This window comes from Curtobacterium sp. PhB25, from assembly GCF_004365375.1.
In the GTDB taxonomy this organism is placed as follows: Bacteria; Actinomycetota; Actinomycetes; order Actinomycetales; family Microbacteriaceae; genus Curtobacterium.
Genome location: NZ_SODR01000004.1, coordinates 1 through 56,137, shown reverse-complemented (window position 1 = coordinate 56,137; position 56,137 = coordinate 1). Strand labels below are relative to the sequence as shown.

The window sequence follows — 56,137 nt, the reverse complement described above, 5'->3', positions numbered from 1 at the left end:
CGTCACCGCCGCCGAAGAGGTTCCAGAAGACGAGCGTCTCGGGGTTGAGGGCGCTGCCGGCCAGGCCGGCCGCGATCGGGCTCGAGCACGCGGCGAGCGGCAGGACCGTCGCGGCCGCCGCTCCTGCGGCGAGGAAGCCGCGGCGCGAGAGGCGCGACGCGGGTGTTGCTGGGCGGTTCGGCATGGCATCACTCCATCGGGATGGGCCGGGCTCGGGAGCAGGGTCGGTGCTCCCGCCGGAGCATCGCTGCTCCGTTCGCGGAACACTGCTGCTCCGTGCACGAGAGCCGTGGGTCGGTGCTCCGTGAGCGCTCACATTAGCGCTCGCGAAGATCATCCGCCACCCCTTTCGCGTCGCCGTGGAACCCGGTAGCGTTTCGGTCAGGTGAGCGCTCACTTTCGTAACGGTCCGCTTCGCTACCCCTGGCGCCGGATCGAGCCCGCGCACCGCACGACCCGCAGTACCCGCTCTCGCACGATCGAAGGAGATCCATGCCCCGCACACACCTCGTCCTCGACGCCGCGTTCACCGTGGGGCCGGTGCGACGTCGCCTGTTCGGCGGGTTCGTCGAGCACCTCGGCCGCCACGTCTACGACGGCATCCACGAGCCCGCGCACGAGACCGCCGACGAGCACGGCTTCCGGAAGGACGTCGTCGAGCTCGTCAAGGAACTCGGCGTCTCCGCCATCCGCTACCCCGGCGGCAACTTCGTCTCGGGCTACAAGTGGGAGGACGGCGTCGGCCCCGTCGAGCAGCGCCCGAAGCGCCTCGACCTGGCCTGGCACTCGACCGAGACCAACGAGGTCGGCCTGCACGAGTTCCAGCACTGGCTCGACCAGGTCGGCTCGGAACTCATGCTCGCCGTGAACCTCGGCACACGTGGCACCGCCGAGGCGATCGAGCTGCTCGAGTACGCGAACATCGACGCCGGCACCGCACTGTCCGAGTACCGCAAGTCCAACGGGCGCCAGGAGCCCTTCGCCATCAAGATGTGGTGCCTCGGCAACGAGATGGACGGCCCGTGGCAGCTCGGCCACAAGAACGCCGAGGACTACGGCAAGCTCGCCGCCATGACCGCGAAGGCCATGCGCCAGATCCAGCCCGACCTCGAGCTGGTTGCCTGCGGTTCGTCCGGAGCGTCGATGCCGACGTTCGGCGAGTGGGAGCGCACCGTCCTCGAGCACACCTACGACGACGTGGACTACATCTCCGCGCACGCCTACTACGAAGAGGACAACGACCTGCCGTCGTTCCTCGCCGCCGGCGTCAACATGGACCACTTCATCAAGACGGTCACCACCGCTGCCGACCACGTGCAGGCGCAGAAGAAGTCCGACAAGCGCATCGACATCTCGTTCGACGAGTGGAACGTTTGGTCGATCACGAAGTGGCACGAGCAGGCCGCCGAGTTCACGCTCGACGAGTGGCCCGTCGCCCCGCGTCTGCTCGAGGACGTCTACACCGTCGCCGACGCCGTCGTCGTGGGTGGGCTGCTCATCTCGCTGCTCCGCCACGCGGACCGCGTCGCCTCGGCCTCGCTCGCGCAGCTCGTCAACGTCATCGGCCCGATCATGACCGAGCCCGGCGGCCCGGCCTGGCGCCAGACGACGTTCTTCCCGTTCTCGGTGACGTCGCGCCTGGCGAACGGCACGTCGCTGCAGGTCAAGGCCTCGGGTGACACCGTCGACGGCGGCAAGTACGGCGAGGTGCCGGTCGTGGACTCGGCCGCCACCGTGACCGAGGACGGCAAGGCAGCGGTCTTCCTCATCAACCGCCACCCGTCCGAGTCGACCACCGTCACGATCGACCTCGCGGGCTTGGCGGCCTCGGGCGACGTCCGTGCCGAGGGCGTCTGGGACGACGACATCCACGCCGTGAACGACCTCTCGTCCACCGAGCGCGTCGGGCTCCGCACGAACGAGACGGTCAGCCGCGACGGCGACACCATCACGATCGAGCTGCCGCCCGTGTCCTGGACCGCCGTGTCGATCGGCTGAGACGCCTCGGCGTTCGCTGCGGCGGGCGTCGAGTGAGCACAGAGGACGTCGGGCGCTCGCGCCCGACGTCCTCTGCTCGTTCGTGCGGGGCGCGGGGCGCCGGCCGCGACTTCACGGGCCGGGCGACAGTTCACGGGGCGCGGCGCGCGTGAGGTGTCGCTGGGCACGAAACGTGCGCGGCTGGCGGACGGGAGGACCGTGGCGGGCTGGCGCCGGGCCTCCCGTCCGGCGCGTGCGCGAGATCACGGGCTGGGCGACAGTTCACGGGGTGCGGCGCGCGTGAGGTGTCGCTGGGCACGAAACGTGCGCAGCGCGCAGCGCAGCGCAGCGCAGCGCGGCGCGCAGCGCAGCGCGTCAGCGCGCGGCGGGCGGCGGCGCGGTGCTCGCCCGCTCCACCAGGCGCACGGGCACCAGATCGGGGGCGGAGGACACGGACTCGCCGTCGATCTGGGCGAGCAGGTTCGCGACGGCTCGGCGCCCGACCTCGTCGAAGGACTGGTGCACGGTGGTGAGCGGCGGCCAGAAGGAGTCGGACTCGGGGGAGTCGTCGAAGCCCACCACGCTGAGCGACGACGGCACGGACCGCCCGAGCTCGTGCGCGGCGCGGAGCACTCCGAGCGCGGTCTGGTCGTTGGCGGCGAAGACGGCGGTGATGTCCGGGCGTGCGGCGATGGTCAGGCCGGCGCGGTAGCCGGAGTCGGTGCTCCAGCCGCCGTGGAACACCGGCGGGACGAGCCGACCGGCGCGCTCGAGGGTGTCCTGCCATGCGGCCAACCGGCGTGCGGCGGAGTACGACGAGGTCGGTCCGGCGACGTGCCAGACGGTCTCGTGGCCGAGGTCGAGCAGGTGCTGGGTGGCCTGGCGCGCGCCGTCGGTCTGGTCGGTGTCGATCGCCGGGTGGTCGGTGCTGCCGGTGGAGTCGATGATGACCATGGGCACACCGTCGGGCAGCACGACCTCGGCCGTGTCGATGATGTGCGACTCGATGATGATCACGACGCCGTCGACGGCCTGTTCGTGCAGGCGGGAGAACGCGGAGCGCACGCCTTCTTCGGTGCGCGAGGCCATCGGCAGCAGCGTGATCGTGAAGTCCGCTGCCCCGGCGGCGTCGGCGATCGCCTCGAGCGTGCGCATGTTGCCGAAGGACGCGAGCGTGAACATGATCACGCCGATGGTGCGGAAGCGCCCCGATCGGAGAGCCCGTGCGGCACGGTTGGGCCGGTAGCCCAGGGTGTCCATGGCGCGCTGCACGCGGTCGCGGGTGTCCGGGCTGACGTTGTCGAACCCGCGGGCGACGCGCGAGACGGTCTGCATCGAGACCCCGGCGGCGTCGGCGACGGCGGCCATCGAGGGGGAGCGGCGGGTGCCGGCGGGGGACTCGGTCGTCATCGGCTCGAGCTCCTTCCGTTGCGGGATCACGCAGTCTGCGTTCCCGGACGCTAGCGCATGTTGACGTTGCCATGCTATCGTCCTGACGTTCGATGTTGACGTCAACATCTGCGACCGCCAGAGCGCCCGTCACCGGGCCCGGGTCGCGGCCGAGACACCGGACACCCGAACGCAGCAGACGAAGGAGTCACATGAGCACGCTCGCAGCGCGGCCCGGCGAGGCAGCCGCAGCGCAGCCGGCAGCCCCCCGCCCGGCAGGTCGCCGGACCAAGGCGCGGGGGCGCTACACCGGTTGGCTGTTCGTCGGCCCCTTCGTGGTCGTCCTGATCGCCATGCTCATCGTCCCGATCGGCTACGCCCTCTGGCTCAGCCTGTTCCGCGACCAGCTCATCGGCGGCAACCAGTTCGTCTGGTTCGCCAACTACGTCCAGCTCTTCCAGGACGCCAAGTTCTGGTCCGGGTTCGGCCGGGTCGCGATCTTCCTGGTCGTCCAGGTGCCGATCATGCTCGGGCTCGCACTCGTCGCCGCCCTCGCACTCGACAGCGCACGGCTCTGGGGCACGTCGTTCTTCCGCATCGCGGTGTTCCTGCCCTACGCCGTCCCCGGTGTCGTCGCGGCCCTGATCTGGGGCTTCATCTACGGCAACCAGTTCGGCCTGACCGGTGCGGCGAACGACGCGCTCGGCATCGACCTGCTGCAGCCGTTCAGCCCCACCTGGGTGCTGACCTCCATCGGCAACGTGGTCACGTGGGAGTTCCTCGGCTACAACATGCTGATCTTCTACGCCGCACTCCGCACGGTCCCCGGTGAGCTGTACGAGGCCGCCGAGCTCGACGGCGCCGGCCCCCTGCGCACGGTCTTCTCGATCAAGCTCCCGGCCCTGCGCGGCCCGATGGTCATCGCCACCATCTTCTCGATCATCGGCAGCTTCCAGCTCTTCAACGAGCCGAACCTGCTGAAGACCCTGGCCCCGAACGTCATCGGCAGCGCCTTCACCCCGAACATGTACGCCTACTCGCTGTCCTTCAGCGGCCAGCAGTTCAACTACTCCGCCACCGTCGCGATCGTGATGGGCGTGATCACCGCGGTGATCGCCTACGTCGTCCAGGTCCGCGGAACCCGCCAGGAGAACCGATGAGCACCATCCAGCACCCCGCGGCCGGCGCCGCCGGACCGGCCACGGTCACCGAGGCGACCACGACGCAGCGCGACCCGCGCACCCGCTCGACCCGGGCCTCCAGGAAGGCCGAGCGGAAGGCCGAGCAGCACGTCGACGGACGCAGGCCGAAGCGTTCCGGCCTGCTGACCGCGGTCATGGTCGTCTTCGTCGTCTACTCGTTCGCGCCGCTGTTCTACCTGCTCGTGAACAGCACGAAGACGCAGGCGTCGCTGCTCTCCACCTTCGGGCTCTGGTTCGGCGGGGACTTCAACCTCTGGCAGAACATCGTCGACACCGTCACCTACAACGACGGCATCTTCCTGCAGTGGTTCGGCAACACGTTGCTCTACGTGGTCGTCGGTGCCGGTGGCGCCACCCTGCTCGCGACCGTCGCGGGCTACGGCATGGCGAAGTTCCAGTTCCCCGGACGCCGCGCGGTGTTCGCCATCGTGCTCGGTGCCATCGCGGTCCCCGGCACGGCCCTGGCGGTCCCGACCTTCCTGCTCTTCTCGCAGGTCGGCCTGACCAACACCCCGTGGTCGATCATCCTGCCGTCGCTCATCAGCCCGTTCGGCATGTACCTGATCTGGACCTACGCGGTCGACGCGATCCCCGCCGAGCTCCTCGAGGCCGCCCGCATGGACGGTGCCGGCGAGTTCCGGATCTTCTTCACCATCGCGCTCCGCCTGCTCGCTCCCGGTGTCGTGACCGTCTTGCTCTTTGCGGTCGTCGCCACCTGGAACAACTACTTCCTGCCGCTCATCATGCTGAGCGATCCGAAGTGGTACCCCCTGACGGTCGGCCTGAACCAGTGGAACGCCCAGGCCACCGGGTCCGGTGCGCAGCCGATCTACAACCTCGTCGTCACGGGATCGCTCCTCACGATCATCCCGATCGTGGTCGCGTTCCTCTTCCTCCAGCGCTTCTGGCAGTCCGGCCTCGCGGCCGGGTCCGTCAAGGCCTGATCCGTCGGACGGGAGGCCCGTGGCGACCTCGCCACGCGCCATCCGGTCCGGAACGCAGCAGCCCTACCCCCCTCTCCACGAAGAAGTGAAAGGCACCCCCATGAACAAGCGTCTCCGGCGCGGGCTCAGCGCCCTCGCCATCGGCGTCACCGCCACGATCGCCCTCGCCGCCTGCGCGACCGGCGGCTCGTCGTCCGGTGGCTCGTCCGACGACATCACCAAGGCACTGAAGGACGGTGGCACCCTGACCTACTGGTCGTGGACCCCCTCCGCCAAGGCCCAGGTCGCCGCGTTCGAGAAGCAGTACCCCAAGGTGAAGGTCAAGCTCGTCAACGCCGGCACCGGCGCCGACCAGTACACCAAGCTCCAGAACACCGTGAAGGCCGGCTCGGGCGCCCCCGACGTCGCCCAGGTCGAGTACTTCGCGCTGCCGCAGTTCGCCCTGTCCGACTCGCTGCTCGACCTGTCCGGCTACGGCTTCGACTCGCTCGAGGACAAGTTCGCGAAGAGCACCTGGAGCTCGGTGTCGATCGACGACAAGGTCTACGGCCTGCCGCAGGACTCCGGCCCCATGGCGCTGTTCTACAACAAGACGGTCTTCGACAAGCACGACATCGCCGTGCCGAAGACCTGGGACGAGTACGTCGCCGCCGCGAAGAAGCTGCACGAGGCCGACCCGAACGCCTACATCGCGGCCGACTCCGGCGACGCCGGCTTCACCACGAGCATGATCGCCCAGGCCGGCGGTACCCCGTTCACCACCGACGGTGACAAGGTGACCATCAACCTGCAGGACGAGGGCTCGAAGAAGTGGACGAGCACCTGGAACGAGCTCGTCGAGCAGGGCCTGCTGTCGAAGACCGTCGGCTGGACCGACGACTGGTACAAGCAGCTCGGCAACGGTGAGATCGCCACGATGATCACCGGCGCCTGGATGCCCGGCAACCTGGAGTCCGGCGTCGCCCAGGCCTCGGGTGACTGGCGCGTCGCCCCGATGCCGACCTACGACGGCGGCACCGCCCAGACCGCGAACAACGGCGGCAGCGCCGAGGTCGTCATGAAGCAGTCGAAGAACCCGGCCCTCGCCGCGGGCTTCCTGAAGTGGCTGAACTCGTCCAAGGAGTCGACCGGCGTCTTCATGAAGTCCGGCGGGTTCCCCTCGACGACCGCTGACCTCGACTCGTCGGCCTTCCTCGACGAGAAGCCGTCCTACTTCGGTGGGCAGCAGATCAACAAGGTGCTCGTCGACGCGTCGAAGTCCTCGGACAACGACTTCACCTACCTGCCGTACCAGGTTTACGCGAACAGCGTCTACGCCGACACCGTCGGTCAGGCGTACGAGAACGGCACCTCGCTCGACGCCGGCCTCGAGGCCTGGCAGAAGGCCCTCGCCAAGTACGGCAAGGACCAGGGCTTCACGGTCTCGACCAAGTAGCACCGGCACCAACTCCCCGGGGTCGTGCGGACATCGTCCGCACGACCCCGCTGTCTGAAAGAGTCATCTCATGCGATTCGCCATCGGCGACACCGACTTCCTGCTCGACGGCGAGCCGCACCGCGTGCTGTCCGGTGCGATCCACTACTTCCGCGTGCACCCCGACCTGTGGGCCGACCGGATCCGCAAGGCGAAGCTGATGGGCCTCAACACCATCGAGACCTACGTCGCCTGGAACGCGCACGCGCCGTCGCCCGGGGTCTTCGACCTTTCGGGCGGGCTCGACCTCGGCCGGTTCCTCGACCTGGTCGCTGCCGAGGGGATGCGCGCCATCGTCCGCCCCGGCCCGTACATCTGCGCGGAGTGGACCAACGGCGGCCTGCCGTACTGGTTGTTCACGGACGGCTCCGTGGGCGTCCGGCGCAACGAGCCCGGGTTCCTCGCGGCGGTCCAGACGTACCTGCAGCACCTGGCCCCCGTGCTGGTTCCGCGGCAGATCGACCAGGGCGGGCCCATCGTCCAGGTGCAGGTCGAGAACGAGTACGGCGCCTACGGCTCCGACCCCGAGTACCTGCGTGCACTCGAGCAGATGCACCGAGACATCGGGCTGACCGTCCCGTTCACGAGCGTCGACCAGCCGATGGGCACGATGCTCGAGGACGGTTCGCTACCGTCGCTGCACAAGACCGGCTCGTTCGGCTCGCGGTCCGCGGCGCGCCTCGAGCGCCTGCGGCAGGCCCAGCCGACCGGCCCCCTGATGTGCTCGGAGTTCTGGGACGGCTGGTTCGACAGCTGGGGCGAGCACCACCACACCACCTCGGCCGCGGACAGCGCTGCGGACCTCGACGTCCTGCTCGCCGCCGGCGGCTCGGTGAACATCTACATGTTCCACGGTGGCACGAACTTCGGCTTCACCAACGGCGCCAACGACAAGGGCGTCTACCGTCCGATCGCGACGTCGTACGACTACGACGCCCCGCTCGACGAAGCTGGTCGGCCCACCTCGAAGTTCCACGCCTTCCGCGCGGTCATCGAGCGCTACGCGCCCGTCCCGCCGCTGCCGGCGTCGATGGAGCCGGGCGGGTCGGGTCGACTCGCGTCCGATGCGGCGGACGGAGTCGGCCTGGAGGCCCGGATCACCCCCGCCACGGACCTCGCCGTCCGCCTCGACCGCGTCGCGTCGCTCCGCTCCCTGCTGCCCACGCTCACGACGTGGTCGGCGCACGACGAGCCGCCGACGTTCGACGCACTCGGTGCGGCCAGCGGCTTCGTCCTGTACCGGGCCGAGGTCGACCTGCCGACCGGCGGAGTGCTGACCATCGGGGAAGAGGTCCGCGACCGCGCGATCGTGTCCGTCGACGGCGTAGTCGTCGGCGTCCTGGAGCGCGAGCACCACGACCGCGCCGTCGTCCTGCCGCCGGTGACCGGCACGCTCGAACTGCTCGTCGAGGACCAGGGCCGGGTCGACTACGGCATCCGCATCGGCGAACCGAAGGGCCTGATCGGCGGAGTCGCCGTCGACGGTGTCCCGCTGTCGCGCTGGACCGCGGCACCGTTGGCGCTCGACCCGATCGCACCGTCCGCCCTCGATGCGCTGTCCGCGGTGGAGCCGACGGACGGCGAGGTGCTCGCCGGGCCGACGTTCGCCGCAGGGTCGTTCGACCTCGACGCGGTGGACGACCGCTACCTGGCGCTCGACGGCTTCCGCAAGGGTGTCGCCTGGGTGAACGGGTTCTGCCTCGGCCGGTACTGGTCGCGCGGCCCGCAGCAGACCCTGGCGATCCCCGGCCCGGTCCTGCGCTCAGGCCGGAACGACCTCCTCGTCCTCGAGCTGCACGCGTCGGCATCCCGCACGGCCCACCTGCTCCTCGAGCCGTCCTTAGGCCACACCGAGGGCTGACGAGGCTCGCCGCGTACCTGGTCGAATCGGGCGTACCTGGTCGGAACTTCCGACCAGGTACGCCCGATTCCGCTTTCCACCGCGGGCGTCATGGGACGTTTCGGACTTCGTGAGTCGCTGCCCACGCCCGCACCTCGAGGAGCGCCTCGCGTCGCCAGCGCCAGAGCGGGGCGAACCTCGTGCCGTCGTCCTCCCATGCTCGGGTCAGCAGCCAGATCTGCCGTCGGTGGCCGACACCGCGATCGTCGCGCCACTCGACGTACGCGTCGTCGAGCACCGCGGTGATGCCCGCACGCGGTGCGGTCCACGACGACAGGAAGCCGGAGTACCGGAGGGTTTCGTCGGACAGGTGCACGGCGACGCGACGGAGCCTGGCCGTGGCCCAGGTCCCGCCGGCGATGAAGGCGACACCGAGGACGAAGACGAACACCCGCGCCGATGCTCCGGGTACGAAGGCCACGCTCGCGAGTGCGACTCCTGTCCCGATCATCACCGGGCCGAACACGATGAGGTTCAGGATGCGGTCCAGGCGCGGCGGACGGATCGTCGTCACGGCAGAGCGTCCAGGTCGGCCAGGGCCTGCTCGGCGTCGGCGATCCGATCGGCCTCGGGGCGCGTCCACCACTCCGTGCCGCGTTCGCCCAGACCGTGCTTCGCGAGCCCGTTCCGGTGCCGTGCCGCGGCCAGCGCAGCGTCGTCGCCCGCGCGCTTCGCGGTCTTCACCGCGTTGCGCCCGCGCCCCAGGTGGGAACGGAGCGCGGCCGCGAGTTCCTCGGGCAGGGCCGGGTCGGTGCGGCGCCAGCGTCGGCCGTTCACCAAGAAGTAATGGTCGTCGGCTTCGGCGGTCATGCCCCGAGTCTGCACCGTCAGTGGTCCCCGGTAGACAGGAGTCGATGAGCAACGACCGCGCCCGCCCGATGCTCGACGTCCGTCGGATCTACGCCGAGCCCGCTGCCCTCGAACTGCAGCGCGGGCAAGAGGTGATCGGGCGCTGGCCGGACGCCGAGATCGTGCCGGTGGAGTCCCACTGGAACATCCCCGAGGTGCACGGCGATGAGCGCAACGTGCAGCGGTGGGTCCGGATCAAGACCGAGGCGCTGGTGCTCGGCGTGAAGAAGTCGTTGATCACGCGACCGAACGGCCGCTCCGCCGACTTCATCGCGCCCTCGACGGCGAACGGCTGTGCGATGGCGTGTGCGTACTGCTACGTCCCGCGGCGCAAGGGCTACAGCAACCCCGTCACGGTGTTCGCCAACATCGACCAGATCACGAAGCACGTCGCTCGCAACATCGCGAAGCAGGGGCCGAAGACCGAGCCGAACCAGTGCGATCCCGAGTCGTGGGTGTACGACATCGGCGAGAACAGCGACTGCTCGGTCGACGCGATGATCAGCGACAACGTCCGTGACCTGTGCGACCTGTTCCGGATGACCCCGACCGCGAAGGCGTCCTTCGCGACGAAGTACGTCAACCGCGAGTTGCTCGACTGGGACCCGATGGGCCGGACGCGCATCCGGTTCTCGCTCATGCCGCACGACACCGCGAAGGTCACCGACATCCGGACGAGTCCCGTCGCCGAGCGGATCGCTGCGGTGAACGAGTTCGTCGACGCCGGCTACGAGGTCCACCTCAACTTCTCGCCCGTCATCGTCACCCCGACGTGGGAGTCCGACTGGACCGAGCTGCTGCGGCAGGTCGACGACGTACTGTCACCGGCCGCCAAGGCGCAGATCGCGGCCGAGGTGATCTTCCTCACGCACAACCAACCCCTGCACGAGGTCAACCTCGGCTGGCACCCGAAGGCCGAGGACCTGCTCTGGCGCCCCGACCTGCAGGAGCAGAAGGTGTCGCAGAACGGTGCGGTGAACGTCCGCTACCGGTCCGGGATGAAGGGGCAGCTCATCGAGCGCTTCCGCGAGCTCGTCGCCGAGCACCTGCCGTCCTGTCGGATCCGCTACGCCTTCTGACGGTCGGCGGGCTGGTGACGCTCCGCCAGTGCCCGACGGACCTGGTCGCCGCGCAGGGGGCGTCCGGCCAGCACGCCGCGCGGGATGTCCGCCGCCCGGAACCCGTCGAGCACCAGGTCCACCCAGCGTCGGTACGCCTCGGGCGCGACCCGGCCGAAGGTGCGGATCGTCTCCGCGATCGACAGCTGCAGGAGTGCGACGTCGGCCAGCGTGGCGTCGGCGCGGAGGACCGCGGCCGCCTGCCCGGCTGTGAAGAGGGCGTCGATCCCGTCCTGCACGGCGATGCGGAGCCGGAGGAGTTCCGGAGCGTCGCGGTAGTCGGTGGTCATGAGTTCGCTGAACCCGGTGCGGCGCGCCTCGATCGCCGCCGTCTCGCGGACGAAGGTCGCGAAGCCCTCCCACGGGTCCGAGGCGGACAGCTCGCGGCAGTGCTCGACGAGGTCGAGCACCTCGTGCATCGGCTCGACCAGGACGGCTTCCCACAGCGCCGCTCGGGTCGGGAAGTGCCGGTACAGGGTCGCGTTGCCGAGTCCCGCTGCGACCGCGATCGGTTCCAGTGCAGCCTGGAGGCCGTGGTCGGTGAACGCGGACCGGGCCGCGTCGACGAGCGCCTGACGGTTCCGGGCGACGTCTCGGCGGGTCATGCACCGAGCCTAGATCGCGTGGCCGGGAATACGGGGAGCAGTCCCCGGTTTGAAACGGGGACAAGCATCCGTTTCATCACCTGGAGTTCCCCGTGCACATCGCTGCCGTCGTCCTGTCCCTCGTCCTCGCCGTGGCCCTGCTCGGGTCGGGCGTCATGAAACTCGTCCGCAACCCGAAGATCGTCGCCTCGATGCAGGCCGTCCACGTCACTCCCGCGCAGATGACGGTCCTCGGGGTGCTCGAGGTCGCCGCTGCCGCCGGGCTCGTCATCGGCATCTGGTGGGTGCCGCTCGCCATCGCCGCGGCCATCGGCGCGGTGGTCTACTTCGTCGGCGCCGTGGTGGCGCACCTCCGAGCGCACGACAAGGACCTGCAGGGCGCCGTCGTCCTGCTGGTGCTGTCGGTCGCGACGCTCGTGGTGCTCCTGCTCGCGCTGTAGCCCGCTGTCCCGGGCCGACGGCTCAGGGGATGAGTCGGTCGGCCCGGTAGCGCGCGAACAGGTCGGCGAACGCGCGTTCGGTCCGGCGGAAGGCCGTGAACCCGGCCTCGCGGCTCTTCGCCATGTCGGTGACGACCTCCATCGCGCGACCGAGGTCGGCGTCGGTGTGCCACCACGAGGCGAGTCGCGTGATGTCCGCCTCTGCCAGACCGTGTCGCTCGGCGATGCCGGCCCACTCCGACTCGTACGGCGCCATCTGCTGCTCGAGCGGTCGCGGCTCGTCCTGGTACCCGACCGCGCGCGCCGGGTCGACGCCGAGGTGCGCCGCGAGGCGCGGCCACATCCAGCGCCACCGGAAGACGTCACCGTTCACGATGTTGAACGCCTCGTCGGCACCCTCGGGTGCGGTCGCCGCCCAGACCATCTGCTCGGCGAGGATCCCCGCCTCGGTCATGTCGGTCAGGCCGTTCCACTGCGCCTCGCTGCCCGGGAACACGAAGTCCAGGTCGAGCTCCTTCGCGAGCGTCGCCTGCACCGCGATCGTCAGGCCCATGTTCATGGCGTTGCCGACGGCGTGCCCGATCACGGTGTGCGAGCGGTGCACCGACCACGTGAAGCCCTGGCGCTCGGCGGCGGCGAACAGTTCGTCCTCTTGTGCGTAGTAGAAGTTCGGGGTGTCCAGGCGGGGCTCTTCCTCGTGGAAGGGCGTGTCCGGCATCTCGCCCGCGGCGTAGGCCTCGAACGGGCCGAGGTAGTGCTTCAGCCCGGTCACCAGCGCGACGTGCGCCAGCGGGGCGTGCGCGAGTGCGGCGAGCAGGTCGCGGACCATGCCGCCGTTCACGCGGATGTTCTCCGCCTCCGTCTCCTGGCGCTGCCACGCGGTGAAGAACACGTGCGTGGCACGCTCGTCGGCCAGCGCGGCGCCGAGGCTGTCGGGATCGCGGAGGTCCGCGGCGACGGTCCGGACGTCCTGCTGGGGGAGCGGTCGGCGGGACAGCGCGGTCACGTCCCAGCCGAGGTCGAGCAGGTGGCCCACCAGGGCGGAGCCGGTGATGCCGCTCGCTCCCACGACGAGGGCTCGGGGCTGGACGGGGGTCGGTTCGGTCGATCCGGTTGCAGTCATCCCCGTCCCCAACCGACGGTGCGCGACAGGTGTTCCCTCACCGCGGGCGGCGGATGCGGATCGGGCCCTTCGCGGTCGACGGGTCCACGACGGAGCCGCCCTGGGTGATCTCGACCTCGCCGCGCGCCATCATGCGCTGGGCCGCTCGACGGGCGGGCTCCATGAGCGGGCGCCAGTCGTCCGGTTCGAGCGACCGAGCGACCTCGGACGGGCAGATGCTCGAGGTGCGTGCCCGTGCGGCGAGCAGCTCGTCGATGCGCTGTTCGAGTGCCAGGTCCGTCCGGTCCACTCCGTGGCGGCGGCAGGCGCGGGAACACCACTTGGTTTCGGGTGCCGCCGTCGACGGCATCCGACGGCCGCACGACGCACAGGTCCGATCGGCCTGTGCCGACTCCGACGCCGCAGCGTCCGCTTCCGTCCTGATCGCACGTCCCATGCCCACATCCTCGTCCTGTCGTCCCTGTCCGTTCCCAGCACAGGAGCGCCCAGCACAGGCGCGGCTGGCAGTGTCGAGGGGTGAGCACCGACACCGCACCGTCCCGTCCGCCCGAGCCCGCCTGGGTCCCGCACGTCATGTGGTGGCACGTGTACCCGCTCGGGTTCGTCGGGGCGGACGTCCGCCCGGGGGTGCCGGTCGAGGAGCGCGCCGTCGAGCACCGTCTCGGCCGCATCGAACCCTGGCTCGACCACGTGGTGGACCTCGGCTTGAACGGCCTGGTGCTCGGGCCGGTGTTCGCGAGCTCCACCCATGGCTACGACACGGTGGACCACTTCCGGATCGACCCTCGGCTCGGCGACGACTCCGACTTCGACCGTCTGGTGTCCGGGGCGCACGAGCGGGGGATCCGGGTCCTGCTCGACGGTGTCTTCAACCACGTCGGCCGTGAGCATCCGGCGTTCCGGGCGCTCGAAGAAGAGGGACCGGACGCGGCGACCGCTGGCCTGTTCGCGATCGACTGGTCGGGGTGGACGCCGGGGCAGCCGGTTCCCGTCGGGTTGTTCGAGGGACACGACATCCTCGTGGCGCTGGACCACGACAGCCGAGCGTCCGAGGACCTCGTCGTGCAGATCATGACGCACTGGCTGGAGCGCGGGATCGACGGCTGGCGCCTCGATGCTGCGTACGCGGTCCCACCGGCGTTCTGGGCCAGGGTGCTGCCGCGGGTGCGCGAGCGGTTCCCGGACGCGTGGTTCAGCGGTGAGGTGATCCACGGCGACGCGGCGGCGATCGCGCGGGAGTCGACCATGGACTCGTTGACGCAGTACGAACTGTGGCAGGGCATCTGGCACGGCATCGCGGACGGCAACGGCCACGAACTGGCGCACGCGATCGAGCGGCACGACGCCCTGCTCGAGACGTTCGCCCCGACGACCTTCATCGGCAACCACGACGTCACCCGCATCGCGAGCGCCGTGGGGGAGCAGTTCGCCGGGCACGCGGCCGCGGTGTTGTTCACCGTCGCCGGCACCCCGATCGTCTACGCGGGCGACGAGTACGGCTGGACCGGGGTGAAGGAGGAACGCGCGGGTGGCGACGACGCGGTCCGACCGGAGTTCCCGGACACACCACCCGCAGCGGGCGATCTGACGCACGCGTACGAGGCCCTGATCGCCCTGCGCCGCCGCAACCCGTGGTTGCACCGGGCGCACACCGACGTGGTGCACTTGACGAACACGGCGGTCGTCCTGCGGACCGCGACGTCGGACGCGGCCGTGGTGACCGCCCTGAACCTGTCGGCCGATCCCGTCGAGGTGCCCGCGGCGGATGCGACGCGGGTGGAGGCGGGCGGCGCGGATCTCGGGGACGGGACCCTGCGCCTCCCGGCGAGGGGTTGGGCCGTCGCGTCACGATCGTGAGCAGAAAAGGTCGGGTCCCCACAGAGGACCCGACCTTTTCTGTTCACCAAGCGACCGCGAACGCGACCGCGCGCATCCCTACTTGCGCGCGGCAGCAGCCCGACGCTTGTTGAACACGTCGAACGCGACGGCGGCGAGCAGGACCAAGCCCTTGATGAGCGACTGGTACTCGGTGCCGACGCCGAGGATCGACATACCGTTGTTGAGCAGACCGATGATGAGACCACCGACGATGGCGCCGGGGACCGTGCCGATGCCGCCGGTGACCGCTGCGCCACCGATGAACACCGCGGCGATGGCGTCGAGTTCGAAGCCGTTGCCCGCACCGGGTGCCGCCAGGTTGAGCTGACCGGTGAAGACCACGCCGGCCAGGGCCGAGATGACTCCCATGTTGACGAACAGCATGAACGTGACGCGCTTCGTCTTCACGCCGGACAGCTGCGCGGCCAGGGCGTTGCCGCCGATGGCGTAGACGTGGCGGCCGAACACCGCGCTCCGCATGATGACCGAGTAGATCACCACGAGTGCGCCGAGGATGACGAGCACGATCGGGGTGCCGTTGTAGCTCGCGAGCAGCAGGGCCACGTAGACGACCAGCACGACGCCGAAGACGAGCTTCACGATGAACCAGGCGAACGGTTCGCTCTCGAGCTGGTACTTGCGGCGGGTGGCCCGGCCGCGGAACGCCGTGACGGCCATGACGGCCGCGGCGGCGAAGCCGAGGATCATCGTGAGCGGCTCGTACCCGGTGGTGCCGAACGACGGCAGGAAGCCGGACCCGAGGGCACGGAACCCGTCCGGGAACGGCGAGATCTGCTGGTTGTGCAGCACGATCTGCGCCGCACCGCGGAAGGCGAGCATGCCGGCCAGGGTGACGATGAACGCCGGGATCCCGAAGTAGGCGATCCAGAACCCCTGCCAGGCGCCGACGAGCGCTCCGACGACGAGGCAGAGCACGACGGCGATCGGCCACGGGATGTGCCACTGCGTGATCATCACGCCGGCCATGGCGCCGGTGAAGGCGACGACCGACCCGACGGACAGGTCGATGTGCCCGGCGATGATGACCATCACCATGCCGATGGCGAGGATGAGGATGTAGCTGTTCTGGACGATCAGGTTCGAGACGTTGATCGGGGCCAGGGTGATGCCGTTGGTCGTCACCTGGAAGAAGACGACGATGACGATCAGCGCGATGAACAGGCCGATCTGTCGGAGCTGCCCGGTGAGGTAGCCGGCGGCGGACTTAAGCGCGTTCATTGACAGGGGTCTCCCGTTCCTGGGTCATGTACTGCATGAGGACCTCTGGGGTGGCCTCGGAGCGGGGCACATCGGCGGTGATGGTGCCCTCGGAGAGTGTGTAGATGCGGTCGCAGATGCCGAGGAGCTCCGGGAGCTCCGAGGAGATCACGATGACCCCCTTGCCCTGGTCCGCGAGGCTGTTGATGATCGTGTAGATCTCGTACTTCGCACCGACGTCGATGCCGCGGGTCGGCTCGTCGAGGATGAGCACGTCCGGGTCGGTGTACATCCACTTCGACAGGACGACCTTCTGCTGGTTGCCGCCGGAGAGCTTGCCCGTGATGACGTCGACGTTCGGTGCCTTGATGTTGAGGTTCTTCAGGAACTGCCCGGCGACCGTGGTCTCCTCCGACGCGTTCACGAAGCCCCAGCTGGCGAGCTTGCCGAGCGCCGACCCGGAGATGTTCCGTTTGATGTCGTCGATGAGGTTCAGGCCGTAGCGCTTGCGGTCCTCGGTGACGTACGCGATGCCGTGGTCGATCGCCTGCGACACCGTGTGGGTCTTGATCGGCTCGCCGCGCTTGTAGACGGTGCCGCTGATGCCGGATCCGTACGACCGGCCGAACACGCTCATCGCGAGTTCGGTCCGCCCGGCGCCCATGAGTCCGGCGATGCCGACGATCTCGCCGGCTCGCACGTTCAGGTCGACCTGGTGGATGATCTCGCGTGACCCGTCGAGCGGGTGGTGGACCGTCCAGTCCTCGATCCGCAGGAGCTCCTCGCCGATCTTCGGCTCGTGCTCGGGGTACCGGTTCGACAGGTCGCGGCCGACCATCCCGCGGATGATGCGGTCCTCGGAGACGTCGTCGGCGTGCATGTCGAGCGTCTCGATGGTCTTGCCGTCGCGGATGATCGTGACCTTGTCGGCGATCGCCTTGATCTCGTTGAGCTTGTGGCTGATGATGATCGCCGTCATGCCCTCGGCCTGCAACGAGCGGATGAGCTCGAGCAGGTGCGCGGAGTCGTCGTCGTTCAGGGCAGCGGTGGGCTCGTCGAGGATGAGGAGCTTGACCTTCTTCGACAGTGCCTTCGCGATCTCGACGAGCTGTTGCTTGCCGACACCGATGTCCACGATCTTCGTGACCGGGTTGTCCTTGAGGCCGACGCGCTGCAGGAGCTCGGCGGCTGCCAGGTTCGTCTTGTTCCAGTCGATGAAGCCGCCCTTGGACCGCTCGTTGCCGAGGAAGATGTTCTCGGCGATCGACAGGAACGGGCTCAGCGCGAGTTCCTGGTGGATGATGACGACGCCAGCGGCTTCGGAGTCGTTGATGTTCGCGAACGAGACAGGTGCGCCGTCGAGCAGGATCTCGCCCTCGAAGGAGCCGTGCGGGTAGACGCCCGACAACACCTTCATGAGGGTCGACTTGCCGGCGCCGTTCTCGCCGCAGATGGCGTGGACCTGTCCACGCTCGACCTCGATCGAGACGCCCTGCAGGGCCTTCACGCCGGGGAACGTCTTGGTGATGTCACGCATCTCGAGGATCGTGTCCGTCACGTCGACCGCCTTCCGTGGTGCGCGCCGTGGCGCGCGGATGGGGCGGACGGGAGGCACGGGGCGGGGTCGACCCGTGCCTCCTGTCCGACAGGTGGGTTGCGACTACTTCAGGTCGGCTTCGGTGTAGTAACCCGAGTCGACGAGGACTTCCTTGTAGTTGTCCTTGGTGACGACCGTCGGCTGGAACAGGAAGGTCGGGACGACCTTGACCTTGTTGTCGTAGCTCTTCGTGTCGTTGACCTCGGGCTTGTCACCGGTGAGCAGGTCCTCGGCCATGGTGACCGACTGCTTGGCGAGCTTGCGGGTGTCCTTGTAGATGGTCGAGTACTGCTGACCGGCGATGATCGACTTGACCGAGGCCGCCTCGGCGTCTTGGCCCGTCACGATCGGCAGCGGACGGTCGCTGGTGCCGTAGCCGGCACCCTGCAGTGCCGAGATGATTCCGATCGAGATGCCGTCGTACGGCGAGAGCACGCCGTCGAGCGTGGTGCCGCCCGAGTACGACTTCGCGACGAGGTTCTGCATGCGGGCCTTGGCGGTCGCCGGGTCCCACTGCTGCGTGGCGGCCTGCGAGAGCTGGTCCTGACCGGACTGGATCTTCAGCGTGCCGTCCTCGAGGTACGGCTTGAGGGTCTTCATGGCGCCGTTGAAGAAGAAGCTGGCGTTGTTGTCGTCGAGCGAGCCGGCGAAGACCTCGATGTTGAACGGGCCCTTCTCGCCGGTCTTCTCGCCCTTGTCGTCGAGGACGCCGAGGCCGGTGAGCAGGCTCGTCGCCTGGTCGACGCCGACCTTCTCGTTGTCGAACGACACGTAGTAGTCGACGTTCTTGTTGCCCGTCAGCAGGCGGTCGTAGGAGATCACCTTGATGCCGGCCTTGGCGGCGGCGTCGAGCTGGTCGGAGAGGGCTCCGCCGTCGATCGACGCGATGATGAGGACCTTCGCGCCCTTCGTGATCATGTTGCTGACCTGCTGGGCCTGCTGCTGGACCTTGTTGTCGCCGTACTCGAGGTCGACCTTGTAACCGGCCTTCTCGAGGTCGCTCTTGACGGCGTCGCCGTCCTTGATCCAGCGTTCCGAGACCTTGGTCGGCATGGCGACGCCGACGAGGGCGCCCTTGTTGTCGCTGCTGCTGCCGCCGCCGTCGGTGGACGCGCGGCCACCGGCCGAGCAGCCGGCGAGTGCGATCGCGATGCCGAGGGCTGCTACGCCCGCGATGATCCTGCGCTTCGTCATCGAAGTACCTCTGTTCCTCTCGCGTCGTCCTCGACGCGCTCAGGTGCCGGGGCTGCTGTGCCCCGAGGGATGTGCTCGTGTGAGCGCTCACATACTGGGGCTTTCGTAACGGGGTGTCAACTCGACCTGACCGTTTCGCGATCTTGCCGCGCGGGCCGGACTGCGCGGTACGGTTGGCCTCGTGACGACCACGACCGCCCCAGGGGGCACGGGCGGCAAACGCCGGAAGGCTCCGACGATCTTCGACGTCGCCGAGCGTGCGGGCGTCTCCCACCAGACCGTCTCGCGCGTGATCAACGGCGACCCGACGGTCCGCGACGCCTTCCGCACGCAGGTCACCGACGCCGTCCACGACCTCGGCTACCGGCCCCGCGCCGCCGCCCGCGCACTCGCCGGGGGGCGGAGCCGCGCGCTCGGCATCATCACCGCCGGCGACGCGCTGTACGGCCCGTCGAGCACCGCGATCGGCTTCGAACGCGCGGCCCGGTCGGCCGGGTACCACGTGCTGCTCTCCACCCTGCCCGAGGAACCGACGCCGTCCGACCTGTCCGGTGCACTCACGACGCTGCTCGCGCAGGACGTCGCCGCGATCGTGCTCGTCGCCGCGGACAACCGGGTGCTCGACGCCCTCGGGTCGCTCACCGTGCCGGTCACCGTGCCGGTCGTCGTGTCCAACGCCGTGCAGCGCGACGCCGTGCGGACCCCGGCGGCGTCGACCGTCGCCGCGGTCGCGATCGACCAGGCCGCCGGGACGTCGCTCGTGATGGAACACCTGTTCGGGCGCGGGTACCGGCGGATCGTGCACATCGCCGGCCCGCCCGTCTCGCAGGAGTCCGAGGTGCGTCGCGCCACGTACGTCCGGATCATGCAGGACGCCGGCCTCGAGCCCGTCGTGCTCGACGGCGACTGGACCCCGGGGAGCGGGTTCGCGGCCGCGCGGCACATCGACGTGACGGCCGTCGACGCGGTGTTCGCCGGCAACGACCAGATGGCGCTCGGGGTGCTCCACGCCTTCGCCGACGAGGGCCTGCGCGTGCCCGACGACATCGCGGTGGTCGGGTTCGACGACGTGCCCGAGGCCGCGCACTTCACGCCGCCGCTGACCACCGTGCGGCAGGACTTCCGGGCGATGGGGGAGCGGGTGCTCGACACCGTGCGGGCCCTGGTCGAGGGCGAGCCGCGCGACGAGACGTTGCTGGCGCCCGAGCTCGTGGTGCGCCGCAGCGCCTAGCTCGGCGGACCTCGCACGGTGCGAGGGGTGGTGTCGAACGGTGCGAGGTTCCGTGCTCCGTGCGAGCCACCGGGCCTGGCACGGAGTACGGAACCTCGCACCGGAGCGGGCCCTCGCACGGTGCGGGGCCGTGTCAACCTCGCACCGGCCGGGCTGACCCGACCGTCAGCCCTTCAGCGCGCCGGACGACAGGCCTGCGACGTAGAACCGCTGCAGCCCGACGTAGAGCGCGATGCACGGGATCATCGCCACCACCGACCCGGCGACGAGGTTGCCGTACGACACCTGCCCGTACGCCCCGGTCTGCAGGTTGAGCAGCGCCACCGGCAGCGTGTAGAGCGAGTCCTTCGTCAGGAACGTCAGCGCTCCGAGGAACTCCGTCCACGACGCCAGGAACGCGTACAGCGCAGCGGTGGCCGCACCGGGCAGCAGGAGCGGGCGGAGCACCGACACGACGACCCGGAAGCGTGAGGCACCGTCGACGAACGCCGAGTCCTCGAGCTCGGTCGGGATCGACTCGAACGCGTTCCGCATCACGAACACCCCGAACGGCAGGTTCACCGTCGTGTAGAACAGCACGAGCCCGAGCAGCGAGTTCGTGAGTTTCATGGCGTTCATCTCGAGGTACAGCGGGGTGAGGATCGCCTGGAACGGCACCATCATCGTCAGCAGCACCAGACCGAACACGATGCCCGACCCCCGGAACCGGAAGCGGGCGAACCCGTACCCGGCCATCGTGGCGATCACCGCGGTCAGCACCGCGGTGGCGATCGACACGATCAACGAGTTGAACACGCCGGTCAGCAGGTGTGACGACGAGCTGAAGACGGCCGCGAAGTTCTGCCAGCCGAGCTGGAAGAAGGTCGCGGGGTCGGCGGCCTGCGTGATGACGGCCTCGGACTGGAACGCCCGCAGGACCGACCACAGCAGCGGGACACCGAAGACGAGCACCGACCCGACGCCGGCGATCACGTACAGGGTGCGTTTGACGGCGGTGTCGCGGGGGTGCCGGACGCTGCCCTGGTGGTGGCGCCGGCCGCGTCCGTCGCCGGTGGTGGTCAGCGTGCGGGTGGACAGGTCCGGCGCTGCGAGTCCGGCACGGGAGGTCGTGGTGCTCATGGCTCAGTCCTTCTCTCGCAGTGCCCAGAACTGGAACACCGTGACGGCGGCGATGACGACGACCAGGGCGATCGACTCGGCGGTCGCGGCGCCGAGCTGCAGGTTGACGAAGCCACGGTTGTAGATCGCGTTGACGATCGTCGTGGTCTCGGTCCCCGGCCCGCCCTGGGTCAGGATGTAGAACTGGTTGAACGCGAGCAGCGAGCCGATCACCGAGATGATGGCGCTGAGGGCGATGGTCGACCGGATCATCGGCAGGGTGATGAGCCGTTCGGTCTGCCACCAGGACGCGCCCTCGAGCTGCGCCGACTCGTACACCTCGTCGGGGATGCCCTGCATGGCCGACATCAGCAGCACCATCGTCAGGCCGGACACCGCCCAGACCACGAGCACGCAGATGAGCAGCGTGGCGAGGGGGCCGTTGACGAGCCAAGCGGTGCTGCCGTCGGTGATGCCGAGCCAGCGGAGCACCATGTTGACGGCTCCGGAGTTCGGCTGCGCCTCGAGCACGAGCATGAACGACAGCGTGGTCAGGCCGACGACGTACGGCAGGAAGAACACCGTCCGCAGCAGGGTGCTGCCCCGTCGCCGTGCCCGGATGAGCACCGCCAGGAAGTAGCCGAGCACCAGGATCGGCACCGTCACGATCGCGGTGTACAGCAGCGTGTACCCGATGGCGTGCACGAACGTCGGGTCCTGGAACAGCGTCAGGTAGTTCTGCAGCCCGATGAACCGGTACGGACCGATCAGGGGCCAGTTCGTGAACGAGATGTAGAGCGCGAACACGAGCGGCGCGAGGACGAACACCGCGACGAAGACGATCGCCGGGGTGACGAGCACGGCGCCGGCGCGCGGCGGGTGCGTGAGCGACCCGCGGGACGGACCCGGGCGGCCCGAGCGGCCCGGGCGGCCGGCGCCGCGGCCGACGGTGGGGCGGCCGGCGCCGGTCCGTCGGTTGGAGATGGTGGTCATGTCTGCACCTCTCTGTGCAACGAGCGAGCGAGCGAACGAGCGAACGAACGAGCGAACAGGCGAGCGGGCGACGGTCAGGCCTGGACCTGGTCGAGGATGCGGGTGTAGTCCGCCTGCGCCGTCTTCATCGCGGCAGCGGTGCCCGAGCCGAACACGGCCTCGCGGAACATCGCGAAGTACGGTGACGACGGCTGGTTGTTGAGCAGGTTGTACGCCAGGGTCTGCGGCGCGTAGCCCTTGTCGATGGCGTCGAGCGGGCCGAACGCCAACGGGAACCGCTTCCGGTACTCGGGCGTCGCGGCGTCCGAGCGGGTGGGGAAGTACCCGCCGTCGGGCAGGGCCTGCTGTTGCTGCAGGCCGTTCGCGTACTGCATGAACGCCCAGCCGCCGGACGGGTTCGCCGCCCCGTTCGGGATGCACATGTTGTCGCCGCCGTCGAAGAACGACCGCTGGCCGTCCCACGACGGGATGAGCACCGTCTGCATCTTCGCCCGCATCGCCTTGGTGGCCGCGGGCACGGTGGCGCCGTACGAGGTCGGGAAGATCCCGACCTTGCCGGCCCGGAAGTCCGCGCCCCACGTGGTGCCGGCGTCCGAGTACGTCGCCTTCGACAGCGAGCCGTCCTTCCAGAGCTGCCGGTAGAACTCGAGCATCCGTTCCAGCGCGTCGTTGCCGGTGATGTTCGCCGTCTGGGAGCCGACCTCGCCGGACATCATGTCGACACCCGTTGCCCAGACGTGCGGCTGGGTGACGAAGCCGATGATGCCGGCGGCGTTGCCGGAGATCGACCACCCGTAGACGTCGTCGTCGAGCTTCCGGATGGCCTTCGCCGCGTCGAGCAGCGTGGAGAGGTCCTTCGTGGAGTCCTCGACGTCGAGCCCCGCCCGGTCGAACAGCTCGGTGTTGACGAACAGCTGCGAGTTGTCCGCCAGGTAGGGCAGCCCGTAGTACCGGTCGCGGTACTCGAGCAGCCGCAGGTGGCCCGGCGAGATCGCGTCGAAGTAGTCGAGGCCCTTGACGACGTCGGTCAGGTCGGCGAACGCCTCGCGGAAGATGAACAGCTGCGAGTTGATGTCGTCGATGTCCACGACGTCCGGCGGCTCACCACCGCGGATGGCCGTCGCGAGCTTCGTCACGTACTGACCGTCCGGCACCGGGGTCAGCTCGACCTGCAGCTTCGGGTTCGCCTTGTTGAACCCGGCCACGGCCGAGGTCAGCCCTGCCTGGGTCGCGGACCGGCACCAGACGTGCACGGTGCCGGTCGCGTCCTTCCCGAAGCTCGCCACCTTCGCGTCGACCTTCGGCAGGGTGCCGGAGCACCCTGCCAGGGCGAGTGCTGCGCCGCCGGCGACACCGCCGACCAGGAACGCTCTGCGGTCCATCAGATCACCGCGCCAGCGGGAGCCACACGCGCATCGGCGCTGCGCCCCGGTTCGCCCAGGCGTAGTAGGGAACCGCGGTCGCGGTGACGGCCGGGAGGCCCGTGGTGGCGTTCTCGGAACCGGCCACGTCGCCGACGTTGGTCGCGTCGAGAGCGTTCGTCGCGCCTCCCGGCCCGTCCAGCCGCTGGTACGGCCACGATGCCTGCTCGTGTCCGGCCGGGGCGTGTCCGGGCACGCGCAGCGTGACGATGCCGTCGAGCAGGTCGTCGCGACGTTCCTCGGTGATCGGTGCGACCGCGTCGACCGTCAGGTCGTCGACCGTGAAGCCCTGCTGGTCCGCCTGCTCCACCGCGTACACGAGGGGGCCGCGCTCGATGGCGACCTGACCGCGGGCGGCGTCGATGCGGGTGTCGGCCACGTACCGGTGCGGCGTCGTGTCGAAGACGAGCTCGACCGTGTCCCCGGCGGTCCAGTGCCGGTCGACGACGTGCAGCGTGCCCGGCTCCGGGTGGGCCGTACCGTCCGGTCCCTGCACCGTCGTCGTGTCCGACCAGACCGGGATCCGCAGACCGAGGGCGAGCGGGCCGTCCTCGGTGACCGTGACGACCACGCGGCCGTCGTGCGGGTAGCCGGTCTCGACCGACACCGGCCCGAGGTCCGCCGTTGCGTACTGGTGGATCTGCAGGCCGCCGTCGGTCGCGGTCGCCAGGTAGCCGTCCAGGCTCGCGAACGTGCGCATGATGTTCGGCGGGCAGCAGGCGCAGTCGAACCAGCCTCGGCGCCCGTGAGCGGGGGAGCGGTTCTCGTCCTGGTGCGCGTGGTCCCGCTGCTGCAGGGGGTTCACGTAGAAGTACTCGGTGCCCGCCAGGCTCACGCCGGCCAGGAACGCGTTGTACAGCAGGCGCTCGATCGCGTCGGCGTAGACCGGCTTGCCGGTGGCGAGCAGCAGGCGCCACGCCCACTGCACACCGCCGATGGCCGCGCAGGTCTCGGCGTAGCCACGGTCGGTCGGCAGCTCGTAGGGGTCGCCGAACGCCTCCCAGTCCCAGCGCGCCCCGAGGCCGCCGGTGATGAACGCCTTCGTCGCCATCATGTCCGCGAACTGTCCCTCGCTCGCGGCCAGCAGCTCGGTGTCGCCGGTCTCGATCGCGACGTCGACGGCGCCGGCTGCCAGGTACACGGCGCGGACGGCGTGGCCCTCGACGGTCGTGGCCTGCCGACTCGGCACCCGGTCGGAGAAGTACGTCGGCTCGCCGCCGGCACGCTCGATGATTCCCGTGCCGCGGGCGTCGACGAACCAGTGCGCCAAGTCGAGGTACTCACGGTTGCCGGTCTCGCGGTACAGCTCGACGAGGCCCATCTCGACGACGGGGTGGCCGTCGACGTCGCGGGTCTTCGGCGTGCCGTCCGGTGCGGTCCCGTCGCCGAACGTGCGGACCAGGTGGTCGGCGTTCTTGATCGCGACCTCGAGCAGGCCGGTGTCGCCCGTCGCACGGTGCTGTGCCACGGCCGCCTGGTAGAGGTGGCCGGCGCAGTACATCTCGTGGCTCCACTTGAGGTCCGTGTAACGCTCGCCCTTCCCCCGGATCTGCTGCACGGAGTCGAGGTAGCCGTCGTCGGCCTGCGCCTGGGCGTACAGGGCGGTGACCTCGCGCTGCAGTTCGAGCAGGTCCTCGGACGGGGCGCGGCCGTACTCCCACGCCACCGCCTCGAGCCACTTCGTCACGTCCGAGTCCATGAAGATCGGGCCGGTGGCCTCGCCCTCCTCGAGCCCCGCGGCGATGCGCAGGTTCCGGAAGTTGCCGGCGGTCTCGAGCAAGGCGTACCCGCCGCGGACCGCGTCACGGCCGTTGCGCTCCTGCCGGAGTGCCCAGAAGCCGCCGGTGATCCGGGCGTCGCCCGTCGGCAGGGGCCGGAGCGTGAGGTGCGCGTCGGCGGTCGGGAGGACCGGGGTCGCGGTGTGCGCACGGCTGTCGGTCGCGAGCGTGGTGGTCATGTCGCCTCCTTGCGATGTGACTGGGACCGTCCCGGTGCCGCCGTTCGTGCAGCGTTTCGGAAAACGGTTTCTGCGGTGGACGTTACGACACTGGTCTTCGCCGCGCAAGGGGGCTGGTGGGTTTTCTGCGTATGCTCATCGTCACGTCCCGCGATCCGGAAAGGAACTTGCCGTGACCCTCGAGCGCACCGGTGCCGACCGCAGCACGCAGCCTGTCCGGATCACCGACGTCGCCGCGCTCGCCGGGGTGTCGATCGGCACGGCGTCGAAGGCGCTCAACGGCACCGGACAGCTCCGCGACTCCACCCGGGCACGGGTCAAGGACGCCGCCGAGAAGCTCGGGTTCGTGGGCGACGCCCGGGCCCGTGCGCTGTCCTCCGGCCGGACCTACACGGTCGGCATGATCACCACCGACTCCTTCGGTCGGTTCTCGATCCCGGTGCTCCTCGGTGCCGAGGACGCCCTGTCCGCCGGACAGATGGCGGTCCTGCTCTGCGACACCCGCGACGACCACGTCCGCGAGGCCCACTACCTCCGCTCGCTTGCAGCCCGCGGAGTCGACGGCATCATCGTGACCGGACGGTCCGCCGACCCGCGACCGCCGATCGACGTGGCGATCCCGGTCGTGTACGCGTTCACGCCGTCGACCTCGGCCGACGACGTGTCGATCACCCTCGACGACTCCGCCGGGTCCGCGCTCGTCGCCTCGCACGTGCTGACGCTCGGGCGGCAGCGGGTCGCCGTCGTCACCGGGCCCGCACGGCACCGTTCCGCCGAACGTCGGGTGGCGGGCGCGGCCTCCGTGCTCGGGTCGCGACTGGTCACGCCGCCGCTGTTCGGCGAGTGGTCGGAGCGGTGGGGGCGCCAGGCCGTCGACGTGCTCGCGCGGCAGTCGCCCGAGGTCGACGCGATCGTGTGCGGCAGCGACCAGATCGCCCGCGGCGTGTGCGATCGGCTTCGGGAGCTCGGACGCTCGGTCCCCGAGGACGTCGCCGTCACCGGGTACGACGACTGGGACGTGATGGCGCTCGCCTCGAGGCCGCCACTGACGACGGTGGACCTGCGGCTCGAGGAGCTCGGGCGCGTGGCCGGGCAGGCGTTGCTCGGCCTGATCGACGGCGGTGCGGCCGCCTCGGCGACGGTCACCCCGTCCCTCGTCATCCGCGAGAGCACCGCCGGCGCGTAGCCCGCGCGCCCGTCCGCCCGTCGCGCCCGTCGCCGAGGTTCCGAAATCTCGGCATCTGGGCGGGACTCCGAGCCGTTCGTGGGACCTCGGCGCACCGGCGGCGGCGAGTCGTGGAACCTCGGCGGGGAAGGGTCGGGCGAGTCGTCGCCGCGTCGGGGTCCGTCGGGACGCGCCGAAGGCCGTTGCCCGGGATTGCCGCTCGGCGCCCGGGGTTCCGAGATTTCGGCATCTGGGCGGGGATCCGAGGCGGTCGTGGAACCTGGGCGCTGCGCGGGCGGCGAGTTGTGGAACCTCGGCGGACGTGAGCGGGGTGTCTCGACTGGTGGGGCAGGCGAGCGGGCGGCGCGCCCGGACGTTGCGAGAGTGAGCGCTCACGTGCCAGGATGTGAGCGCTCACGGAGGACGACGGAGTTCTGGAGGAACGCATGGGCGACGACCCCACCCAGCAGGTCGCGAACGGCCGCACGACACTCGGGATCGAGCTCGGCTCCACCCGCATCAAGGCATGCCTGGTGGACGAGGACCTCGTCCCCATCGCCGCCGGCTCCCACGAGTGGGAGAACGAGTTCGTCGACGGCCGCTGGACCTACTCGCTCGACGCCGTCGAGACCGGCCTCCGGGCCGCGTACGCCGCGCTCGTCGCCGACGTCGAAGCGCAGTTCGGCGTGCGTCCGACCACCTTCCGCGCGGTCGGCGTGAGCGCGATGATGCACGGCTACCTGGCGTTCGACGCCGCGGGCGACCTGCTCGTGCCGTTCCGGACCTGGCGGAACACCTCGACCGGGCCCGCAGCCGAACAGCTCAGCGAGGCACTGGCCTTCAACGTGCCGCTCCGCTGGTCGATCGCACACCTGTACCAGGCGGTCCTCGACGAGGAGCCGCACGTGGCCGAGGTCGCGGGCATCACGACGCTCGCGGGCTACGTGCACCGACGACTCACCGGACGGAACGTGCTCGGCGTCGGGGATGCGTCCGGCGTGTTCCCGATCGAGGGCGGCCCCGTCGACAGCGGCCCTGGAGACCCGGGCGCGAAGGACTTCGACCATGCGATGCTCGCCACCGCGCAGGACCTGATCGGTGTGCCGGACCTGCGGTCCCTGCTGCCCGAGGTCCTCGTCGCCGGTGCCGAAGCCGGTGAGCTGACCCCCGAGGGCGCCGCGTGGCTCGACCCCACCGGCACGCTCGAACCCGGCGCGCCGCTCTGCCCGCCCGAGGGCGACGCCGGCACCGGCATGGTCGCGACGAACGCCGTCGCACCCCGCACCGGCAACGTCAGCGTCGGCACGAGCATCTTCGCGATGGTGGTCCTCGAGCACCCGCTCAGCACCCCGCACGAGGAACTCGACGTCGTGACCACCCCGGCGGGCGACGCCGTGGCGATGGTGCACTGCAACAACGGCGCGAGCGAGATCGCGAGCTGGGCGAAGGTCTTCGGACGGTTCGCCGAAGCGGCCGGGCAGCCCCTCGACGTCGACACCGTCTACGCGACACTGCTCACCGAATCGATCGCGGACAGCACCGACCCCGACGCCGGCGGCCTGCTCTCGTTCAACTACCTGGCCGGTGAACCGGTCACCCACGTCGAGGACGGCCGGCCCCTGCTGCTCCGCACCCCCGACGCCCGCTTCACCCTGGGCAACCTGGTCCGCTCCGAGGTGCACGGCGCGTTCGCCACCCTGGCGATCGGCATGGACGTGCTGCACGGCGAGCAGGTGCAGGTCGACCGGATGACCGCGCACGGCGGGCTCTTCCGCACGCCGGGTGCCCCGCAGCGACTGCTCGCCGCGGCACTGCGGGTGCCGATCGCCCTCGAGGAGACCGCGGGCGAGGGCGGGGCGTGGGGCATCGCCGTCCTGGCCGCCTACCTCGAGCACACCGACCAGCAGCTCGCCGACTTCCTGTCGGACACCGTGTTCGGCGGGGACGCCGTGCACGTGGCCGAGCCCGAGCCGGCCGACGTCGACGGCTTCCAGACCTACCTGGGCCGCTACCGGGCCGCACTGCCCGTGCAGGACGTGGCGGCGGCGGCGACCCGCCCCAGCGCGACCACGCGCCCGACCGAGCAGACCGACGGCGCCGACCCGCGCCTCCCGGCAGAGCAGGAAGCGACCCGATGACCGACGCGACCCAGCAGAACGCGACCCAGCACGCCGACGCGACCGACCCGACCACGCGCCAGGCAGTGGCGACCACCCGGGAACGCGTCGCCCGCCTGCACGGTGAACTCGTCCGCTACGGTCTGGTGATCTGGACCGGCGGCAACGTCTCCGAGCGTGTGCCCGGCACCGACCTGTTCGTCATCAAGCCGAGCGGCGTCTCGAGCGACGACCTGACCCCGGAGAACCAGGTCGTCTGCACCCTCGACGGCGAGCCGGCCGACGGTTGGGGCAACGCGCACGGACCGAGCTCCGACACCGCCGCGCACGCCCACGTGTACCGGAACATGCCCGAGGTCGGCGGTGTCGTGCACACCCACTCGACGTACGCGACGGCGTGGGCCGCACGAGCGGAACCCATCCCGTGCGTGATCACCGCGATGGCGGACGAGTTCGGCGGGCCGATCCCGGTCGGGCCGTTCGCGATCATCGGTGACGACTCCATCGGCCACGGCATCGTCGAGACGCTGACCGGCCACCGATCCCGCGCGGTCCTCATGCAGAACCACGGCGTCTTCACCATCGGCAAGGACGCGAAGGACGCCGTCAAGGCCGCCGTGATGTGCGAGGACGTCGCCCGCACCGTGCACATCGCGAAACAGGGCGGGGACGTGGTCCCGATCGCGCAAGCAGACATCGATCGACTCTTCGATCGCTACCAGAACGTCTACGGACAGAACCCCGAAGGAGCCATGCAATGACGCAGGAGACCACCGTCGACCCCCAGGCCACGCTCGACGGCTACGAGGTCTGGTTCCTCACCGGCTCCCAGGGGCTGTACGGCGAGGAGACGCTGCGCCAGGTCGAGGAGCAGAGCAAGGCCGTGCACGCCGAACTGGCCGGCGCGCTGCCGGTCAAGCTCGTCTGGAAGCCGGTCCTGAAGGACGCCGACGGCATCCGCCGCGCCCTGATCGAGGCCAGCGCCGACGACAAGGTCATCGGCGTCACCACCTGGATGCACACCTTCAGCCCCGCGAAGATGTGGATCGGTGGCCTGCAGGCGCTGACGAAGCCGCTGCTGCACCTGCACACGCAGGCGAACGTCACGCTGCCGTGGGCGGACATCGACTTCGACTTCATGAACCTCAACCAGGCCGCGCACGGCGACCGTGAGTTCGGCTACGCGCTCGCACGCCTCGGTGTCCGGCACGCCACCGCCGTCGGGCACGTCTCGGATCCTCGCGTCCAGCAGCGAGTGTCGAACTGGACCCGTGCCGCAGCCGGCGCCGCAGCAGTCCGTGAGCTGAAGCTCACCCGCTTCGGCGACAACATGCGCTACGTCGCCGTCACCGAGGGCGACAAGACCGAGGCGGAGATCGAGCTCGGCGTGCAGGTGAACACCTGGGCGGTGAACGAGCTGGCAGCGGCCGTGTCCGCCGCGTCGGACCAAGAGATCGACGCGCTCGTGGCGACCTACGAGCGCGACTACGACGTCGACCCGTCACTCCGCAGCGACGGCGGCGCACGGCACGCCGCGCTCCGCGACGGCGCCGCCATCGAGATCGGCCTCCGCACGCTCCTGCAGCAGAACGGCTCCGCCGCCTTCACCACCAACTTCGAGGACCTCGGCACGCTCAAGCAGCTGCCCGGCCTCGCGGTCCAGCGCCTGATGGCGGACGGCTACGGCTTCGGCGCCGAGGGCGACTGGAAGACGGCCGTCCTGGTCCGTGCGATGAACGTCGCCGGCGCCGGACTGCCCGGTGGTGCGAGCCTGATGGAGGACTACACCTACGACCTCACGCCCGGTGCTGAGAAGATCCTCGGTGCCCACATGCTCGAGGTCTCGCCCACGCTCACCACCACGAAGCCGACGCTGGAGATCCACCCGCTCGGCATCGGCGGCAAGGACGACCCGGTCCGCCTGGTCTTCACCGCCGACTCCGGCGAGGCCGTGGTGGTCGCGCTCTCCGACACCCGCGACGGCTTCCGCCTGACCGCGAACGTCGTCGACGTCGTGCCGCCGACCGAGGCCCTGCCGAAGCTCCCCGTCGGCCGTGCCGTCTGGGAGCCGCGCCCGTCGTTCCCCGTCGCCGCCGAGGCCTGGCTCACCGCCGGCGCCGCCCACCACACCGTGATGACGACGGCCGTCGGTCTGCAGGTGGTCGAGGACCTGGCGACCATGGTCGGCACCGAGTTCCTGGTCATCGACGAGCACACCACCGCCCGCGGGTTCCGCGACGAGCTGCGTCTCCAGCAGACGTGGCACCGTCTCGACCGCGGCTTCTGAGGGACGCGGACCGTACGATGAGCGACGTGATCGCAGAGCAGCGCACGCGGACGAACTGGGCGGGCAACGTCACCTACCGGGCGTCCGGTCTGGCGCGTCCGACGTCGGTGGCCGCGTTGCAGGAACTGGTCGCGTCGACCCCGCGCCTGACGGCGCTCGGCTCACGGCACTCCTTCAACACGATCGCCGACACCGACGCCGTGCAGGTGTCGTTGCAGGACCTGCCGCCGGTGCTCGACATCGACACGTCGCGTCGTGTGGTCCGCGTGGCCGCCGGCATGACGCACAGTCAGGTCGCGGCCGGTCTGGAGGCCCGTGGCTGGGCACTCGGGAACCTCGCGTCCCTGCCGCACATCTCCACGGCCGGGGCCGTCGCCACGGGCACGCACGGCTCCGGCGTCCGCAACCCGTCGCTCGCGCAGGCGGTGGTCGGGCTCGACGTCGTCCGCGCTTCCGGGGCGATCGAGCACGTCGATGCGTCCTCGCCGGACGGGGCCCTCGACGCCCACCGGGTGGCCATCGGTGCGCTCGGTGTCGTCACCACGGTGGAGCTCGCGATCGAGCCGACGTTCGAGGTCGCCACGACGGTGCACCTCGACCTGCCGTGGGACGCGGTGTCCGCCCACTTCGACCAGGTCATGTCCGACGCCTACTCGGTGTCGATGTTCACCTCGTTCGACGACCGCGGCGCCCGGCAGGTCTGGGTGAAGCACCGCGTGGACGAGCCCTCGCCCACCGTCGACCTCGTCGCCCTCGGAGCGCGGCCCGCCACCGGCCCCGTGCACCCGGGGGAGAACGACCCCGCCGGCGTCACCGAGCAGGGCGGCGTCCCCGGGCCGTGGGCCGAGCGGCTGCCGCACTTCCGGTCCTCGTTCACGCCGTCGACCGGTGCCGAGATCCAGGCCGAGTACTTGATCCCGGCAGCGTCGGCAGTGTCCGCGCTCGCGGCCCTCCGTCCGCTCGAGTCGGTGTTCGCGCCGATCCTCATCGCCGCCGAGGTCCGCACGATCGCACCCGACACCGCCTGGCTCGCGCCGTCGTCCGGTCGGCAGTCGGTCGGCATCCACTTCACGTTCCGCCGGGACGCCGCTGCCGTGGCGGCCGCGGTGACGCGGATCGAGGAAGCGCTCGCGCCCTTCGACCCGCGGCCGCACTGGGGCAAGGTGTCCGGCGTGAGCGTCGAGCGCCTGCACGAGGCGTACCCGCGGCTGTCGGACTTCGCCGCGGTCGCCCGCGACGTCGACCCCACGGGCCGGTTCCGCAACGCGTACCTGGCGCGCGTCCTGTCCTGACGGGGCGTGCCGCGTGGCACCACGACTGGGGCGTGCGCGTGACGACGCCGGTTCCGTAGCCTCCTCGGAGGCAACGGAGGGGAGCACAGTGACGCTGCCGATCGCCGGGTGGTACCCGGACCCGCAAGATTCGAACCGCACACGGTGGTGGGACGGAGCACGCTGGGGAGCACTCGCACCCCAACCTGCTGCAGCTGTCCCCACGCCACAGTGGGAGCCGGCACCGCGTCCGCCCGCGCCGTCGGAGTACCGCGCGGCCGTCACCGAGCAACCGCTCCGAGGGAGGAAGGCCCGGATCGCCAAGGACCGGGCGACCCGTGCAGCGAATCCGTTCGGGTACGCCGGGCTGGTCCTCGCGCTGCTCGGGTTCATCGTCAACGTGTTCGCGATCCCCGGCATCCTGGGGATCGTCTTCGGCGCGATCGGTCTGGCACGCGCCGGGCAGCTCACCGGGCAACGGATCACCGGGTTCGGAGTCTCACTCGCAGCGGTCATCCTCGGGCTGGCGGCGTCGGCTGCCTTCGTCGTGCGAGCGGCACAGCTGCTCGCGTGACGACAGGTGTCCCGCACCGTTGAGCGCGATGCGGGACACCCGGGTCCTCAGTCCCTGCGGGACAGGTCGATCAGGAGCCTGACCACGGTCACGAGCAAGCTCGCGATCCCCAGCCAGGGCACCCGACGCCTGGACCGATCATCGGTGTCGTTCGACATCGGTGACCTCCTGGTGTCGTCGCCGGCTGACACGAGGAGCTTCGACCAAGGGATGCGTCGCCGAGCGTGCTCGGCTACCATCGGTTCCGAGCGTTGGACTCGGGATGGTTGGTTCATCCCTTGGCTTTCCACTCGGAAGGCAAATCGAAGCCCGGAACTGTTGTCGCAGTCCCGGGCTTCGAGCTTTCGCCCGGATCGCGCTCCGGCGGTGGCGCGACCGGGTCAAGCCTACGACGAACTGTCCGGTGACATTCCGGTCGTTGCTCACAGCGGTTTCCTGCCGGATGTGCGGGCGACCCGCCGGTTCGTCGCTGGGAGCGCACATGTGCATCCACAAAGGTCGGGGGATGGCGAACTTCAACCGCATCCTCGGCATGGCCTCGAAGGTCATCGACAAGCAGCTCCAGAAGCGTGGGCAGGGGGACGGTGCGCCCGGCAACGGAGCGCAGCGCGCTGGCGGGACCGACTGGCGTGACGTCGTCCGCGGTGCAGCGGACCGGCTGACGGGCGACGACCGGAGCCAGCAGCAGCGGCCGCAGCAGCAGTACGGCCAGCCGCAGCAGCAGCAGTACGGCCAGCAGCAGTACGGGCAGGCGCCCCAGCAGCAGTACGGCCAGCAGCAGTACGGGCAGCCGCAGCAGCACGGCCCGGCCGACTCGGACAAGGTCGCACTCGCGAAGTACGACTACCTGCTCCGCACCTCGTCACCGGACCAGCTCGAGCAGGTCCACCACGACGCCTTCGCCCGCCTCACCCCGGCGCAGCGGCAGCAGGTGCGCAACCGCCTGAACTCCGAACTCCCGCCGCACGAGCACCTGCGCGACGACTCGGCGGGCGGCATGGCGCGCGCGATGACCCGCGGCGAGGTCCGCCGTCCGGGCCTGATCCGCCGCGTCCTCGGCGGCTCGAGCAACGGCAACGGCAACGGCCGCGGGCGTGGTGGTGCCTTCGCCGGCGGTGCCGCGGTCGGCGCCGGCGCGATGGCGCTCGGCGGCATCGGTGTCGCGGTCGCCGGGGGAGCGGTGCTGAGCGCCGCCGCCGGGCCCGTGCTGGCCGAGGCAGCGAACCTCGGCGTCGACTTCGACGGCATCGCCTCGGGCATCGGCGACCTCGGACTTGCCGACCTCGGGGCCGACCTCGGCGGCGGCTTCGAGGGGATCGCGGGCGAGGGTGAGCAGCTCCTCGGCGGCCTCGGTGAGCAGGCGTCGGGCCTCGGCGAGCAGGCCTCGAACCTGGGCAACGACTTCCTCGGGGGCCTGTTCGACCGCTGACCCACGCCCCTCGGGTGGGCTCGGTGCAGATCCATCGGGAATAGACGGACGTCGCGCGGCACTTGGATTGTTTCGTCGTGCGACGTCTGTCGCACGTGTGATTCGGACGGGCGACCGCCGCGGTGTCAGGATGGACGCCGCCCGGCGACCCGGTCCGTGCAACCACAGCGGCTGCAGCACGGTCGCCACCACCCTTCCCACGAGGAGCACCACCGTCATGAGACGCCCGAACCGCCTGACGATCACCGCGGCCGTCGCCGCAGCAGCAGCCCTGGTCCTGACCGGCTGCTCGGGTGGGAGCTCGTCCGACGACGGTGACGGCACGGCCAAGGGCGGCACGCTCAACATCCTGACGACGGCCACCGCGGTGCACCTCGACCCGGCGACGAGCCAGAACCTGAACATCACCACCTTGGGTCTGGTGCTCCGCCGGCTGACGGCGTGGGACGTCGAGCCCGGCAAGGCCGCCAAGGTGGTGCCGGACCTGGCTACGAACACCGGCGACTCGAGCGACGGCGGCAAGACCTGGACGTACCACCTGAAGGACGGGCTGAAGTTCCAGGACGGCACGCCGATCATCACGAAGGACATCAAGTGGGGCATCGAGCGCTCGTTCGCGCCGACCCTGACCGGTGGCCTGAGCTACCACAAGTCGCTCCTGGTCGGTGGCGAGGACTACAAGGGCCCGTTCGACGGCAAGACCCTCGACAGTATCGAGACGCCTGACGACTCGACCATCGTCTTCAAGCTCAACGCCGCGTACGGCGACTGGCCGTGGCTCGTGTCGATGCCGGCGTTCGCTCCGGTTCCCGACGGCGACGGCACGGACACGGGTGCGTACGACAACAAGCCGGTCGCGTCCGGGCCGTACCAGGTGCAGTCGAACACCCAGGGCTCGCAGATCACCCTCGTCCGGAACAAGGAGTGGAGCGCGAAGACCGACGACGTCCGCACCGCCGGCCCGTCGAAGGTCGTGTTCAAGGAGAGCCAGGATCCGTCGACCGTCACGCAGACGCTGATCGCCGACAACGGTGACGCGAAGGACTCCTTCGGCGCGAGCTACCTCGGCGCAGCCGAGCTGAACCAGGTGCGGAGCAACCCCGCCGCCCAGGACCGCCTCGCCACGTCGAAGGCCGGCCCGATCAACTACATGGCGATCAACACCCAGAGGGGATCGCTCAAGGACCTCAAGGTCCGTCAGGCCCTGCAGTACGCCGTCGACAAGAAGTCGTACCGGATCGCTGCGGGCGGCGCGCTCGCCGGTTCGTACGCCACGACCCTCATCACCCCGGGCATCGCGGGCCGCGAGGACTACGACCTGTACAAGCCCGGCGCGAACGGTGACGTCGCGAAGGCGAAGCAGCTCCTCAAGGACGCGGGCGTGTCCGACCTCAAGCTGACCCTGGCGACCCAGAACGACCCGACCTACCTCGCCCAGGCGCAGGCGCTGCAGTCCGGCCTCAAGCGCGCCGGCATCACCGTCACGCTGAAGCCGCTCGACGCGGACTCGTTCTACACCGCGACGACCGACGGCACCGACTTCGACCTGGCGCTGTTCAGCTGGCAGCCGGACTTCCCGAGCGCGAACGCCAACATCCAGCCGCTCTACGACTCGTCGCAGATCGGTGGCGGCGGCTACAACGTCTCGAAGTACAGCAACCCCGAGGTCGACGCGCTGATCAAGAAGGCCAGCGCCACCGTCGACCAGCAGGACGCGCAGAAGCTGTGGGTCGAAGCGGACAAGAAGATCATGGCCGACGCGCCGATCGTCCCGCTGACCTACGCGAAGCAGTCGTTCCTGGCCGGTTCGAACGTGCAGAACTTCCAGATCGCGGACTTCCCGGCGTACCCGAACTACCTCAAGGTCTCGCTCGCGAAGTGAGTTCGCCGCTGCTCGAGGTCGAGGGGCTCCACGTCGCGTTCGGCGACGCGGAGCCCGTCGTCCGTGACGTCTCCTTCACCCTGACCCCCGGTCGTGTGCTCGCCCTCGTGGGGGAGTCCGGCTCCGGCAAGTCCGTCAGCGCCATGAGCGTGCTCGGCCTGCTGCCGCCCGAGGCGCGGGTCTCCGGCAGCGTCCGGTTCCGTGGCGAGGAGCTCGTCGGCGCCTCCGACGACACGCTCCGTGCCGTTCGCGGCGCCGGCATCGGCGTCGTGTTCCAGGAACCGATGAACTCGTTCACGCCGGTGCTGTCCATCGGCACGCAGGTCGCCGAGGCGATCCGGGCGCACCCGACGGACCTCGATCGAGCAGCGGTGTCAGCTCGCGTCGACGAGCTCCTGCGTGCCGCAGGCCTCACCGACCCCGAGCGCATCCGCAAGGCCTACCCGCACGAACTGTCCGGCGGGCAGCTGCAGCGCGCCATGATCGCGATGGCCCTGGCCGGGGACCCGGTCGCGCTGATCGCCGACGAGCCGACGACCGCCCTGGACGTCACGGTGCAGGCCGGGATCCTCGACCTGCTCCGCCGACTCGGTCGCGAGCGCTCCCTGGCCGTCCTGCTCATCACGCACGACATGGGTGTGGTGGCGGACGTCGCGGACGAGCTCCTGGTGATGCGCCGCGGCGACCCCGTCGAGCACGGCCCCGTTGCCGAGGTCTTCGCGCACCCGTCCGCCGACTACACGCGCGAGCTCCTCGCCGCCGTCCCCAGCCTGGAGGCCCGTGGCGGCCCCGCCGACGCTGCTGCGGATGTCGAAGGGGACCCGTCCACTGCCCGGGCCGACGTGGCGCAGGCGAGCCGATCCTCCCGTCCGCTGGTCGCGCAGCTGCGCGACGTCGCCGTGCGGTACTCGCGCCGCGGCGGACCGACCGTGTCGGGCATCGACCTGGACCTGCGGGCCGGCGAGACCGTCGGGCTGGTCGGGGAGTCCGGGTCCGGCAAGTCGACCATCGGCCGCGCGCTGGCGGGGCTGGTGCCCGTCGTCGAGGGCTCGGTCGAGGTCGACGGCAGCGACCTGCGGACCGCCAGGGGCCGACGGCTCCGCGAGCTCCGCAGCCGCGTCGGCATCGTCTTCCAGGATCCGGCGTCGTCGCTCAACCCGCGGCAGACCATCGGCTGGAGCATCGCCGAGCCGTTGCTCGTGCACGGGACGGCCTCGGCGGCCGATCGTGCGGAACGCGTCCGTGAACTGCTGACCGCCGTGCAGCTCGACCCGTCGTGGGCCGAGCGGTTCCCGCACCAGCTCTCCGGCGGGCAGCGCCAGCGCGTCGCCGTCGCGCGGGCCTTGGCGCTCCGTCCGGCGCTCGTCATCGCCGACGAGCCCACCTCGGCACTCGATGTGACCGTGCAGGCGGCCGTGCTCGACCTGCTCGCGCAGCTGCAGGACGAGTTCGGGTTCGGCATGCTCCTCATCAGCCACGACCTCGCGGTCGTCCGGCAGCTCGCTGACGAGGTCGTCGTCCTGCACGACGGTCGCGTGGTCGAGCGGGGGACCACGGACGCCGTGCTCGACGACCCGCAGCAGGACTACACGCGCATGCTGCTCGCAGCGGCGCCCGTCGCCGATCCCGTGCGACAGGCGGCCCGCCGCGAAGCCTGGCGCGCCTGGGAAGGAGTGTCCTCGTGACCGCCAACGTCGTCGAGCGCCCCGTGGCCTCGTCCGGACGCACCACCGGCTTCCGCGCCGTGGTGCGCCGCATCCGGCAGGACCGCTGGGCCGTGACCTCGGCGGTCGTCATCGTCGTGTTCCTCGTGGTCGCCGTCGCGGCGCCGCTCATCAGTGCCGTCACCGGGCAGGACCCCTACGGGTACGACATCGACGCGCTCAACTCGTTCGGGGCGCCGAAGGGCTTCGGCGGGGGGATCAGCGCCGAGCACTGGTTCGGCGTCGAGCCGCTGACCGGTCGCGACCTGTTCGCGATCGTGACGTACGGTGCCCGGACGTCGCTCGGCATCGGGCTCGCCGCGACCTTCCTGTCGATCGTCATCGGGGTGCTCGTCGGCGTCACCACCGGCTTCTTCGGCGGCTGGTACGACCGCGTGCTCTCCCGCGTGGTCGACGTGATCTTCGGCTTCCCGTCGCTCGTCTTCATGATCGCCCTGACCGCGATCGTGCCGACGTCGTTCCCGAAGCCCGTCCTGGTCGTGCTCGTCATCGGGTTCTTCGGCTGGCCGTCCGTCGCCCGCGTGGTCCGCGGCCAGACACTGTCGCTCGTCAGTCGGAACTACGTCGTCGCCTCCACGGCGATGGGCGCTGGCCGGTGGCACGTCATCCGCACCCAGCTGCTGCCGAACCTGGCGGCGACGATCACCGTCTACGCGACGATCTCGATCCCGTCGATGATCGGCGCCGAAGCCGCGCTGTCGTTCCTGGCGGTCGGCGTGACCCCGCCGACGCCCTCGTGGGGCCGCAGCATCGGCGACGCCGTCGGTTGGGTGCAGACCGACCCGATGTACCTCGTGTTCCCCGGAGTGGCACTGTTCCTCATCACCCTCGCGTTCAACGTGCTCGGCGACGCGCTGCGTGACGCCCTCGACCCGAGAGGAGCACGCCGATGAGCACCTTCCGCTTCATCGCGATCCGCGTCCTCGGTGCAGCCGTCGTGCTGCTCGTCGTCGCCGCGATCACCTACGCACTGTTCATGCTGCTGCCGACGAACCCCGCGCGGGCGATCTGCGACAAGCCCTGCACGCCGGACCGGCTGCGCGAGGTGCAGGCGTTCCTGGGCACCGACAAGCCGTGGCTGGCGCAGTTCGGTGCCTACCTGGCGGGGATCTTCACCGGCCGCACGTTCGGCAGCGGCGCGTCCGTGATCACCTGCGCCGCACCGTGCTTCGGGTACTCGTTCCAGCTGCACGAGAGCGTCACCGACCTGATCCTGTCCCGCCTGCCCGTCACCGCGTCGATCGCCGTCGGTGCCGCCGTGCTGTGGCTCGTCGCCGGGGTGTTCGGCGGAGCCGTCTCGGCGCTCCGTCGCGGCACGTTCGTCGACCGGGCCGTGATGACCGTCGCGGTCGCCGGGGTCTCGTCGCCGGCGTACCTGATCGGGTTGCTCGGCATCCTGCTGTTCGGGTTCGTGCTCGGCATCCTGCCGACGAGCGGGTACGTCGCGTTCACCGACGACCCGGTCGGCTGGTTCACCCACCTGATCCTGCCGTGGTGCGTGCTCGCGTTCATCAGCGCCGCGATCTACGCGCGCCTGACCCGTGGCGAGATGCTCGAGTCGATGTCGCAGGACTTCGTGCGCACCGCTCGGGCCAAGGGCCTGCGCGAGCGCCAGGTCGTCGTGCGGCACGGACTGCGTACCGCGATCCTGCCGGTGGTGACGCTGTTCGGACTCGACCTCGGGTCGCTGCTCGGCGGTGCGGTCATCACCGAGAAGGTGTTCTCGATGCAGGGCCTCGGCGCGCTGCTCATCGACGCCGTGCACACCCTCGACCTGCAGGTCGTCGTGGGCTTCACGTTGTTCTCGGCGCTGTTGATCGTCACGGCGAACGTGATCGTCGACGTGGTCTACGCGTTCGTCGACCCGCGGGTGCGGCGCCGGGCGTAGCTCAGGTGGCGTCCCACCAGCGCAGCACGCGGGTGCCGTGGAGCGTGAGCCACTTCGACGGCTCGCCCTCGGGGACGTCGACCTCGAACCACTGCCGACCCGGCGGCCGCGTTCCCTGGGTCCACGTCCCGTCGTCGTTCCTGGCGGCACGGACGACCTCGATCGCCTCGGCCGCCCGGGCGTCCGGCGCGGTACCGTCCTGCAGCGCAGCAACCCGCAGGTGGTCGGTGACCCGGAGCGCCGAGTAGATCCAGCGCAGCGGGTACGCGAACCGGCTAGCCCACGGCCCGACGAGCTCGCCGTCGTGCTTCCGGAACAGCAGCCGTCGTTCGAGCAGGTACTCGGTACCGCGGAGTCGAGCCGCTCGGAGTTCCGCTGCTCGGGGGTGGTTGCCGCCGGTCAGCTGCTCGTGCTGCAGGAGCCCCTCGATCACGTTGAGGGTCGAGTGGAACGACGACACCGTCGACCCCTCGATCCACTCGCAGTTCCAGCCACCGTCGTCCAGCTGGTGGTCGAGGAACCACTCCGCCAGCTGCCCGACGTCGGCACCGAGCCAGGCGCCGTTCGCCAGGGTGAAGGCGTTGATGCAGCAGTCGACCTCGCCGCTCCAGTAGGGCAGGTCCTCGTACTCCCAGCGGCTGTTCGTCGCGAGCCGAGCAGCCGTGTCCCCGAGGACCGCGGCGTCGAGCCCCCAATCGCGCAGGGCGTTCAGCGACCAGGTCGTCGCCGTGTAGGGCTGCCCGGGCTCGTCCGCCTCGGGACCGTCGAAGTCGAAGTCCGCCGGGAAGTACGCGCCGCCGGCCCACTGCCCGTCGGGGTCCTGGTGCGCGAGCATCGCCGCCCCGAGACCCTCGGTCGCGACCCGCGCCCGGGTCTGCTGCCACACGGACGGCGGCGCACCGACCAGATCACGCTCGACCTGCCACCGGATCGCCGGGTCCGAGTCGAGCAGCCACTCGACCACCGCGTCGTCGTTCATGGCGCGGAGGCTACGCCGTGCGGAAGCCCGCCGCCACGTACCGGTAGGACGAGCCGTCGTCGGTCCGATCGACCACACCGAGGTCGACGGCGTCACGTCGGACGATCGCGACGTCCTCGCAGAACATCGCGATGGCGGCGTTCAGTACCGCCTCGGTGACCGGGCGTGACGATCCGAGTCGCTCGAACACCAACTCGACGATGCGCGTCGACAGCGGGAGCCGCTCGTCGTCCTTCACGGGCATCCGGTGGATCCGGTCGAACTCCAGGAGCGCGGCCGGCGCCTGCAGACGCTGCAGATCCTGCGCTGTACGGCCGAGCAGCGCCACATCGGGTCCGTCCGCATCCAGCCAGTCGAACGCGCTGACCGCGGACATGGTCCGCTCGTCGAGCTGAACGCGATCGACGAGCGCTGGGCGCAGTGTCCGGCTCGCCACCGCCGACACCACCTGCCGTGCACGTGCCAGCGGCTCCGTGGCCCTGCTCAACCTTCCGCCGCCAGCCGATCGGGGTGCCACTTCGCCCACTTCTCACGAACAGCGGCATCGAGCGGGACGTCGAAGTGCCGCGCGATGAGCAGGACCTGCGCGAGGACGTCCGCGATCTCGTCCCGGAAACCCTGCTCGATCTCGTCGTCCGTGCGGCCCTTGCGCCGAGCCTGACCCGAGCGCGCGAGGAACGCCTGCGTGAGTTCACCCACCTCTTCGCCGAGCTTCAGGACGAACCACTCGTCGGTGCGGTCGATGCCGTGCCGCTCGGCGTAGAACGCGGAGACGGCCTCGACCTCGTCGCTCAGGTCCTGGACGTCCATCAGAAGTAGGTGATGCCGTGCGGGGTCCGCGGGGGCAGGAGCATCGCGCGCAGCAGCTCGATCGACGCGGGGTCCGCAGCGCGGACCAGGCCGGCGGCCGCCAGGGTGACGGGCGAGACCGACCCGATGAGCAGCGCTCCGAGCTCTGCCACGTCGAGCTGGACGTCGGAACCGGCCACGTCGACGTCGTCGGCGATGCGCGTGACGCTGCCACGGGCCTCCTGGACGTCCAGCCGGTACGTGCCGGTCGTGTGGCCGAGCGCATCGGTGACCGCGAGTGTCAGCGAGCCGTCGACGGCGAACGGCCGCGACTCGAGCACGGCGGCCACGTCGAGGACGCGCAGCCAGACGTGGTCCTCTTCGTGGTCGACGTCGTACGCACGGTTGTCGCCGAGGGCCGCGACGATCGGGTCGTCGAGGCGCGAGCGGTTGTACTTCACGACGTCGTTCAGGTCGATCGACAGCACGAACTCCCACAGCGCCGTGTAGGCCTGGTCGTTCGCGTAGACCAGGTCGACGATCTCGAGTGCGGTGTCGGAGGACCCGTCTTCCTTGACGCGCCAGGTGACGTACCCGTCGATCTCGTCCGTGCCCTCGGCGCGGTGCACCGCCGCACGGACGTCCTTCGCCTTCTGGCCGTCGTTGCCGAGCAGTCCGAAGACGACCGGCCAGGTGCCCGCGTTGCGGACCATCGAGCCGGGCGTGCGGGTGTGGAAGCGCTCGAAGACCGCCTTGCCGGGGCCGTCGGCGAGCCACTGCGGCGTGACGACGGACACCGAGCCCGACGTCGGGGCGAGGAGGGGGAGTGCGCGTTCGCGACGTACGCGCACCGCGCGCTCGCGGATCGCGCTGCCGAAGCCGAAGCGGCGGTAGATCGTGCCCTCGGACGCGGTCAGGGACGCCACGGCGTAGCCCTCGGCGACACCGCGCTCGAGCGCGTGCGTCATCATGCGGCGCAGGATGCCGCGGCGACGCTCGGTGGGCCGGACGGTGACCGCGGAGATGGCCTGCGTGTCGGCGGACGACCCGTCGCCCCAGCTCAGTGCCTTGCGGAACCACGTGAAGGTGCCGGCGGGCCAGGTCTCGTCGACGGACCCGGGGAAGGGCTTCCGGACGTAGACGCCCAGGAAGGTCTCTTCGTCGGCGATGAAGTGGGACGCCATACGGGCTGCACCTTCGGCGTCCGGATCGGCTTCGTGGAACCCGAGGCCGACGGCCTGCATCCACGATCCGGTCTCGGCGTTCGGTGCCCCCTCGTCATCCGTCCCGGGCGCGAACTCGCGCAGCTCGTAGCGGTCGTCGAATGCCTCGTTGCTCACGCTCACGACCCTATCGGGACCGGGTGACGTCACGGCAAGGTGCGACGGGCCTCCTGCACGATGACCTCGTCGAGGTCCGCCAGCGACCGCATCTGCTGCAGCGGGCGGGCCATCCGGTGGTTGTCACGGAGTGCCGGCTCGGTGCGCGCGAGGAACGCCCAGTACCCGGCCGTGAACGGGCACGCGTCGTCGCCGACCCGCTTCGTCGGGTCGAAGCGGCAGCCCCCGCAGTGGTCCGACATCCGGTCGATGTAGCGACCGCCCGACGTGTACGGCTTCGTGGCGACCATCCCGCCGTCGGCGTGCTGGGACATGCCGATGATGTTCGCCGGCATCACCCAGTCGGTGCCGTCGACGAACACGTCGGTGAACCACTCGGTCAGGTGCACCGGGTCGTAGCCGCGCTGCAGTGCCCAGTTGCCGAGCACCATGAGGCGCTGGATGTGGTGCAGCCAGCCGTGGTCGTGCAGGCCCTCGATCGCGGTCCGCACGCAGACGGCGTCGATCTCCGACGCGTCGAGCTCGCGCCACCAGTCGGGCAGGCGTCCGTGCGCGCCGAGGGCGTTCTCCGATGCGCCGTAGTCGTCGCCGAACCACCAGTAGAGGTGCCAGACGTAGTCGCGCCATCCAGCGACCTGGCGGACGAAGCCCTCGACGCTGGCGAGCGGTGCGGCCTCGGTGCGGTGCGCTTCGAGGGCGGCGTCGATCGCCTGCCGCGGATCGAGCACCCCGAGGTTCATCGGCACGCTGAGGAGCGAGTGCGCCATCGTCCAGTCGTTCGTCAACGTTGCGTCCTCGAACGGCCCGAAGTCGCCGAGGCGCACCGCGACGAAGTCGTCGAGCGCACGCTGGGCCTCGTCCGCCGTCACCGCGAACCGACGGGTGTCGTCGCGGCCGACGAACCGGGCGGTGCCGTCCCGCTCCCATCGGTCCAGGTCGTGCCGCACCTGGTCGTCGATGTCGTCCTCGTCCGGCCACCAGGGCTCGGGCAGCCCGAGGGTCGTCGCGCCCTTCGGCGGCGGCTGGCGGTTCTGGTCGTCGAGGCTGAACTTCCCACCGATCGGCTTGCCGTCGCGCAGCAGCCAGCCCTCACGGCGCCGGACACGCTCGTAGTGGTCCTCCATGCGGAACCGACCCGTGCCCTGCGCCGCCCACTCCGCGAACTCGTCCTCGTCGGTCACGAACCCGCGGCTCGGCAGGATCACGGTGCCCCGGCTCCAGTGCCGGATCTGCGCGCGGAGGGTGCGGGACGGCGGATCGATCGCCTCGAGGTCGTCGCGGCCGGTCAACGCCTCGCGGAGGGTGTCGACCTGGACGAGCTCGGCACGGTCACCGAGTTCGTGGACGCGGTGGCGCAGGGCACTCAACCAGAGGTGGGCCTTCGCCCGGTGGACGGGGCGAGCGGTGAAGAACTCGCGTGCCTCGACGACGAGCGCGGGACCGCCGTCGTCGAACAGGGGGCCGTACTGTCCGGGGAGGACCAGGCGACGACGTTCGGAGGGCATGGGTGGACCGTACCCAGCGAGTGGGGTGGAGCTGTCAGTCAGGGGCGTTCGTCGACGAGGGCGATGAACCGGCTGCCGATGCCCTCGACCTCACGTCGGGTGAGCCCCGCAGTCGGTTCCGGCGCCTGGTACGGCTCGTGGTAGTCGCACATCAGGTAGTCCCACTCCGGCCACCACTTCTTCGGCCGCGCTTCTTCGGCGAACGCGCAGACGACGCACTCGAGGCGGACCCAGACCTTCTTGGCACCCGTGCGGTTCGCTCGGGACTGCACGAGCCACGCGGGCGGATCCTGTTCGATCGCGTCGAGTTCGGCTTCGCTGAGACGCGAGGGGATTCCGTGGTGGGTCGCCATCTCGAGGGTGATGTCGAGTCGAACGGCGGCGTCGCGTCGGGAGAGCATCCGACAAGATTAGGTTCTGTCGGGGCGCAGTGCTCGTCGGAGCGCTCGGTGCCGGTCGGACCGTTCAGTGCCCGTCGAGGGCGTGGCATCCGCCGTCGAGGACCCAGCCCGCGGCCGTGACCTCGGCCGTGCCGTCGCGCTGGACCTCGCCGATCAGGCACCCGGACATCTCGACCTGTGCCTCGAACAGCACCTTCCCGCCGGTCTGCGTCGTCACGATCCAGCGGTTCGGTGCTCCGACGCCGTCGAGGATCTCCTCGACCGCGGGCTGCAGGACCGGGGTCGACTGCGCGGCGAGCTCCCGCTCCACCTGAGCACGTGCGACGTCGAGCGCTGCCGCCGACTCCGCGCTCAGGTCGGTGCGGTCGTGGTGCCGCTTGTTGAGCCCGTACTGCGGTGGGCTGTCGGCGCCGGGGCCGGCGCCGTCCCCGGAAGTGGCGTACGTGCCCGCAGCGCCCGTCGGTTCTCCGGTCGTGGCGCCGGCCTGCGTGCTGCTCGTCGACGGGCCGCTCGAGGCCGTGCTGCTCTCGACCGCGCAGCCCGTCAGCACGATCAGCGCGAGCAGCGCCCCGGTCACCGATGCGGTCGTTCTATGGTCCCCCATGAGCGGCATCCTGACAGAGCGCGGGGGAGAGCACGGGGCTCGACACCGGATCGTGATGCAGGGTGCGGTGACCGAGAACTCCTGTGAGAGCATCACCGGATGCACGGCGATGTTGCGAACGACGTGCGGAGCGAACCGTTCCGCTCCGGTGAATCCGTGGTCCTCCGCAGTCTGCACGCGCTCGGTTCGCACGGTCGAGCCGTCGCCTTCGCCGTCGCGGGTCGAGTCCTCGTCGATGACGACGACGTCGCGGTGGTCGCGAGTCCGCTCGGCTCCGCGGTCCGTCGCCGGGCCGGTACCGGCAGCGGACCTAACGCGCGGCTCGTCCTCCCCTCGGACTGGGACGGCTCCTACGTCGAGGACAGCTGGTTCGGAGCGACCGTGGTCCGCGTGCACCCGAAGGGCGCAGCGTGGTCGGTGTGGCGCTGGCACGATGGGACGCAGTGGCTGCCGGACTGGTACATCAACCTCGAGCTGCCATGGGTGCGTACCTCCGTCGGCTTCGACAGCCAGGACTGGACCCTCGACGTCATCGCGACCCGAGACGATGCGGGCCGCTGGTCGGTTCGGTACAAGGACGAAGACGAACTCGCGTTCTACACGGACGAGGGCCTGGTCACGGAAGCAGACCGCGCGATGATCGAACGCACCGGCGAGGATGCCGCTGCGGCCGTGCACGCGGGCTCGTTCCCGTTCGAGACCGACTGGTCGCGGTGGGTGCCGGACCCGAACTGGTCCGCTCCGCAGATGCCGGCAGGGTGGGATGTCGTCCGCTAGCTCCGCTCAGTGCGTCTGCGCTGCGAGATTGGCGTAGGCGGCGGCGTACCAGCTGACGGTCGAGTCACCTGCCGTCGGCCCGATGGTGATCGAGTCGGCCGACGTCACGACGTAGAGGTCTTCGTCGTGGCCGCACTGGACCGAGCGCGCCGCGAGCTCCCTGCCGGTGTCAGCGCCGTCGGCGATGCGACCACCCCAGACGGCGATGCGGACGGTTCCGTGTCCCTGGCAGGCGACGGACACGCGGACGTGTGCGCGCTCGCCGCCGTCTGCGACGCCCAGGGACAGCCGACTCGACGCGTCGTTGGTCCCGGCACCAGCGCCGAGTTCGCCGGGCTGGTCCGCCCACCGATCCTGGACGTTCTCCATCCAGGCGGAAGCGTCGTCAACCGGCGTCGCACGGCCGGAGCAGGCGGTGAGCGACACCACGATCACGAGCGTCAGCCCGATGATGCTGCTCCATCGGCGGCGGCGCAGGTGGTCGTGCACAGACGAGGCATTCATGTCGATCACAGTGTCGTGCACGCCGGCCGCGCTCGCACCCTCCCGTTCTGGCGTCGTACGCTGGGCGAGTGGTGAGCGCGATCGTCCTCGTGATGGCCGAGTACATGGTGGACGACTCCCCGCTCTGGTACCGCGGGTCGCGCGAGTGCATCGGGAGCGTTGATGCGGGAGCACTCGGGCTGAGCAGGCCGCTGCGCGACGACCTCCGGGCGTGGAACGACGTCTTCGATTCCCACGGGGAGCCCGACTTCGACTGGCCTTCCGGAGCGGTCCGTGGCTCATCGCGTCGAAGCATTCGTGCTCGCGAGCCGTGTGCAACTCGAGCTCGGTGACGATGCTCATGTCTGGTGCGGAGCCGGCGCCGGCATCGACACGGTGGCCGAGGCGGGTACTGCCGTCGTGCTGCCGAGTGCACGGCCCGGAACCGATGTCGAGTTCTTGCGTGACGGGGAGCGGGACGTCCGGTCGGCACGCGCCGCGGGTACTGGTGATGGCACCGCGAAGGCGATCGTGCACTGGCGTGCCCTCACCGAACGAGTCGGGACGCCGTTCGGTGACGCCGAGACCCGCGCACTCGGGCTCCGGACGGCAGCGCGCATCCAAGCCGATGTCGGCGTTGGTGCCCAGGTGGTCTTCCTCAGCGGCGCATCGGTGGCGTATCGATCGGACGAGTTCGGCTGAGGCTGACACCCTCCAAGCACACGCTGTTCCGGACAGTCCCTACGGTGGTGGGATGCGTTCTCTCGCCAAGCTCGATGACTGGTCTCCGTCCGACGTCCATGCGGTCTTCGAGCTTGCTGACGCGTACCAGCACGGCCGGGGACCGGTGACGGCGGGGTCGGCAGCCATGTTCTTCCCGCCGACCAGTCTGCGAACCAGGGTGACGTTCGAGCAGGGTGCTTCGCTGATGGGGCTCGGTCCGATCGTGTTCCCGGACACGACGCTCGACAAGCCAGAGGCGCTGGCAGACGTCGCCCGGTACCTCGTCAACTGGGTCGACATCATCGTGGTGCGTCACCGTGACCTCGCCGTCATCGAGGGACTGGTTGCCGCGCATGCGCTGCCTGTCGTGAACGCCATGACCGACGAGAACCACCCGTGCGAGGTCCTCTCCGACCTCTACGCACTGCGGCAGCGTGGGGAGATCTCGTCGCTCCGCTTCCTCTTCGTCGGGGCGGACGGCAACATCGCCAGGGCATGGCAGGAAGCTGCTCGAGTCCTGCGACTCGACCTGGTCCAATGCTGCCCGGCCGGCCTCGCAACGCCGGGCGCTGCATGGACCGACGACCTCGAGACTGCCGTGCGGTCGGCGGACGTGATCCTGACGGACGGCCCCGGAGCGCACGCCGACGCCCTTGAGTCGTACCGGATCACCGCGGCGCTCCTCGACCTCGCGCCGACGGGAGCCCGCTTCGACCCGTGTCCGCCGTTCGTGCGTGGCCGTGAGGTCAGCGCCGATGCCGTGGAACACCCCGCGTTCGTCGGGCACGGGTTCAAGGCCGCACTGCTCCCGGTGCAGCAAGCAGTGATGGCGTTCTGCCTCGGTCTCGGACCGTCGGGCGGCTCCGCCAGCCGTCAGTAGTCGGGGTCCTGCCGGTCCTGGTCCTGCCAGGGCAGCATCCGACCGGCGACCAGCGACAGCACGCCCCCGAACATGAAGACGAGCAGCACCGCCCACCAGGGGTTGCGTCGTTCGCGCGGCTGCTGTCCGTCCATGCCGTCACGATAGCGGGTCAGTCGGTCGCACCCCGGGGCGGTTCGACGAGCAACCCGACGCGGTCGGCCAGGTAGTCGGCGAGCGGGACGGCGGAGCCGGCAGCCGGTGACCAGCGGACGAGCGGCACGTCGTCCTCGACGAAGAGCACCCCGGTCGAGCCGACGAGCGTCCCGTCCAACGCGATCGCCGTGGCGCCGTGGTTGACGGTGTCGCCGGCCGCGAAGTGTCCCTTCGCCGCAGCAGCACGGTAGGCCCGACGGACCTCGGCGGAGACCGACTGGAACTGCGCCCGGCCCGGATCGGTGACCCGGGTGATCGCCCCGGTGGCCCAGACCCGACCGCCGGACTCGAGCGACGACCCGATCAGCAGCGCACCGACCCGCCACACGCGACCGAGGGGCCGCATGGTCGCTTCGCGGCGGATGCCGAGCACCGCCTTCGGCTGCGCGTACTCGCCGAGCGCCTCGTCCGGCACCCCGGCGGCACGGAGCCGTCGTGCAGCGTCGTCGAGCAGTTCCCTCGCTCGCTGCACTCCGTCGGTCACGTCCACCGAGCCTAGACCGGGGCCTGCCCCGAGCCCCGGTGCGATGCCCTGCGGCGCCCGTGACCGGCCGTCGCACGTCGCCCGCGCCCGCACGCCCCACGTCGACGGCGCGCGGCCGTGACCGTGCCGATGGTGATCATCACGCCGCCGTACGCCAACAGGACGCCGGCGACGGTCGGGATGAGCCAGCTCCGCGAGCCGTTGACGAGCTGGTTGACGACACCGATCTCGGGGATGCTGTACCAGACGACTCCCCGGATCTGCGCGGCGGCGACGGGGTCCGGGTCGGCCTTCGCGTTGTTGTCACCCTTGAGGACGAACGTGCGCGCCCCGTTCGACGACGAGGACACCGAGGTCACGCGGTGGCTGATGACGGCCGGCTGGCCGGAGACGATCTGGTAGGTGACGACGTCGCCCACCTCGATGTCGTCGACGGCGGTCGGGCGGACGACGAGCAGGGTGCCCGGGGGCAGCGTCGGCTCCATCGACTGGGTCAGGACCGTCAGCGGCATCGACCCGGTGGCCTTGGGGACGACGATGAGCACGACGGCGAGGGCCGCGACGAGCAGGAGCAGCCCGGTGCTGAGACCGAGGACGACGGCGTGCACGACCGCACGCCCACCGGAGCGCTCTGCACGTTCGGGACGAGCCGCCGCGCGGGTCACGCGCCGCACCGGATCGCCGCGCCGTTGTTCTGCGTGAAGAGCGTGACCGGGCCGCTGCCGGCGACGGTCGAGGTCGGGTTGCCGGCGCTGTCGAGGACCTTGACCGTGACGGTGAGCGTGCCGGAGGTACCCGCGCTCGCCGGGATGTCGCTCGGGGCGATGGTGATGAACGCCGAGTAGTCCTGGGCCTTCTGTCCGACCGGCGTGGTCCCGACGTAGGCGGCGTACCAGGTCTCCTTGGGGCGGCCTGCGGCGTCCCAGGTGACGTCGACGTAGTTGCCGCTGTGGTCGTTGCAGGTCAGCGCTGCTTCCGCTGCCGAGGTGTTCAGGTAGAAGCCTCCCTGCACGACGCCCGAGGTCCAGCTGCCGCTCGCCACGGTGAGGTTCACGTTCACGTTGGCCGTGGCGGATGCCGGCGCCGAGGACTTGGGCGTGCTGCGGGTGCACCAGATGGCCGAGGCGCCGGCGGCGAGCTTGGACGTCATGCTCGGCAGTGACGCCCAGGTGCCGGTGACCGAGCCGCTGCCGACCGCGGTGTTCGTCGTGCACGCCGCGGTCGTGGCGACGGGCCACGCGACGACGGTGACCGCCTGCGCGAGCGCCGTCGAGCTGCCGGCGACGACGGACACGGTGGTCGTCGCGGTGCCGGCGATGGAGCCCGAGTTGGTGAGCGTGATCGGCTTCGTGACCGACGTCACCGTGGACGAGAAGGTGGTGGTCAGCGCGCTCGTGCCGGCGATCGAGGCGGAGACCTTGCCGATCGTGACGCTCGAGGCCGTGGTGCCGGACGCACTCCACAGTGCCCAGGCGGCGCTCGACCCACCGCCGACGAACACGGCGGTGAGCAGCACGGCGACGACGAGCCGGAGACGGCGGTTCATGCGGAGACCTGCGTTCCGGTGACGGTGAGGGTGAAGTCGGTGACGGCGCCGGACACGCTCTGCGGCGCGTCGGCGTCGAGGACCAGCTCGACACAGCCGACGGTGCTCGCACCGGGCTGGAGCGTGAACGAACCGCTACCGGTGTCGAAGGCGGCGAGACGGCCGCTCGCGCCGGACAGCCCGGCGGTGCAGGCCGCAGCCGATGACACGTTGGTCAGACGGAGCGTCAGCTCGCCGAGGACGGCCGCCGACGACGCGTTCGTCGCGTAGGCGACGTTCGTGGACGTCGTGGCGACGCGCATCGACAGTGGGATCGAACCGGTGTTCTTCACGGCGAAGGTGCCGGTGACTCCGGTACCCGGTCCGAGGACGGTCGTGTTCATCGTCGACAGGGTGCCGACGGTGATCGTCGCGGTCGCGGACTTCACGGTGGTGGCCGCGGTGCTGGCGGTGCCGTTCCAGAGGGCGTAGGTCCCGCCGACGCCGAGGAGCGCCGTGGCGACGGCGACGACCAGGGCGAGCGCGACGGGCAGGATCCACCGGTGGCGTCGTGCCGCGCGGTGGCGGCCCGTCGTCCTCGGTGTCCCGGTCATGTGCGTCCCCTGGTGCTCGTGAGCCTCTGCTGGTGCGGGCCACAAGGGCCCAGACGGGCCACAAGGGCCCAGACGGGCCACAAGGGCCCAGCACGGGCCACGACCGGCGGATCAGGGGCCGGTCGTGGCCCGCGTCAGTGCGATCGGTGGATCAGGAACCGATCGCGGTCTGGGTGAGCGTGAAGGCCAGGGCGCCGACGTTGATCGACCCGTTCTGCCCGGTCGTCGCCGAGGACGGCAGCGTGATCGTGAAGACGACCTTGACGGTCGAGGTCGACGCCGACGGCGAGACGACGAAGGTGTTCGCGTTCGACGTGGACTGCACGACGGTGGCGCTCGAGGACGTCACGGCCAGGGTCTTCTGCGTCGCGGCGAGGAGTGCGGAGTCACCGGTGATCGACTGGCTGGCGTAGGTCAGGTTCGCCTTGAGGTCCTGGCCGGTCGCACCGATGTTCAGCGTCTGCGTGAACTGGAACGTGTTGCCCGGCACCATCAGGGCGGTGGTGGGGTTGATCGCGGTCGAGCGGCCGTTCGTGATGTCCGTCCAGGCGCCGTCGTTGTTCGCGCTGAGGGTCAGCGTGCCGGAGCTCACCGAGGACGCGGCGCTGGAGGCACTGGCGTTCCAGAGGGCGAAGGTGCCTGCTCCACCGAGGAGGAGGGCGATGCCGGCTGCGCCGGCGATGGCACCGGTGACGATCTTGTGCATGGTGGCGGGTCCGTTCTGTGCGTTCGGGGCGCACTGGATTCCACCAGCTCGTGATTCGGGTCGTCGTGCCGGTGGGACGGTGTCATCGACCTCGCGGGTGAGGGGTCGCGGCTGACCTTTGCCGAGAGCGGTCGCCGGGCTCCGGAGCGCAGATCTGCTGCTCGGGCGGGCTGGACTCGCTCTGGTGACGACGGTACTCGTCCCCCAAAGTGCGGACAAGTAGGAACATGCTTTCGCATGGACCCAGAACGGGGGTGATTTTTGTCCACCCTGTGGAGGACATGTTTGTACCCCGATCACCACCGGAATGCCGGACGGCCCCCGACCGTTGCACCGACCGGAAACGAGGAGGGCCCATGGGCATCGTGCGCTGGCTGTTCGACGCGCAGATCGTCATCGGCGACCAGACGGTGCTCTGGCGCGAGGTGATCGGCAACGTCGTCGGGCTGCTCAGCGCGCTCGGCGGGATGCGCCGCAAGGTCTGGGCCTGGCCCGTCGGGCTGGTCGGCAACGCGCTCCTGTTCACCGTCTTCATGGGCGCACTGTTCGACACCCCGAACCCCGTCAACCTGCTCGGCCAGGCCGGCCGCCAGGTGATGTTCATCATCGTGAGCATCTACGGCTGGTACCGCTGGACCCACCGGCCCGACGACACGTCCACCGTGATCGAACCGCACTGGGCGTCGTGGCGGACGCGCGTCCTGCTGGTCGTCGGCATGGTCGGCGGGACCGCCCTGCTCACCCCGGTGTTCCGCGCCCTCGGGTCGTACGAGCCGGTGTGGAGTGACGCGTGGATCTTCGTCGGCTCACTGCTCGCCACCTACGGCATGGCGAAGGGCTGGGTCGAGTTCTGGCTCATCTGGGTCGCGGTCGACCTTGTCGGTGTCCCGCTCCTGTTCTCGGCCGGGTACTACGCGTCGGGTCTCATGTACGTCTTCTACGGCGTCTTCACGCTGACCGGGTTCTTCGTCTGGGCGAAGCAGCGGGTGAAGCCCCCGGCAGCCCCCGTCACCGTCGGCTGACGAGTCGGCTGACGACCCGGCTGAACGGCCCGCCCACGCCGATCCGGTCCACGCCGACCCGGCGTGGATGTGACGGCCCCCGGTCTGGGACGAGACAATGGGGTACCGCACACGATGGGATGGTCGGATGGAAACCCTGCACGGCGAACGCGTCGAGGACGATGAGTCCCTCGCCGAGCGCACCGTCCGCGGAGCGATCCGCGCCTACCGGCTGCACTCCTTCGACGCGGTCGACGCCTCGGTGGTGGCCGAGGTCGCGGGCATCCCGCTCGAGACCGTGGAGCGGTTGTTCCCCGCGTGGGAAGCCCTGTTGCTGGTGACGTACGACCGGTGGACGCAGCTGCGTGGCACCCGTCGGAAGACCCCGCCGGCGTGCACGATCGACCACGTCCGGCTGACCCTGGCCGAGGACGTCGCCGACCCGGGGCTCGTCCGCGTCCTCGCGGGCGTGATCACGGTCGCGAGCTCGGAGTCCGGCTTCGCCGAGCTGTTCCGCAAGCGCTTCGACGAGTACGTCGAGCAGCTCAGCAACGGTCTGCAGCGCGACTTCGACAACGGTGCCGAGGAATCGGCGATCCCGTCGTACCAGGCGGCCACGCAGCTGCTCGCGGTGTACGAGGGACTGCAGATCCAGATGCTCGTCCGGCCGCACATCGACGTCATGGTGGAGTTCGACCGGTCGGTCCGGACGCTCCGCCAGGGCTGGAAGCAGCACGAGTTGCCGTCGTGGGACCTCGACGCCGACGTCCCCGAGCGCGAGACGCCGCAGCGCCAGCGACCGGCGGAACACCAGCAGACTGCACGCGAAGCCGAGCGGGAACCCCAGAGCCGTCCCTAACGGGAGACCGACCGCCGCCGCCACGACACGATCTGGCGCAGCGTCACCTTCGACCCGTACTGCGCGACCGAGTGCCGGAACAGGTACTCGGCGAACCAGAGCAGCAGGCCGGCGGCGACGAACACCTCGACGATGCAGACCACCGACTCGGTGACGCTCAGCGAGCCGACGGCGTTCCGCACCATGGCGGTGACGGGCGTGAACGTCGGGAAGTACGTGAAGAACGCGGCGACGGGCGACGTCGGGGTGGTCATCACGAAGAACGCCGCGTAGAGCGGGATGATCAGGGCGAAGATCGCCGCCGACTGCAGTGCCGAGGCGTCCTTGATCGACGGCACCGCGGCACCGACGGCGACGAACAGTCCGGACGCCAGCAGCACGCCGCCGACGAGCAGCAGCGCGCCGACGAGCATGCGCCACGGGTCGATCGTCAGCCCGCCGAGCTGCGAGGCGACGAGTGGCAGGACGGCGAGCATCCCGACCAGCCCCGGGATGACGAACACCCCGACCTGCACGAACCCGACGAGCAGCATCGCGATCACCTTGCCGCGGATCAGGTCGCCGGCGGTGACGGCGGTCAGGATCATCTCGGAGATGCGGTTCTCCTTCTCCTCGACCACGACGGTCACCATGCGTGCCGCGAGCAGGATGACGAGTCCGAAGAAGGCGGCGACGTACAGGAACGGCGGAACGATCGACAGCCATCCCGGCGCGACCTGCCCGTCGGCGTAGGTCGTGACGTCGGTGGCCGGTGGGGAACGCAGGAGCTCGACGGTCTCGGGGTCGTCGACGGTCGCGGCGACGCTCTGCTCGAGCACCCGTTCGGCGAGCGACGAGTAGCCACCGTTCGCGAACAGGCCGCGGTCGGCGGCATCGACGGTGATCGGCGAGGTCGAGGGGGAGGACGGGAACGAGATGAAGGCGTCGAGGTCCCCGGAACGCACGGCGGCGCGGTCGGCGTCGGCGTCGGTGGACGGCGACCCGCCCCACTTCGCCGCGACGGACTCGGACACCAGCCCGGAGTGGTCGACGTAGCGGAACGGGGTCTTCGTGGCCGACGAGCCCGAGACGACCGAGTCGGTGCCGGCTGCCTGTCCGATGCCGACGAGCAGGGACACGATGACGATGACGACCGGCAGTGCGAGGGTGCCGATCCAGAACGCGGGCTTCTTGACCGCGCGGACGAACTCGAACCGGACGACGGTGCCGAGGCGGCTCACGCTGCTGCCCCCGCGGCGGCGAGCGCGTCGTGGCCGTAGACCTGCACGAAGATCTCGTCGAGCGGGATCCGACGCATCTCGAACGCGGTGACGCGGACACCGTCCGCCACGAGCGCCGCGAGGATGTCGGCACCGTCCGGTGCGGCGGCGGACGTCGGCACGAGGTAGGCGACGTGCCCCTCGTGCCGCGCGAGCTTGTACAGCGGCGAGCGGGGGACCGGTCCGTCGAGGCCGACCCGGGCGACGGCGCCGCCGAAGGCGTCCTGCACGTCGGGGATCGACCCGTAGGCGGCGGCGGTGCCGTCCTTGAGCAGCAGGATCCGGTCGCAGAGCCGCTCGACCTCGTCCATGTGGTGGGTCACGAGGATGACGGTCGCGCCGTCGGCCTTCCGTTCGTCGACCAGGTCGAGCAGCAGCCGTCGGTTCACGGGGTCGAGGCCCTTCGTCGGTTCGTCGAGGATGAGCAGCCGCGGCCGGTCCATGATCGTGATGCCGAGCTGCACCTTCTGCTGCTGCCCGCCGGAGAGCTTGTCGACGCGGAGCTTGGCGCGGTCGGCCAGACCAACGCGTGCCAGGTAGTCCATGCTCCAGGCCGTCGCCTCGGGGCCGCGCAGCCCGCGGAGCCGTCCGAAGTAGGACATCACGTCGATGACGGATTCCTTGCGGTAGAGCCCGCGCTCTTCGGGCAGGTACCCGATGCCACCGGTGGCGGGCCGGTAGGGCTGGCCGTCGATGGTCAGGGTGCCCGCGGTCGGGGTGGTGATGCCGAGCAGGGCACGGATCGTCGTGGTCTTGCCGGAGCCGTTGCTGCCGAGCAGGCCGAACGTCTCGCCGGCGGCGACGTCGAACGACAGTCCGTCGACCACGTTCCGGTCCCCGAACCGCATGACGAAGTCCTGCACGCTGATCGTCGCCCCGCTCATGCGGCGACCCTACCGTCAGCGGCTGACGTCTCGGATGCCGGTCGCGGCCCGAGATGGTGACCCCACGGCGGACGGGAGGCCCGGTGCCTGTGGACTGGTCCCCGGTTCTTGGACTGATTAGTCGGTTCGAGATCCGGGGATGGTTCGTGTGGGTGGTACCGCGTCGTCGTTGACGAGTGCGCAG

The 56,137-nt window shown here is 70.2% G+C and carries 55 protein-coding genes (1 of these 55 cut by a window edge); 25 read left to right on the top strand and 30 right to left on the bottom strand.

Annotated elements, in window-relative coordinates:
• Positions 1-184, bottom strand: partial view of an extracellular solute-binding protein gene (locus tag EDF51_RS09105; protein ID WP_111086245.1) — the 5' end (the start) only. Its footprint begins 1,172 nt before the window's first position; only the first 184 of its 1,356 coding nucleotides appear in the window; the start codon lies at positions 182-184; its stop codon lies beyond the left edge, outside the window.
• Between the two features lie 308 nt (positions 185-492).
• On the opposite strand from EDF51_RS09105, the gene EDF51_RS09100 reads away from it, so the two are divergent.
• A complete protein-coding gene (locus EDF51_RS09100) occupies positions 493-1,998 on the top strand; it encodes an alpha-N-arabinofuranosidase (RefSeq protein ID WP_133937584.1) in 1,506 nt (501 codons plus the stop codon).
• A gap of 354 nt (positions 1,999-2,352) precedes the next feature.
• Here EDF51_RS09100 and EDF51_RS09095 read toward each other — a convergent pair whose 3' ends face one another.
• Positions 2,353-3,417, bottom strand: coding sequence for a LacI family DNA-binding transcriptional regulator (locus EDF51_RS09095; protein WP_243837100.1), 1,065 nt, complete (start codon positions 3,415-3,417; stop codon positions 2,353-2,355).
• A 161-nt stretch (positions 3,418-3,578) separates the two neighbouring features.
• On the opposite strand from EDF51_RS09095, the gene EDF51_RS09090 reads away from it, so the two are divergent.
• From EDF51_RS09090 to EDF51_RS09075, 4 genes are all read left to right on the top strand, one after another.
• On the top strand, positions 3,579-4,526 hold the full coding sequence (locus EDF51_RS09090; protein ID WP_131846757.1) for a sugar ABC transporter permease: 948 nt from the start codon (positions 3,579-3,581) through the stop codon (positions 4,524-4,526).
• The gene (locus EDF51_RS09085) at positions 4,523-5,512 is read left to right on the top strand and encodes a carbohydrate ABC transporter permease (RefSeq protein WP_208321832.1); all 990 of its coding nucleotides are present in this window, start codon (positions 4,523-4,525) and stop codon (positions 5,510-5,512) included. The genes EDF51_RS09090 and EDF51_RS09085 overlap by 4 nt, the downstream gene beginning before the upstream one ends.
• A 100-nt stretch (positions 5,513-5,612) precedes the next feature.
• Positions 5,613-6,947 (top strand): sugar ABC transporter substrate-binding protein, encoded by a 1,335-nt coding sequence (locus EDF51_RS09080; protein WP_173169216.1) that lies wholly within the window; start codon positions 5,613-5,615, stop codon positions 6,945-6,947.
• Between the two features lie 70 nt (positions 6,948-7,017).
• On the top strand, positions 7,018-8,847 hold the full coding sequence (locus tag EDF51_RS09075) for a beta-galactosidase family protein (protein ID WP_134194533.1): 1,830 nt from the start codon (positions 7,018-7,020) through the stop codon (positions 8,845-8,847).
• 88 nt (positions 8,848-8,935) lie between these two features.
• Here EDF51_RS09075 and EDF51_RS09070 read toward each other — a convergent pair whose 3' ends face one another.
• Positions 8,936-9,400: a hypothetical protein gene (locus EDF51_RS09070; protein WP_133937990.1), complete on the bottom strand. Its 465-nt coding sequence runs from the start codon at positions 9,398-9,400 to the stop codon at positions 8,936-8,938.
• A complete protein-coding gene (locus EDF51_RS09065; RefSeq protein ID WP_133937988.1) occupies positions 9,397-9,696 on the bottom strand; it encodes a biopolymer transporter Tol in 300 nt (99 codons plus the stop codon). Before EDF51_RS09065 ends, EDF51_RS09070 begins: the two co-directional genes overlap by 4 nt.
• 44 nt (positions 9,697-9,740) lie before the next feature.
• Here EDF51_RS09065 and EDF51_RS09060 point away from each other — a divergent pair, with 44 nt between their 5' ends.
• A complete protein-coding gene (locus EDF51_RS09060; protein ID WP_133937986.1) occupies positions 9,741-10,814 on the top strand; it encodes a spore photoproduct lyase family protein in 1,074 nt (357 codons plus the stop codon).
• On the opposite strand, the gene EDF51_RS09055 is transcribed toward EDF51_RS09060, so the two are convergent.
• Positions 10,802-11,458, bottom strand: a complete 657-nt coding sequence (locus EDF51_RS09055; RefSeq protein ID WP_133937984.1) for a TetR/AcrR family transcriptional regulator — start codon at positions 11,456-11,458, stop codon at positions 10,802-10,804. The two genes, EDF51_RS09060 and EDF51_RS09055, sit on opposite strands and share 13 nt — an antisense overlap.
• A gap of 92 nt (positions 11,459-11,550) precedes the next feature.
• Here EDF51_RS09055 and EDF51_RS09050 point away from each other — a divergent pair, with 92 nt between their 5' ends.
• Positions 11,551-11,898 (top strand): DoxX family protein, encoded by a 348-nt coding sequence (locus EDF51_RS09050; protein WP_123938477.1) that lies wholly within the window; start codon positions 11,551-11,553, stop codon positions 11,896-11,898.
• Positions 11,899-11,920: 22 nt separating this feature from the next.
• Here EDF51_RS09050 and EDF51_RS09045 read toward each other — a convergent pair whose 3' ends face one another.
• Positions 11,921-13,021 carry an SDR family oxidoreductase gene (locus tag EDF51_RS09045; RefSeq protein WP_133937982.1) on the bottom strand — a complete coding sequence of 367 codons (1,101 nt, stop codon included), beginning with the start codon at positions 13,019-13,021 and terminating at the stop codon, positions 11,921-11,923.
• Between the two features lie 37 nt (positions 13,022-13,058).
• Positions 13,059-13,310: a DUF3253 domain-containing protein gene (locus tag EDF51_RS20295; protein WP_235035881.1), complete on the bottom strand. Its 252-nt coding sequence runs from the start codon at positions 13,308-13,310 to the stop codon at positions 13,059-13,061.
• Between the two features lie 227 nt (positions 13,311-13,537).
• Here EDF51_RS20295 and EDF51_RS09035 point away from each other — a divergent pair, with 227 nt between their 5' ends.
• Entirely contained in the window at positions 13,538-14,878 is a 1,341-nt protein-coding gene (locus EDF51_RS09035) for an alpha-amylase family glycosyl hydrolase (RefSeq protein ID WP_243834001.1), read from the top strand.
• Positions 14,879-14,956: 78 nt separating this feature from the next.
• Here EDF51_RS09035 and mmsB read toward each other — a convergent pair whose 3' ends face one another.
• From mmsB to chvE, 3 genes are all read right to left on the bottom strand, one after another.
• Positions 14,957-16,138, bottom strand: coding sequence for a multiple monosaccharide ABC transporter permease (gene mmsB / locus EDF51_RS09030; RefSeq protein WP_111086259.1), 1,182 nt, complete (start codon positions 16,136-16,138; stop codon positions 14,957-14,959).
• A complete protein-coding gene (gene mmsA, locus EDF51_RS09025) occupies positions 16,125-17,675 on the bottom strand; it encodes a multiple monosaccharide ABC transporter ATP-binding protein (RefSeq protein WP_131845834.1) in 1,551 nt (516 codons plus the stop codon). The genes mmsB and mmsA overlap by 14 nt, the downstream gene beginning before the upstream one ends.
• 102 nt (positions 17,676-17,777) lie before the next feature.
• On the bottom strand, positions 17,778-18,908 hold the full coding sequence (gene chvE, locus EDF51_RS09020; RefSeq protein ID WP_123672475.1) for a multiple monosaccharide ABC transporter substrate-binding protein: 1,131 nt from the start codon (positions 18,906-18,908) through the stop codon (positions 17,778-17,780).
• 181 nt (positions 18,909-19,089) lie between these two features.
• On the opposite strand from chvE, the gene EDF51_RS09015 reads away from it, so the two are divergent.
• Positions 19,090-20,139, top strand: a complete 1,050-nt coding sequence (locus tag EDF51_RS09015) for a substrate-binding domain-containing protein (RefSeq protein ID WP_131879540.1) — start codon at positions 19,090-19,092, stop codon at positions 20,137-20,139.
• A gap of 165 nt (positions 20,140-20,304) precedes the next feature.
• On the opposite strand, the gene EDF51_RS09010 is transcribed toward EDF51_RS09015, so the two are convergent.
• From EDF51_RS09010 to EDF51_RS08995, 4 genes are all read right to left on the bottom strand, one after another.
• Positions 20,305-21,258 carry a carbohydrate ABC transporter permease gene (locus EDF51_RS09010; protein ID WP_131879538.1) on the bottom strand — a complete coding sequence of 318 codons (954 nt, stop codon included), beginning with the start codon at positions 21,256-21,258 and terminating at the stop codon, positions 20,305-20,307.
• Positions 21,259-21,261: 3 nt separating this feature from the next.
• Complete coding sequence (locus EDF51_RS09005) at positions 21,262-22,230, bottom strand: sugar ABC transporter permease (RefSeq protein ID WP_123672474.1); 969 nt, start codon at positions 22,228-22,230, stop codon at positions 21,262-21,264.
• 74 nt (positions 22,231-22,304) lie between these two features.
• Positions 22,305-23,612 (bottom strand): sugar ABC transporter substrate-binding protein, encoded by a 1,308-nt coding sequence (locus tag EDF51_RS09000; protein ID WP_131879536.1) that lies wholly within the window; start codon positions 23,610-23,612, stop codon positions 22,305-22,307.
• A 4-nt stretch (positions 23,613-23,616) separates the two neighbouring features.
• The gene (locus EDF51_RS08995; protein ID WP_131879535.1) at positions 23,617-25,608 is read right to left on the bottom strand and encodes a beta-L-arabinofuranosidase domain-containing protein; all 1,992 of its coding nucleotides are present in this window, start codon (positions 25,606-25,608) and stop codon (positions 23,617-23,619) included.
• A gap of 172 nt (positions 25,609-25,780) precedes the next feature.
• Between EDF51_RS08995 and EDF51_RS08990 the strand changes: the two genes are divergently transcribed.
• The 11 genes from EDF51_RS08990 to EDF51_RS08940 all read left to right on the top strand — a co-directional run bounded on the left by EDF51_RS08990 (position 25,781) and on the right by EDF51_RS08940 (position 39,945).
• Positions 25,781-26,794, top strand: a complete 1,014-nt coding sequence (locus EDF51_RS08990; protein WP_131879533.1) for a LacI family DNA-binding transcriptional regulator — start codon at positions 25,781-25,783, stop codon at positions 26,792-26,794.
• A 425-nt stretch (positions 26,795-27,219) separates the two neighbouring features.
• Positions 27,220-28,911, top strand: a complete 1,692-nt coding sequence (locus EDF51_RS08985) for an FGGY-family carbohydrate kinase (RefSeq protein WP_131879531.1) — start codon at positions 27,220-27,222, stop codon at positions 28,909-28,911.
• On the top strand, positions 28,908-29,651 hold the full coding sequence (locus EDF51_RS08980; protein ID WP_243698074.1) for an L-ribulose-5-phosphate 4-epimerase: 744 nt from the start codon (positions 28,908-28,910) through the stop codon (positions 29,649-29,651). The genes EDF51_RS08985 and EDF51_RS08980 overlap by 4 nt, the downstream gene beginning before the upstream one ends.
• On the top strand, positions 29,648-31,177 hold the full coding sequence (gene araA, locus EDF51_RS08975) for an L-arabinose isomerase (protein WP_131879529.1): 1,530 nt from the start codon (positions 29,648-29,650) through the stop codon (positions 31,175-31,177). The genes EDF51_RS08980 and araA overlap by 4 nt, the downstream gene beginning before the upstream one ends.
• A 26-nt stretch (positions 31,178-31,203) precedes the next feature.
• Positions 31,204-32,469 (top strand): D-arabinono-1,4-lactone oxidase, encoded by a 1,266-nt coding sequence (locus EDF51_RS08970; protein WP_279432382.1) that lies wholly within the window; start codon positions 31,204-31,206, stop codon positions 32,467-32,469.
• 88 nt (positions 32,470-32,557) lie between these two features.
• Positions 32,558-33,022: a DUF2510 domain-containing protein gene (locus EDF51_RS08965; protein ID WP_131879525.1), complete on the top strand. Its 465-nt coding sequence runs from the start codon at positions 32,558-32,560 to the stop codon at positions 33,020-33,022.
• A gap of 505 nt (positions 33,023-33,527) precedes the next feature.
• Positions 33,528-34,451, top strand: a complete 924-nt coding sequence (locus EDF51_RS08960; protein ID WP_131879522.1) for a cation-transporting ATPase — start codon at positions 33,528-33,530, stop codon at positions 34,449-34,451.
• Between the two features lie 217 nt (positions 34,452-34,668).
• Positions 34,669-36,333 (top strand): ABC transporter substrate-binding protein, encoded by a 1,665-nt coding sequence (locus tag EDF51_RS08955; protein WP_166673513.1) that lies wholly within the window; start codon positions 34,669-34,671, stop codon positions 36,331-36,333.
• Entirely contained in the window at positions 36,330-38,018 is a 1,689-nt protein-coding gene (locus EDF51_RS08950; RefSeq protein ID WP_131879518.1) for an ABC transporter ATP-binding protein, read from the top strand. Before EDF51_RS08955 ends, EDF51_RS08950 begins: the two co-directional genes overlap by 4 nt.
• The gene (locus EDF51_RS08945; RefSeq protein WP_123291939.1) at positions 38,015-38,950 is read left to right on the top strand and encodes an ABC transporter permease; all 936 of its coding nucleotides are present in this window, start codon (positions 38,015-38,017) and stop codon (positions 38,948-38,950) included. The genes EDF51_RS08950 and EDF51_RS08945 overlap by 4 nt, the downstream gene beginning before the upstream one ends.
• Positions 38,947-39,945, top strand: a complete 999-nt coding sequence (locus EDF51_RS08940) for an ABC transporter permease (protein WP_123672464.1) — start codon at positions 38,947-38,949, stop codon at positions 39,943-39,945. The genes EDF51_RS08945 and EDF51_RS08940 overlap by 4 nt, the downstream gene beginning before the upstream one ends.
• 1 nt (position 39,946) lies before the next feature.
• Here the strand turns inward: EDF51_RS08940 and EDF51_RS08935 are convergent, their stop codons facing one another.
• From EDF51_RS08935 to EDF51_RS08905, 7 genes are all read right to left on the bottom strand, one after another.
• Complete coding sequence (locus EDF51_RS08935) at positions 39,947-40,924, bottom strand: squalene cyclase (protein WP_134194529.1); 978 nt, start codon at positions 40,922-40,924, stop codon at positions 39,947-39,949.
• Between the two features lie 10 nt (positions 40,925-40,934).
• Complete coding sequence (locus EDF51_RS08930; RefSeq protein WP_131845821.1) at positions 40,935-41,300, bottom strand: DUF2087 domain-containing protein; 366 nt, start codon at positions 41,298-41,300, stop codon at positions 40,935-40,937.
• Between the two features lie 107 nt (positions 41,301-41,407).
• Positions 41,408-41,734, bottom strand: coding sequence for a MazG nucleotide pyrophosphohydrolase domain-containing protein (locus tag EDF51_RS08925; RefSeq protein WP_131845820.1), 327 nt, complete (start codon positions 41,732-41,734; stop codon positions 41,408-41,410).
• On the bottom strand, positions 41,734-43,053 hold the full coding sequence (locus tag EDF51_RS08920) for a GNAT family N-acetyltransferase (RefSeq protein WP_134194527.1): 1,320 nt from the start codon (positions 43,051-43,053) through the stop codon (positions 41,734-41,736). The genes EDF51_RS08925 and EDF51_RS08920 overlap by 1 nt, the downstream gene beginning before the upstream one ends.
• Before the next feature lie 29 nt (positions 43,054-43,082).
• A complete protein-coding gene (locus EDF51_RS08915; RefSeq protein WP_133937978.1) occupies positions 43,083-44,558 on the bottom strand; it encodes a cryptochrome/photolyase family protein in 1,476 nt (491 codons plus the stop codon).
• Between the two features lie 38 nt (positions 44,559-44,596).
• The gene (locus EDF51_RS08910; RefSeq protein WP_123291944.1) at positions 44,597-44,959 is read right to left on the bottom strand and encodes a hypothetical protein; all 363 of its coding nucleotides are present in this window, start codon (positions 44,957-44,959) and stop codon (positions 44,597-44,599) included.
• A gap of 64 nt (positions 44,960-45,023) precedes the next feature.
• Positions 45,024-45,563, bottom strand: a complete 540-nt coding sequence (locus EDF51_RS08905) for a hypothetical protein (RefSeq protein WP_133937976.1) — start codon at positions 45,561-45,563, stop codon at positions 45,024-45,026.
• A gap of 156 nt (positions 45,564-45,719) precedes the next feature.
• On the opposite strand from EDF51_RS08905, the gene EDF51_RS08900 reads away from it, so the two are divergent.
• Positions 45,720-46,340 carry a DUF402 domain-containing protein gene (locus tag EDF51_RS08900; protein WP_165932360.1) on the top strand — a complete coding sequence of 207 codons (621 nt, stop codon included), beginning with the start codon at positions 45,720-45,722 and terminating at the stop codon, positions 46,338-46,340.
• 6 nt (positions 46,341-46,346) lie between these two features.
• Here EDF51_RS08900 and EDF51_RS08895 read toward each other — a convergent pair whose 3' ends face one another.
• The gene (locus tag EDF51_RS08895) at positions 46,347-46,844 is read right to left on the bottom strand and encodes a hypothetical protein (RefSeq protein ID WP_131879504.1); all 498 of its coding nucleotides are present in this window, start codon (positions 46,842-46,844) and stop codon (positions 46,347-46,349) included.
• Positions 46,845-47,117: 273 nt separating this feature from the next.
• On the opposite strand from EDF51_RS08895, the gene EDF51_RS08890 reads away from it, so the two are divergent.
• Both EDF51_RS08890 and EDF51_RS08885 read left to right on the top strand, forming a co-directional pair.
• Positions 47,118-47,525, top strand: a complete 408-nt coding sequence (locus EDF51_RS08890) for a hypothetical protein (RefSeq protein ID WP_131879502.1) — start codon at positions 47,118-47,120, stop codon at positions 47,523-47,525.
• Between the two features lie 52 nt (positions 47,526-47,577).
• Complete coding sequence (locus EDF51_RS08885) at positions 47,578-48,426, top strand: ornithine carbamoyltransferase (protein ID WP_123291951.1); 849 nt, start codon at positions 47,578-47,580, stop codon at positions 48,424-48,426.
• Here EDF51_RS08885 and EDF51_RS19840 read toward each other — a convergent pair.
• The 6 genes from EDF51_RS19840 to EDF51_RS08860 all read right to left on the bottom strand — a co-directional run bounded on the left by EDF51_RS19840 (position 48,420) and on the right by EDF51_RS08860 (position 51,950).
• A complete protein-coding gene (locus EDF51_RS19840) occupies positions 48,420-48,560 on the bottom strand; it encodes a hypothetical protein (protein WP_165901085.1) in 141 nt (46 codons plus the stop codon). The two genes, EDF51_RS08885 and EDF51_RS19840, sit on opposite strands and share 7 nt — an antisense overlap.
• 17 nt (positions 48,561-48,577) lie before the next feature.
• Positions 48,578-49,105, bottom strand: a complete 528-nt coding sequence (locus EDF51_RS08880; RefSeq protein WP_131879500.1) for a hypothetical protein — start codon at positions 49,103-49,105, stop codon at positions 48,578-48,580.
• An 11-nt stretch (positions 49,106-49,116) separates the two neighbouring features.
• Positions 49,117-49,770, bottom strand: a complete 654-nt coding sequence (locus EDF51_RS08875; protein WP_243698073.1) for a signal peptidase I — start codon at positions 49,768-49,770, stop codon at positions 49,117-49,119.
• Complete coding sequence (locus EDF51_RS08870) at positions 49,767-50,651, bottom strand: hypothetical protein (RefSeq protein WP_131879495.1); 885 nt, start codon at positions 50,649-50,651, stop codon at positions 49,767-49,769. Before EDF51_RS08870 ends, EDF51_RS08875 begins: the two co-directional genes overlap by 4 nt.
• Positions 50,648-51,244 (bottom strand): TasA family protein, encoded by a 597-nt coding sequence (locus tag EDF51_RS08865; RefSeq protein WP_123291955.1) that lies wholly within the window; start codon positions 51,242-51,244, stop codon positions 50,648-50,650. The genes EDF51_RS08870 and EDF51_RS08865 overlap by 4 nt, the downstream gene beginning before the upstream one ends.
• A gap of 151 nt (positions 51,245-51,395) precedes the next feature.
• Positions 51,396-51,950: an alternate-type signal peptide domain-containing protein gene (locus EDF51_RS08860; protein WP_123291956.1), complete on the bottom strand. Its 555-nt coding sequence runs from the start codon at positions 51,948-51,950 to the stop codon at positions 51,396-51,398.
• A 356-nt stretch (positions 51,951-52,306) separates the two neighbouring features.
• On the opposite strand from EDF51_RS08860, the gene pnuC reads away from it, so the two are divergent.
• On the top strand, positions 52,307-52,972 hold the full coding sequence (pnuC, locus tag EDF51_RS08855) for a nicotinamide riboside transporter PnuC (RefSeq protein WP_131879493.1): 666 nt from the start codon (positions 52,307-52,309) through the stop codon (positions 52,970-52,972).
• A 127-nt stretch (positions 52,973-53,099) separates the two neighbouring features.
• Positions 53,100-53,810: a hypothetical protein gene (locus tag EDF51_RS08850; protein WP_134194525.1), complete on the top strand. Its 711-nt coding sequence runs from the start codon at positions 53,100-53,102 to the stop codon at positions 53,808-53,810.
• Here EDF51_RS08850 and EDF51_RS08845 read toward each other — a convergent pair.
• Together EDF51_RS08845 and EDF51_RS08840 are read right to left on the bottom strand one after the other, a co-directional pair.
• Positions 53,807-55,030 (bottom strand): ABC transporter permease, encoded by a 1,224-nt coding sequence (locus EDF51_RS08845; protein WP_123291959.1) that lies wholly within the window; start codon positions 55,028-55,030, stop codon positions 53,807-53,809. The two genes, EDF51_RS08850 and EDF51_RS08845, sit on opposite strands and share 4 nt — an antisense overlap.
• On the bottom strand, positions 55,027-55,953 hold the full coding sequence (locus tag EDF51_RS08840) for an ATP-binding cassette domain-containing protein (protein ID WP_123338726.1): 927 nt from the start codon (positions 55,951-55,953) through the stop codon (positions 55,027-55,029). The genes EDF51_RS08845 and EDF51_RS08840 overlap by 4 nt, the downstream gene beginning before the upstream one ends.
• Positions 55,954-56,137: the final 184 nt, after the last annotated feature.

What these genes read in the sequence shown, in the direction of transcription:
- chvE (WP_123672475.1), bottom strand. Translation starts at nt 18,908, where the DNA reads ATGACGAAGCGCAGGATCATCGCGGGCGTAGCAGCCCTCGGCATCGCG.
- EDF51_RS08940 (WP_123672464.1), top strand. Translation starts at nt 38,947, where the DNA reads ATGAGCACCTTCCGCTTCATCGCGATCCGCGTCCTCGGTGCAGCCGTC.
- araA (WP_131879529.1), top strand. Translation starts at nt 29,648, where the DNA reads ATGACGCAGGAGACCACCGTCGACCCCCAGGCCACGCTCGACGGCTAC.
- EDF51_RS09085 (WP_208321832.1), top strand. Translation starts at nt 4,523, where the DNA reads ATGAGCACCATCCAGCACCCCGCGGCCGGCGCCGCCGGACCGGCCACG.
- EDF51_RS09045 (WP_133937982.1), bottom strand. Translation starts at nt 13,021, where the DNA reads ATGACTGCAACCGGATCGACCGAACCGACCCCCGTCCAGCCCCGAGCC.
- EDF51_RS08905 (WP_133937976.1), bottom strand. Translation starts at nt 45,563, where the DNA reads ATGGGGGACCATAGAACGACCGCATCGGTGACCGGGGCGCTGCTCGCG.
- EDF51_RS08925 (WP_131845820.1), bottom strand. Translation starts at nt 41,734, where the DNA reads ATGGACGTCCAGGACCTGAGCGACGAGGTCGAGGCCGTCTCCGCGTTC.
- EDF51_RS09080 (WP_173169216.1), top strand. Translation starts at nt 5,613, where the DNA reads ATGAACAAGCGTCTCCGGCGCGGGCTCAGCGCCCTCGCCATCGGCGTC.
- EDF51_RS09075 (WP_134194533.1), top strand. Translation starts at nt 7,018, where the DNA reads ATGCGATTCGCCATCGGCGACACCGACTTCCTGCTCGACGGCGAGCCG.
- EDF51_RS09100 (WP_133937584.1), top strand. Translation starts at nt 493, where the DNA reads ATGCCCCGCACACACCTCGTCCTCGACGCCGCGTTCACCGTGGGGCCG.
- EDF51_RS08865 (WP_123291955.1), bottom strand. Translation starts at nt 51,244, where the DNA reads ATGACCGGGACACCGAGGACGACGGGCCGCCACCGCGCGGCACGACGC.
- EDF51_RS09000 (WP_131879536.1), bottom strand. Translation starts at nt 23,612, where the DNA reads ATGGACCGCAGAGCGTTCCTGGTCGGCGGTGTCGCCGGCGGCGCAGCA.
- EDF51_RS09090 (WP_131846757.1), top strand. Translation starts at nt 3,579, where the DNA reads ATGAGCACGCTCGCAGCGCGGCCCGGCGAGGCAGCCGCAGCGCAGCCG.
- EDF51_RS08840 (WP_123338726.1), bottom strand. Translation starts at nt 55,953, where the DNA reads ATGAGCGGGGCGACGATCAGCGTGCAGGACTTCGTCATGCGGTTCGGG.
- EDF51_RS08955 (WP_166673513.1), top strand. Translation starts at nt 34,669, where the DNA reads ATGAGACGCCCGAACCGCCTGACGATCACCGCGGCCGTCGCCGCAGCA.
- EDF51_RS08915 (WP_133937978.1), bottom strand. Translation starts at nt 44,558, where the DNA reads ATGCCCTCCGAACGTCGTCGCCTGGTCCTCCCCGGACAGTACGGCCCC.
- EDF51_RS08960 (WP_131879522.1), top strand. Translation starts at nt 33,528, where the DNA reads ATGGCGAACTTCAACCGCATCCTCGGCATGGCCTCGAAGGTCATCGAC.
- EDF51_RS08985 (WP_131879531.1), top strand. Translation starts at nt 27,220, where the DNA reads ATGGGCGACGACCCCACCCAGCAGGTCGCGAACGGCCGCACGACACTC.
- EDF51_RS08870 (WP_131879495.1), bottom strand. Translation starts at nt 50,651, where the DNA reads ATGAACCGCCGTCTCCGGCTCGTCGTCGCCGTGCTGCTCACCGCCGTG.
- EDF51_RS08980 (WP_243698074.1), top strand. Translation starts at nt 28,908, where the DNA reads ATGACCGACGCGACCCAGCAGAACGCGACCCAGCACGCCGACGCGACC.
- EDF51_RS09065 (WP_133937988.1), bottom strand. Translation starts at nt 9,696, where the DNA reads ATGACCGCCGAAGCCGACGACCATTACTTCTTGGTGAACGGCCGACGC.
- EDF51_RS09055 (WP_133937984.1), bottom strand. Translation starts at nt 11,458, where the DNA reads ATGACCCGCCGAGACGTCGCCCGGAACCGTCAGGCGCTCGTCGACGCG.
- EDF51_RS08885 (WP_123291951.1), top strand. Translation starts at nt 47,578, where the DNA reads ATGCGTTCTCTCGCCAAGCTCGATGACTGGTCTCCGTCCGACGTCCAT.
- EDF51_RS08860 (WP_123291956.1), bottom strand. Translation starts at nt 51,950, where the DNA reads ATGCACAAGATCGTCACCGGTGCCATCGCCGGCGCAGCCGGCATCGCC.
- EDF51_RS09060 (WP_133937986.1), top strand. Translation starts at nt 9,741, where the DNA reads ATGAGCAACGACCGCGCCCGCCCGATGCTCGACGTCCGTCGGATCTAC.
- EDF51_RS08995 (WP_131879535.1), bottom strand. Translation starts at nt 25,608, where the DNA reads ATGACCACCACGCTCGCGACCGACAGCCGTGCGCACACCGCGACCCCG.
- mmsB (WP_111086259.1), bottom strand. Translation starts at nt 16,138, where the DNA reads ATGAACGCGCTTAAGTCCGCCGCCGGCTACCTCACCGGGCAGCTCCGA.
- EDF51_RS08850 (WP_134194525.1), top strand. Translation starts at nt 53,100, where the DNA reads ATGGAAACCCTGCACGGCGAACGCGTCGAGGACGATGAGTCCCTCGCC.
- EDF51_RS08935 (WP_134194529.1), bottom strand. Translation starts at nt 40,924, where the DNA reads ATGAACGACGACGCGGTGGTCGAGTGGCTGCTCGACTCGGACCCGGCG.
- pnuC (WP_131879493.1), top strand. Translation starts at nt 52,307, where the DNA reads ATGGGCATCGTGCGCTGGCTGTTCGACGCGCAGATCGTCATCGGCGAC.
- EDF51_RS08910 (WP_123291944.1), bottom strand. Translation starts at nt 44,959, where the DNA reads ATGCTCTCCCGACGCGACGCCGCCGTTCGACTCGACATCACCCTCGAG.
- EDF51_RS09005 (WP_123672474.1), bottom strand. Translation starts at nt 22,230, where the DNA reads ATGACCACCATCTCCAACCGACGGACCGGCGCCGGCCGCCCCACCGTC.
- EDF51_RS08930 (WP_131845821.1), bottom strand. Translation starts at nt 41,300, where the DNA reads ATGTCCGCGGTCAGCGCGTTCGACTGGCTGGATGCGGACGGACCCGAT.
- EDF51_RS09010 (WP_131879538.1), bottom strand. Translation starts at nt 21,258, where the DNA reads ATGAGCACCACGACCTCCCGTGCCGGACTCGCAGCGCCGGACCTGTCC.
- EDF51_RS08895 (WP_131879504.1), bottom strand. Translation starts at nt 46,844, where the DNA reads ATGAATGCCTCGTCTGTGCACGACCACCTGCGCCGCCGCCGATGGAGC.
- EDF51_RS19840 (WP_165901085.1), bottom strand. Translation starts at nt 48,560, where the DNA reads ATGGACGGACAGCAGCCGCGCGAACGACGCAACCCCTGGTGGGCGGTG.